This window comes from Rhizobium sp. NFR03 (assembly GCF_900111275.1).
GTDB lineage: Bacteria > Pseudomonadota > Alphaproteobacteria > Rhizobiales > Rhizobiaceae > Ferranicluibacter.
Genome location: NZ_FOGR01000003.1, coordinates 679,070 through 731,486, shown reverse-complemented (window position 1 = coordinate 731,486; position 52,417 = coordinate 679,070). Strand labels below are relative to the sequence as shown.

Here is a 52,417-nt window from a genome sequence, read left to right as displayed (position 1 = left end):
CAAGATAGCGCACCCGCACGGAAGTTTGGCTTGCGGCGTTCGTCGCATGCACATGCCCGATGCGCCCTGCACCGAAGACGGCGAGATGTAGCATGAAGATCCTCCCGATCCATCCGAGCCACTTCGGCTTCGTTCGTTGTCGGCAGTCTAGCGCGGTGCTAATGAGGGGATACGTCGATCTTGATGAGATCTCCTCAAATGGAGTGTGCCGTGGGCAAGCCGACATCGCGAGACCTCGCCATCGCAGCCGGCGTGTCGCTGGCCACGGTCGATCGTGTCCTCAACGGGCGCGGCGGCGTGAGCCCGGACAAGGAGCGGCGCGTCCTCGAACAGGCGAGACGGCTGAAGATCAACCGCGTGATCGACCCGCGCGCTGCGCGGACGCTGCGTGTCGCCGTTCTCCTTCAGTCGCGCGCAAATCCGTTCCACGCGGTCGTGCAGGATGGTTTCGAGACGGCGACGCGACTTTACCCGCAATATAACCTGCAGTTTCAGGTTCATCACATCGACCCGGTTCGACCCGCCGCCACCGTTGCGCTCATTCAGTCTTTGGGCGGGCACTGCGACGCATTGATCATCGTCAGTTCCCAGAACGAGGATGTCGCGACGGCTCTTCGAGACTGGGGCAGGCAGGGCAAGCCCGTCATGACGCTTGCCACCGATATTCGCGACGCGGGTCGCATTGCCTATATCGGACCCGACAACCGGAAAGCAGGACGCGTCGCCGGAGATTTGATGGCACGCCTGATGGGCAGGGAAGGCGGCGAAATCGTCATCATATCCGGCATGCTGAGCATGATCGGCCATGAGGAGCGCGAGATGGGCTTCCGCGCCGTGTTGCGCGAACGCTATCCGCACTGCCGGGTGACGGACGTCCTGGAGAGTCTGGAACGTGCCGAAACGGCAGGGGATCTCGTCTTCAACGCCTTGCGCAGAAACCCTGAGATCCGCGGTATCTATAACGCTTCCGCCGGCGCGCAGACGGTCGTTACGGCGCTGAAGACACTCGGACGCGCTGACGAGGTCGTTTTCATCACGCACGAGCTGACCGACGACCGCCGCCAACTCATTCGCCAAGGCCTGATCGATGTCATCATCGATCAACGACCTGACCTCGAAGTGCTCACCGCCGTTCAGGCACTGGCGTCCTATTTCGGCAGGAACGACCATCCGCCGGCATCCCTCGTGACGCCGATCGATATCTACATGATCGAAAATGCTTGAGGCATCGCTTGTTGCCGGCAACCTGAGCGGAAATCCGCGTCGCATTTTGCCTCAATACCGAGCGGAGATGTTTTGATCCGGGACCGAAGTGGCGGTATCGTGCAAGTGGCTACTGACTGTGTCACATCCCGCTGTCGCTTCCGTGCTTCCAGTCTGACGTCAGGTTGCAAGGATACGCAGGATGTCCACACTGCGCGGCCTCCGTTCAGATGTAGCCGATATGACGATGATCGATGGAACAGCGCGATATGACCAGGCTTCTTTTCTCCATTCCGGTGCACGAGCGGCCTGACATCGTTCTCGAGCAGATCCGGAATATTGGCTATTTCTGCCCGGGTTCGGTCATCTGCCTGCATGTCTCCGCGACCGCCCTGGCGGAAAAGGAGGCCTTTCGCGCGCTCTGCGAGGCGGAGAATGTCCTGATCAATCCGAACTCGTACGAAACGAAGTGGTCGGCCGGGATCATGCATACCCATATCAGCAACTTTCTGCATGCGAACGGGACGAATGTCGCGTTCGACAAGATCGTCCTGATATCCTCGAACGAGATGCTCGTGAAGCCGGGGCTTGCGGACTATGTCGGGAAATACGACATCGGCTCCCAGATGGAAGTCTATGACAAGGCGAGCGACTGGGGCGTCTTTCGCGAGGCCTATCTCCAGCATCCGGGCATGCAGAGCTTTCTCTCCCTGTTGAGCTTGCCGCTGTTTTTCGGAGGGCAGGCCGAAGGCCAGTTTGCCAGCCGGCATATCTTTTCCCAGCTTTCGCGGGCATTCATCGATCACTTCCCCATGGAGTCGATCGGTTTCCCGATCGAGGAAGTGGTTCTCCCGACCTTCGCCGCACGCCTCGCGATGACCGGTGTGACCGTCGGCCAGCCGATCACGCTGTGCAACTATTGCAACAATCTCGACATCGACGCGGACGTTGTGGAAACCGTACGGAGCGGTAAAGGCGCCGTTTTCGCCCTTCGCATCCCCAAGGCGCTGCGGTCGCCGCATGTCGGGGCATCGGTTCTCGACAGTGTCTTCAGCGTCAAGCGCGTTCCCCGCGAAGCGTGTGAACTCCGCGACTACATCAACAGTCTCATGGTCTAACGGCTGAGCGACCGTCTAAACCTGTCGCGCCAATCTGTGCAAGGGTGCACCCGAGCGTCGCTATGCATCCTCACCGGGCGCATTCATCAGTGCATTGCGCACGAGGCCGCAATGGTCGTTCTGCGTCGAGAGCAGGGTGACCGGATCGACCAGACCGGCGCTGACGCCGAGGGCGTTGGCGGCGGCCCAGCCCCAGTTCTCTTGCGCCATTTGCAGAAGCCGCGGACCTTCGGCCGAAATGCAGGCCCGGCCGGCCTGGATCAGTTCGGCCGAGGGCATGCCCTGTAGGCGATCGGTCAGCTCGGCCTGAAGCGGCGTGACGACGAAGATGGCGAAGAGGTAGCTGATGAAGTCGGACACTCTGGTCTCCTGTTATGGAGTCCATAGATGGTTACGCATATTGCAGATACAAGGCGCGTGCTCGCCCCCGCTACTGCGGCAGACCGCGTCGCTTCAGTCCTTCTTGCGGGACTTGGCAACCTTCTTCACGGGCGCATCGGGCACGGGCTGGCTGGCTTCCTGGGCGATACGGGCTTGCTTCAGACGCTCGGTCTTGGCGCGTCTCTGGGCGGCCTCGACTTCGATGATGGATCTGGAGGCAGAATCGGTCTGCATGGCCTTGGCATTCGCGGGGCGGGCTTCGGTCTTGAACAGGCGGTCGGCGGGAACCAAGGCGTTCTCCTTCGGGAGCATCTGTGGGGCGTCGACGGCCGGTCGGCCACGATCGCGCATCTGGTATCTGTTACTCTCGCCCTTGTTTCGGCTGCAGTCACGAAACTGAAACCGGATCCGATCTCGGTCTGACGCAGCATCCGGTTGGCGGCCCCGATCCCTCCGGGGAAAACCGCGGGGACGGATCGCTTCGTTGTGGAGGGCAGAGTTCGTCTCGTTCAGCTCGGCCTGCCCCGGTGCGGGGCCGGCATTTGCAGTGTTATGAAGAGCTTACTGCATTGTGCTGAAAATCGAAAGCGCCTGGGACAGGAAATACAGGGCGAAGCCATCCGGCCAGCGAGATGCGGCGGTAAGGCCTGTTGGGGAAACACGGGCGCCGGTTTCGCGGAAACGACAGGCTCCAAACGGGCTTCCCGCGGCCGGCACACTCCGCATCCGAAAACCCGGGCGCGGCACGCAGGCACAAAAAAAGGCCGGGAAATTCCCGACCTTCTCGATATCGTCTCGACGGTTTCTGCCAGTACATCCATGGTCAGGCGCCGGAAACGAAATTCTGTATATTAGGCTGCAGACAGGTTGTCGGCAGCGCTCTTGCCGCTACGACGGTCCTGAACGATTTCGAAGTTGACCTTCTGGCCTTCGTTCAGCGAACGCATGCCGGCGCGCTCAACGGCCGAGATGTGTACGAAAACGTCAGCTGCGCCGTTGTCCGGAGCGATAAAGCCGAAGCCCTTGGTTGCGTTGAAGAACTTTACGGTACCTGTTGCCACGACGTGATTCCTTTTCAATCGTGATGATGTTTCGCTCGCAGTGTGCGCGCGGTGATAGATCGACGTTGAAAGAGAAGATTGAACGGCGCGTTGCGCGGGAGCAAAGCTCAAAATGCAAGATCGATAAGCGCTAGATAGACGATCCCCCCGCGAATTGCAAGTCGTCTCCGTCAGTTTGCACGATCTTCTGGCAGTATTCGGCCGGCAAGGCCTTGGAAAGGCTGGAAAATGCCGGCCATTGACGTTTTGGTGACGAATCGGGAATCTCTGCCTAGCGCTTGAGGCTGCCGAGAATACCGCGCACCAGAGCCCGGCCGAGCGAGGAGGCGACGGTTCGCGCCACGGTCTTCATGGCGGCTTCCACCACCGTTTCCCGCTGATACCCTGCGCTGCGGGGTTTGGCTGCCGTGCCGGCGCGCGTGGGCTTTTGCACCGGCTCCGTATCGTCGCCGAAGCCCGGCAGCGTCCATCGGCTGCCGCCGGAAGGCTTTGCGTCCGCCCCCGTTTCCGCTTCGCGTGCGGCCTCTGCCTGCTGGCTTGCTCTTGCGGCGCGCGCGGCGAGGATCTCGTAGGCTGATTCGCGATCCACATCGGTGTCGTAAAGGCCGGCAACGGGGCTCAGCGCCATCACCTGCGCGCGCTCAGGCTCCGTCAGCGCACCGACGCGGGCCGATGGCGGGCGGATCAGCGTGCGCTCCACCATGGAAGGCGCGCCCTTGCCTTCAAGCGTCGAGACCAGCGCTTCGCCGGTCGAAAGTGTGGTGATGACCTCCGCGCAGTCGAAATCCGGGTTCGGACGGAAGGTTTCGGCGGTGGTTTTCACCGCCTTCTGTTCGCGCGGCGTATAGGCGCGCAACGCGTGCTGCACCCGGTTGCCCAGCTGCGCCAGCACGGTTTCCGGCACGTCCAGCGGGTTCTGCGTGACGAAATAGACGCCGACGCCCTTGGAGCGGATCAGCCGCACCACCTGCTCGATGCGTTCCAGCAACACCTTCGGCGCGTCCTTGAAGAGAAGATGCGCCTCGTCGAAGAAGAACACGAGCCTGGGCTTTTCCGGGTCGCCCACCTCCGGCAGTTCCTCGAACAGCTCCGATAGCAGCCAGAGCAGAAAGGTGCCGTAGAGCCTCGGATTCATCATCAGCTTGTCGGCGGCGAGCACCGAGATCGTGCCACGGCCATCTGGCGTCACGCGCATGATGTCCGTTACCTTCAGCGCCGGCTCGCCGAAGAAATGCTCGGCGCCCTGCTGCTCGAGGATCAGCAGCTCCCGCTGGATCGAGCCGACGGAGGCCTTCGAGATCAGGCCGACGGTGGCGGAGAGCGCGCTCGCATTCTCGCTCATATAGGTGAGGAGTGCACGCAGATCCTTGAGGTCGAGAAGGGGCAGGCCACCTTCGTCGGCAATCTTGAAGGCGATGTTCAGCACGCCTTCCTGCGCATCCGTCGCATTCATCAGCCGCGAGAGGAGGAGGGGCCCCATCTCCGACATGGTGGTGCGAACACGGTGGCCCTTCTCGCCATAGAGGTCCCAGAAGATCACCGGAAACTGGTTGAATTCGTAAGGGTCGAGCCCGATCTCGGCGGCACGCTTGATGAGGAAATCCTTGGGCTCGCCGCGGGCGGCGATGCCGGAGAGATCGCCTTTGATGTCGGCGCAGAACACCGGCACGCCGGCACTCGCAAACCCCTCGGCCAGCACCTGCAGCGTTACGGTCTTGCCCGTGCCCGTGGCACCCGTCACCAGCCCGTGACGGTTGCCGTATTTCAGGGTCAGGTACTCGCCCTTGTCGAGCGTGTCGTCGGGCTTGCGGCTCGTGCCGAGGTAGAGCATTCCGGGCTGCAGCATTGCCATGTGGGTATCCATTCGCTTGTTTGCCGGCGATACTATACGTTGCCCGCAGGCAGACAAGCACATGCGCAGCCCGATCGTCCTCCAGACGTTGAACGTGCTTCGGATTTCCCGTCGTTCGGCACCTGTCGTGCGCTTTGCGATCAGCGCCGGCATTGCAGTTGGCGGGCGACCGATTTACCATTCAGCGCAGTTTCGCGGGGCGCCGTTGAAAACCCTCCGGGACGGCTTGATTTCTTCTCCCATCCCTTTACGTTGACGTGAACGTTAGAGCGCTTGCCGAGGAGAAAAGCATGAGCGAACTGGTCACCCGCGTATCCGATAATGTCGGCATCGAGCCGGACAAGGCGGAAAAGGCGATCGGCATGATGTTGGGCTTCCTCCAGCGCGAAGCCGATGCCGGCCCTGTTGCGCGCATGATCGAAGCCGTGCCCGGCGCGCCCGATCTGGTCGCCCGCTTCAACGGCGAAAGCTCCAAGCCCGGCCTTCTCGGCAAGGTGATGGGCGCCGTCGGCGGCGGCGTCATGGCACTTGGCCAGCAGCTGATGGGCCAGGGCCTGTCCATGGGCGAAATCACCGGTCTCGCCAAGGAAACGCTCGCCTACGCCCGCGAGCACGCCGGCGACGAAACGGTTGATGCGGTGATCAACTCGGTTCCGGGCCTGCGCCAGTTCGTTTGATGACCTCGTGGGTCATCCCGCAGCCGCCGATGCGAGTTTCCGTCATCCTCGGGCTTGTCCCGAGGATCTGCTGACCTCACAAAAATCGAAACCCTGCAGATGCTCGGGACAGGCCCGAGCATGACGAATGGGAGCGTTGCGGCTCCCTCCATCGATGCGAACCCTTACCTCACGCCGCAGCGTCCCATTCCGGCGCCAGATGGCCCGGATTGACGATGCGTCCGTCGGGGCGGGCGAGCGCGTGGATGGCCTGCATTTCCCCAAGCGACAGTTCGAAGTCGAAAATGCCGAAGTTCTCGGCCAGCCGCGCCTCCGTCGAGGTCTTCGACAGCGTGATGACGCCGTCCTGCTGGATCAGCCAGCGCAGCACCACCTGTGCGGCGGTCTTGCGGTGGTGGCTGCCGATGTCGTTCAGTACGGGCTCTTTCGGCACCCGGCCATCGGCCATGGCATAATAGGCGGTGATCGACTGGCCTAGGTCGCGCGCCGTCTGCAGCACTTTCGACTGGTCGATATAGGGATGATACTCGATCTGGTTGGTCACCAGTGGCGCGTCGGACAGGCGGCTTGCCTCGCGCATCTCCTGTGTGTTGAAGTTGCTGATGCCGATATGCCGCGTCTTGCCGGCCTTCACGGCGGCGTTCAATCCCTCTATCTGCTCTTCGAGCGGCACCGAGCTTCCGCGTGGCCAGTGCAGCAGCAGGAGGTCGACATGGTCGGTCTTGAGCTTCTGCAAGCTCTCGTCTACCGACTGTGCAAAGCTCGACCGGGCATATTTTTCCGGCCAGACCTTCGTCGTCAGGAAGATCTCGTTGCGGGAGACGCCCGACTGCTGGATGGCCGTGCCGACCTCAGCCTCGTTGCCGTAGATCTGTGCGGTATCCACATGGCGAAAGCCGAGCTGGATGGCTTTCGGCACGATCTCCAGAACCTCCGGTCCCGGCATGCGGAAGGTTCCGAAACCGAGTGCGGGGATCTCGGCGCCATTGGCTTTGACGATGTTCATAAGCATATCTCCTGTGTCGAAATCGCTCGGCCGATCTGCGGCCGGGCGGGGAAGGGGGCTGCGCTGATCCTCTACAAGAGGATGCTGAAATCCGGCCAAGGGATTCTCCGCGCTGGGTTTCCCGGGCGGCTGGAATGTACGGCGTCCGGAGAGAAAGGTAATGGGACCGAGTGCGGAAGGTTCCCGTAAAGCTCACCCATGCGGGCGCCGTGACGCCAGCCCCTGCCCGGGACAAGCCCGAGCATGACGGCGGAGAGGGCGAACGGTTGCAGACACCAGAACCTGGCAGTGATGAACCGGAAACCGTATCAGCCGGTCAGGGGCGGATCCAGCCGCGCAAAGCCTTCCTGTCGGCGATAGGGGAAATGCGGATAGGGTGCCGTCACCGTGCTTGCCGCATCCAGCGAGCGGATCTGGTCCGTGCTCAACTGCCAGCCGATGGCGCCGAGATTGTCGCGGAGTTGTGCTTCGTTGCGGGCGCCGATGATGACGGATGCGACCGTCGGGCGTTGCAGCAGCCAGTTGATCGCGACCTGCGGCACGGTCTTCTCCGTCTCCTTCGCCACAGCCTCCAGCGCATCGATGACGCGATAGAGATGCGCGTCCTCGACCGGCGGACCGAAGCCGGCCGTGGCATGCAGGCGGCTCGTCTCCGGTATCGGCCTGTCGCGACCGATCCTGCCCGTCAGACGACCCCAGCCGAGCGGGCTCCAGACGAGCGCGCCCAGCCCCTGATCCTTGCCGAGCGGCATCAGATCCCACTCATAGTCGCGACCGATGAGGGAGTAGTAGACCTGGTTTGCGACGTAGCGCGGCCAGCCGTGCTTCTCGGCCACAGCGAGCGATTTCATGATCTGCCAGCCGGCAAAGTTCGAGATGCCGACATAGCGCACCTTGCCCGCCCGCACGAGCATGTCGAGCGTGGCCAGAACCTCCTCGACCGGCGTCGCGGCGTCGAAGGCATGCAATTGGAAAATGTCGATCACGTCGGTTCCGAGCCGCTGCAAGGCCGACTCGACGCTCTGGACCAGCCGGCTGCGGGATGTCCCCGCATCGTTGGCACCGTCCCCCATCGGCAGCCCGGCCTTGGTCGAGATCAGCACCTTGTCGCGGCGCCCCTTGATGGCGGCGCCGAGGACCGTTTCGGATGCTCCGTTCGAGTAGACGTCTGCCGTGTCGAACAGCGTGACCCCGGCGTCGATGGAAATATCCACCATTCGCCGTGCTTCGGTTTCGTCCGCCGTGCCCCAGGCGCCGAACAGAGGGCCGGAGCCGCCGAAGGTGCCGGCGCCGAAGCTTAAGGCAGGAACTTTCAGGCCGGATCGGCCGAGTGTGCGATGGTCCATGGAGGGTGTCCTTTCAGATGGGGATGTCATGCGCGCACGGCCTCGACCTTCTTCTCCCGAGCATCGAGAGATCCGCTCAGCACCGTCAGTCCCAGCGCGCCGAGCACCATCAGCGCGCCGACCCAGGGCGTGGCGCCGAGGCCGAGCGAGGAGGCGACCGTGAGACCGCCGATCCAGGCGCCGGCGGCGATGCCGAGGTTGAAGGCGGCGATGTTGAGCGCCGAGGCGACATCGACGGCGGCCGGGCGATGCTGACGGGCCAGTTCCACCACGTAGAGCTGAAGGCCGGGCACCGTGGCGAAGGAGAGAAAGCCGAGTGCGGTCAGCGTCACGAGTGCGGGAATGGTGGCGCTGGCCGTGAAGGTGAGCAGAAGCAGAACCAGCGACTGGGCCGCGAAGAGAAAGGCGAGGGCCTTCACTGGATTGCTGTTGGCCAGGCGTCCGCCGGCAAGGTTTCCTGCGGCAATCGCGAGGCCATAAAGCACAAGGACGAGGCTGACGGCGGAAGCGGAAAGGCCGGTCACCTCTTCCAAGAGCGGTGCGAGATAGGTGAAGGTCACGAAGGTGCCGCCATAGCCGAGCGCCGTCATGCCGAAGACGAGAAGCAGGCGGCCGCTGCCGAGAACCTTGACCTGATCCATGATCCGGGCCGGCGGGCTGGCGGGCAGGTTGGCCGGCAGCAGGAGCGCGATGGCGCCCAGCGCAACGGCACCGAGACCGGCGACAGCCGCAAACGTGGCGCGCCAGCCAAATGTCTGTCCGATCAGCGTGCCGAGCGGAACGCCGGTGACGATGGCGACGGTGAGGCCCATGAACATCATGGCGATAGCCGAGGCCCGCCGGTTTTCCGGCACCAGCCCGGCCGCAATGGTCGCGCCGACGGAGAAGAACACACCATGCGCAAAGGCCGAGAGGACCCGCGCGACGAGGAGAAGGCCGTAGCCGGGCGACAGGGCCGCCAGCGTGTTGCCGATGATGAACAGCGCCATCAGCCCGAGCAGCAGGGGTTTGCGGGCGATGCGCCCGGTCAGGGCGGTGAGGATGGGGGCGCCGAAGGTGACGCCGAGCGCATAGATCGAGACGATGATGCCGGCCATCGGCAGCGTGATGTCGAGATCGCGAGCGACCGTCGGCAGCAGGCCGACAACGACGAATTCCGTGGTTCCGATGGCATAAGCGGCAATTGTCAAGGCGAGAAGGGCAAGGGGCATAGCGAGCCTCCATGAGGTTCCGAGGGGACGCGGCGGGGGTCCGAAGTCCAGCCGCAAGGGATGACCGAGATATATGCGGAGCCCGCTTGTGCGATAATCCGCTGTATTGGATAATCACCTGTGACTTGAATTCATGAAGGACCAGACATGGACAACCGCGCGGGAGAGATGGACGTCTTCGTGGCGGCGGTGGATGGAGGCGGCTTTTCCGCGGCAGGTCGTCGGCTCGGCCTGTCGCCGTCCGCCGTCAGCAAGCTCGTCGCCCGGCTGGAGGACCGGCTGGGAACGCGGCTCCTGGTGCGCACCACGCGAACATTGCAGCCGACGCCCGAGGGAGAGCTTTATCTGGCACGGGCCCGCACAATCCTTGCCGATATCAACGAAACCGAACGCCTCATCGCCAGCGGCACGCAGGCCGTGCCGCGCGGTGTCTTGCGGGTCAGCGCGCTCATGGCCTTTGCCGAGCGTTTCATCCTGCCGCTCATCGGCGAGTTCCGCAGCCTCTATCCCCATGTCCTGATCGATCTGTCGCTGAGCGACGACGTGGTCGATCTGGTCGGGGACCGCACGGATATCGCCATCCGGTCCTCCGGGGCGCTGCGGGATTCCTCGCTGAAGGCGCGAAAACTGCTCGACAGCCACCGCCTTCTCGTCGCCTCGCCCGCCTATCTCGCCCGCCATGGCACGCCGCAGGTGCCGGCCGATCTGGCGCGGCACGCCTGCCTCGGCTTCAATATTCCCGGTATTCGCACCGAATGGCCGTTTCTCGATCCCGCAACAGGTGCGACCATCCAGCGACCGTTCGAGCCAGCGGTTCTCGTCAATGCCGGCTTCATCATGCGGCGGCTCTGCCTCGATGGCGTCGGCATCGGCCGCATCGGCGCTTTCCACATCCAGCCGGATGTCGATGCCGGCCGCCTCGTGCCGCTGTTGCAGGCGCACCGCCCGGCCGACAGCGAGACCATCCACGCCGTCTTCGCCAGCCACGAGCACCTTGCCGCCCGCATCCGCGCCTTCATCGATTTTCTGGTGGCCCGCATCGACCCTCTCGAAGGCGCATTGCCGGAGCGAGCGGCAACGTCTTGAGAGCCGCCACACGAGACATTAGGTAAAGACATCGCCCGCCGTGATCCTGCGCGGTGGCAAAAACGGCGCATCATCGATGCTGCTTCTCCCCGCCGTCTTGACAGACGACCCGCTTCGCCCTCCGATACCATCAGGAGGAGGTTTCGATGTCCGCAAGGAAACGTGCTTCCATGTCCGAAATTCCGTCCGCATCATCTCCCGCATCGCCGCGCGCAAAACAGCGGCGGATGTCGCTCACGCCGGAGCTGGTGGCGCTCTGCTACCGGGAGGAGGCCGATCCGGGGCTTAATCCGCGGTTCACGCCGATGGAGGACGAGGATTATCGGGCGCTGGCGCTGAAGCTCGATGCGCAGTCAGGCGGCGCGCCGCTCTGGGTCTTCGCTTATGGCTCGCTGATCTGGAAACCGGAATTCTGTTCTGTCGAAAGTCGCCGGGCCACAGCCTATGGCTGGCATCGTGCCTTCTCGCTGAAGATCGACCGCTGGCGCGGCTCGCGGGAGGCGCCCGGGCTGATGATGGCGCTGGAGCCGGGCGGGCGCTGCGACGGCGTCATCTACCGGCTTGAGGAGGGCGATCGCATCGCCCAGATCGAGCGCCTGTTGCGCCGTGAACTCTCCTCCCGCGAAACCATTTCCACCGTCCGCTGGATGCCGGTCCGCACGCCGGAAGGCCCGGTCAACGTGCTGGGTTTCTGGCTGGGATCGACCGGCCATGACGCTGTATCCCGCCTGCCGCTGGAAGAGGTCGCCCGGATCCTCGCCCGCGCCTGCGGTCATGTCGGCTCCTGCGCCGAATATCTCTACAACACCGTCCTTCACCTCGAAGCCGTCGGTATCCACGACCGCAACCTCTGGCGTCTTCAGGCCCTCGTCGCCGACGAAATCCGCCGTCTCCACGGCGATCATCCCGCCCCGCAAGCTCTTGGCGGAGAAACGAAGGCCAAGCTGGATGCAGTACCTGTCGTAAAGGTTACCGACCCGGTTTAGGACGGGTTCGGAAAACCTGTGTCCGGCGCTGCAACATAGCGCCAGGGCATGAAAAGGACGAAAAAAAAGCGGGACCCGAGAGCCCCGCTTTTCATGAAACCCAAGCCTGATCAGGCTGCCTTTTCGTAAAGCTCCAGGACGTAGTCCCAGTTGATCAGGTTGTCGATGAAGGCTTCGAGGTACTTCGGACGCGCATTGCGGTAGTCGATGTAGTAGGAGTGTTCCCACACGTCGACGCCAAGAACCGGGGTCGCGCCATGAACCAGCGGGTTTTCGCCGTTCGGGGTCTTGGCGATCTGCAGCTTGCCGTCCTTGACGGCGAGCCAGGCCCAGCCCGAGCCGAACTGGCCGACGCCGGCCGCGATGAAGTCGGCCCTGAACTTGTCATAGCCGCCGAGGTCGGACTTGATGGCCGCGTCGAGCTTGCCCGGCAGCGAGGTGCCGCCGCCGCCCTTCTTCATCCACTTCCAGAAGTGAAGGTGGTTGTAGTGCTGGCCGGCATTGTTGAAGAGCGGCTGGTTGGTGCCGTAGGACTTCTTGACGATCTCTTCGAGCGAGAGGTCGGCAAGGCCGGCTTCTTCCGCGAGCTTGTTGCCGGCCGTCACATAGGCCTGATGGTGCTTGTCGTGATGATATTCCAGCGTCTCGCGCGACATGAAGGGTGCAAGCGCATCGTAGTCATAGGGAAGCGGGGGAAGTTCGAAAGCCATGGCGGTTCTCCTCTTGGCATCGGAATTCATTCACGAAATCGTCAGGGGAACATAGGCACCCCGACCACGCGAGGCAACCGGCGTCACCGCTAAATTCACGGTCCCTTGCGAAATGGTTTTCTCCCGGGTGTCCTTCACGACTGCGTCATCGGACGGCGGATGCCACTGCGAACCCCCGGAACGCCGCTCTTCTGGCCTTCATTTCGCCCGTTTCTTAAGTCCCTGTTAAGACTTTCCAAACCCAAGGGAATCCTCCATGGCGCTTGGCGCTTCGCATCGATTGCAGGACGGCATCGAGGCCGTCGAAACCATGACGCGTTTCGCGTTGGCCGTGCTGGCGCTGGCCTCCGGCGTCTATACCTATCTCGGCGTCCGCTCGATCCTCGATGGCTCGGCGACCGCCGTGTTCTTCGCTGCGCTGATCTACTCCAGCGCCGTCTCCGTCGCGATCTATGCGTTCTGGAGCTACATGGCGCGGTTCTATCCGCATGTCACCGGCCGGGCCGGGCGCGGCGCGATGATCGGCGTCATGGCGCTCGGCTGTGCGATGATCATCGCCATGTCGAGCTGGCTGAATGCGGCAGCCCTTGCCGGCTCGGCGGCGCTGGAGCAGCATCTGGCGGAGACGCTGGAGGACTATACGGCCGATCTCGACAAGGCGCACCAGAATGCGCTGGCCGCACAGAGCCTGCTGCCGGACATCCAGCGGACGCAGGAGCGCTTCCAGCGGCTGGCCGATCAGGAGCGTGAAACCGGCGCGCTGACGGGCACCACGGGTGCCGGGAGCGTCGTGCAGCTGCTGTCGCAGATGGCAGCCCAGCTGACGGAACTTGAAAACGGCATCACCGCCTCGCGCGAGCGCGTCACCACCCTTTTCGACGATGGCCGCAAGCATCTGGAAACGATGCGAACGCTGGTCTCGGCCCCCGGCGCCATCGACCCGCGCGCCGACCAGTTCTCGGCCGAAGTCGTGGCGCTTTCGGGCGTCATCACCTCGCTGCAGCAGACCTCCATCGCACCCTCCGTCAAGCGCGCGGCGGAGGACCTGTCGCTCGGCTTCATCGCACCCATAGCGGATGGCGATGCGCCTGATCTTGCCGACCGGCAGGGCCGGGTGATGGAAACGATCCGCTCCTCCGTCGCGGCCCAATCCAAGGTGCTGTCGACCGCGGCAGACGAGATCCTTGCGCGTGAGCCGGTCGCGGATCGGCGCTTCGTGCCGCTTTCGTCGGCCGAGGCGGTTCTGCGCTATGCGTCGGATTTCATTCCGAGCTGGGCCGGCGCCATCTCGATCGACCTGCTGCCCGCCGTGCTCGTCTTCATGCTGTCCATCGTGCATGCGGCGCTGCGGCGGCAGGAGGAGACCATGCCGTTCGCGCAGCGCATCACCGCAGCCGAGCTTCTGGACGCGATCGAGGTGCAGCGGGCGCTTGCCCGGAGCGGCGTCGATATCGAGGCGATCGTGCGCGGTCAGTCTGTCGCGCCACCTTCCGAGACGTCGGAGCCCGCCTCCGTCGAACCGACCAACATCACCAGTCTCGATCTCGCCCCCAAGGGCCCGCCAAAGGCGCCGCGCTCGGGAGCGCCTGCATGAGCCTGACCGGGAACGCGGATGGATTGACGGGAGCGAAGGAGACGGCAGAGCCGGACAAGGCCCGCTCCGTTCTCGGTCGCCGCCCGGTGGAGGGCTTAGGTTTGCAGGGCCCCGGTTTGCAGGCCCAAGGTTTTGCAAGCCGCTACACATCAGTCGTTGAGCGTCTTTCCCGGCTGGATGACGGACAGATGATGCGGGCGTTTTTCTATGGCCTGCTGGCGACCGCTCTCGTCTTCGTGGTGATGGACTGGCGCACGATCAGTCAGGAGGCGGCCCTTGTCCCCGCCTATGACCCGGCAAGCCCGGCGAGCGAACCGGTGCTGCCGCCGGCGCTGACCACCGGCGAGCCGGAGGATGCGCCGGGCGATGTGAAGACCGACCCGGAAACCCTGAGGCAGGCCATCCGCTTCGAGCTGCAGCCCGGCGGCGTCATGCTGGCCAAGGGCGCCATCGATCCCGGTTCGGCCACGCGCTTTGCCGCCGAGATCGAGGCGCGCGGAGAATATGTGAAGGTGGTGCAGCTCGATTCGCCCGGCGGCTCCGTCAGCGACGCGCTTGCCATGTCGAAGCTGATCCGCGAGCGGCAGCTGAATACCGTCGTGGAAAAAGGCGCGCTGTGCGCGTCCTCCTGCCCCCTGCTGCTGGCGGGCGGGGTGGAGAGGACCGTGGCCGAGGGCGCCGTGGTCGGCGTTCACCAGATCTTCAATGGCACGCGTGAAAAGCTCTCGCCGGAAATGGCGATGTCGGAGGCCCAGCGCACCACCGCCACCATCACCCGCCACCTCGACGCCATGGGTATCAAGCCCGGCCTCTGGCAGCGCGCCATGGACACGCCCCCGGACCGGCTGGCCTATCTCAGCGTCAAGGATATGCGGGAGTTCGGGCTGACGACGGGGGCCGGGAAGGGTGCGCCCTGACGGCTGCGTCAGCGAGTTTGGCAGCCCCTCATCCGGCTGCCGCCACCTTCTCCCCGCAGGCGGGGCGAAGGAACCTGTGGCGCGGCTTCTGCCCCTATCGTCAACCTTCAAGAGACAAGCGAGCGCTCGCCCCATCTCCCTTCTCCCCGTGAGAACGGGGAAAAGGTGGCGGCAGCCGGATGAGGGGCTGCTCTACATGCGAGCCCCTCAGAAATCCGACCCGTTCCCGTGCGCCCAGTCCATGTAGACTTCCAGCGCCTTCTTGGCCACGGGGCCTTCCTGAAGGTGGCGGTCGTCGAGCCTGACGACGGGGACGATCTTTGAGTAGTTGCCGGAGGTGAAAATCTCGTCGGCGGACAGGAAGTCTTCCACGGTCAGCGTCATCTCCCGCACGTCGAGCCCGGCACGGCGCAGGAGGTTGAGCACGCGGGAGCGGGTGATGCCGGCGAGGAACGTGCCGTTGGCGAGCGGGGTGAAGACGACGCCGTCCTTGACCATGAAGATGTTGGAGGATGCGGTTTCCGCGACGTTGCCGTTCATGTCCCGCGCCAGTGCATTATCGAAGCCGCGAGCGCGGGCCTCGATGATCATTCGGCCGGAATTGGGATAAAGACCACCGGTCTTCGCCGTGGTGACCGCGACTTCCGCGCTCGGGCGGCGATAGGGCGAGACGGTCAGCGAGGACGGCTGGGCGGTGTTCATCGGCGCCTCGAACAGGCAGAGCGCGAAGCGCGTGGAGGCGGGGTCGGCGGCGACGACCGAGCCCGGCATGCCGTGTTCGGCCCAGTACATCGGCTTGATGTAGATGGCGGTCTGACCGTCGAACTTCTTGACGCCCTCCCAGGCAAGGCCTTCGATATCGTCCGACGCGACGACCGGCTCCAGCCCGAGCGCCAGCGCCGAGCGGTTGACGCGCTGGCAGTGCAGGTCGAGATCCGGCGCGATCCCATCGAACCAGCGGGCGCCGTCGAACACGGTGGTGCCGAGCCACATGGCGTGCGAGGTCGGCCCGATCAGCGGCGGGTTGCCCGTCACCCATTCGCCATCGACGAAGGTCCAGGTGGTGCTGCGCGGTGACGTATCGACGGCCATGATGTTCTCCTTGCTTGTCGTCCCGGGGTCTCGCCCTGACATTGAATGCCGTCCCGGGTCTGTTCGCGGGCGCCGACATTCTCGTCCTGTCTTGTCGCATAGCCGGAAAACGGAGAACAGGGGTGAATGGATCGTTCAAAAATTCTGATCGGCCGGTTTTGGGGGCTATGCCGGCCGGTCATGTTTGCGCTAGGCACATGGAAACACGAGCCCCAAACCTATCGGAGACCGCCATGCGCGCCATGTATTTCGACACGTTCGGGAAGACGCCAGAGATCCGCGATGTGGCGGACCCGACGCCCGGGGATGGCGGCGTGGTGATCAAGGTCGAGGCAACGGGGCTTTGCCGGAGCGACTGGCACGGCTGGATGGGCCATGACCCCGACATCCGCCTGCCGCACGTGCCGGGCCATGAGCTGGCGGGAACGGTGGTGGCCACGGGCCGCGGCGTCATGCGTTATAAGACGGGCGACCGCGTGACGGTGCCGTTCGTCTCCGGCTGCGGGCGCTGCTCCGAGTGCCACTCCGGCAATCAGCAGGTCTGCCCCAACCAGTTCCAGCCGGGCTTCACCCATTGGGGCTCGTTTGCCGAATATGTGGCCATCGACTTTGCCGACGAGAACCTCGTGCTCCTGCCCGACAGCATCGATGCGGCAACGGCGGCAAGCCTCGGCTGCCGGTTTGCGACCGCCTTCCGGGCGATCGTGGATCAGGGCCGCGTGCGCGGCGGCGAATGGGTGGCGGTGCATGGCGCCGGCGGTGTCGGGCTGTCCGCCGTCATGATCGCGTCCGCCATGGGCGCGAATGTGATCGCGATCGATATCGCCGATACCAAGCTGTCGTTTGCCCGGGAGATCGGCGCGGTTCAGACCATCGACGCCACGCAGACCGGCGATGTCGCCGAGGCCGTGCGCGAGATCACCGGCGGCGGGGCGCATCTCTCCATCGACGCGCTCGGCTCTCCCGTCACCTGCTTCAACTCGATCCGCAACCTGCGCCGGCGCGGTCGCCATGTGCAGGTGGGGCTGATGCTGGGCGACCATGCGGCACCGCAGATTCCCATGGCGCAGGTCATCGGGCAGGAGCTGGAGATCTATGGCAGCCACGGCATGCAGGCCTGGCGCTACGAGGCGATGCTGGCGCTGGTGGCATCGGGCAAGCTGAGCCCCCAGAAGCTGATCGGGCGGCATTTGTCGCTGGACGAGGCCGTGCCGGCGCTGACCACGATGGACACCGCCACCGACCTCGGCATCAGCGTCATCACGAGGTTCTGAACCGGCCCGCAGTTCCCGCTCCGGCGGGAACACTTTGCTCGATCCAGCTTCGGCTGATAAATTCGCGCACGGGGCACACAGAGAATCACGAGGTGGATCATGGCACGCGCAGCGCAGAAGCCGGACGAGGACGTCCTTTTTTCGCCGGTGCTGCTTCCCAATCCCGGCCATGCGAACGGCTGGCCGCTGGCGGTGATGGTCAGCTCGCAGACAGAGGCGCGGCACAACCGCGCCACCTGGGCGCCGACCCATCTCATTTCCATCCGCGCGCCGGAAACCAAGCTCCTGTCAATGATCGACCTGCCGGACGACCGGCACCTGCAGCTGATCTTCGGCGATACGATGGACCCCGAAGAGCGTGACGCTGCCCGGCCCCAGGCCATCACCGAGGCCTTCGCCTTCATCGACGGCCTGCCGGCCGACGCGCGTCTGCTCGTTCACTGCCTGCGCGGCATCGGCCGCTCCACGGCGCTGACGCTCGGCATTCTCGCGCGCTACATGGATCCGGACGACGCCGCCGCCGCCCTGCATGCCCTGCGGCCGGACGCCAAGCCGAACCGGCATGTCGTCGGCCTCTGCGATGCGGCGCTCGGGCTGAAGGGCAAGCTTGCCAAACAGGCGCTGCGCTTTCCCGCAAAGGTCTGGAAACCGGCAAAGGGGTAGATATGGCCTGGTCGGCGGCGCAATATGTGAAGTTCGAGGACGAGCGCACGCGACCCGCGCGCGATCTTCTGGCGCAGGTGCCGGACCTGCCGGAGGGTCCGCTGTTCGACATCGGCTGTGGTCCTGCCAATTCGACCGAACTGGTCGCCGGCCGGTTTGCGGGCGCCGAGCTGACCGGCGTCGATAGCGATGCCGACATGCTGACTGCGGCCCGGCAGCGCCTGCCGGAGGTGCCTTTCGTTCAGGGCGACCTGACGGACTGGCGCCCGGACAGACCGCCGGCGCTGCTCTTTGCCAATGCCGTGCTGCAATGGATGCCGGACCCGGCCGCCAGCATCACCCAGTTGGCCGGCATGCTGGTGCCCGGCGGCGTGCTGGCCGTGCAGATGCCTGATAATCTGGACGAGCCGACGCACCGTGCCATGCGCGAGATCGCCGCCGAACCGGAGTTTGCGCAGGCCTACGGTGCCGGCCTTCCGAACCGCGAGAGCCTTCCCGCACCGAGCCGGCTGATCGACCTTTTGTCGCCGCTCTGCGCCCGCGTCGATGTGTGGCATACGATCTATTATCACCGGCTCGAAGGAGCCGAGGCTATCGTAGAGTGGGTGAAGGGCACGGGCCTGCGGCCCTACCTCGCTCCGCTGTCCGGCGAGCTTCGTCAGAGGTTTCTCACGCGCTATCTGGAGCGCATCCGCGCCGCCTATCCACCCCTTGCCGACGGGCGCGTGCTTTTGCGCTTCCCCAGGCTGTTTCTGGTTGCGGTGCGCAATGAAAACGTGCCGGCGTAGGACGAAGGCCGACCGATTGAAATGCACGATGACGGGTCTCATACAGAATGTCAGCATGAAAAAGGCTGCTGAAACGCGAAAGGGCTTGCTTGCTTTGCCGCCCCGCTTCAAAACAGAAAAGCGCAATTCCCGGAATGCATCCTTATCCATGAACGCACGTCTCGCTCACTCCCTTTCTCCGCACGGCGCCTTGGCACCGGACGCGGCCATGTGCCGGGGAGTGTGAGGTCATGGGACAGTCCAAAGCGCCGCCGCCATCCGTCGTGCTGGTTGTCGAAGATGAGCCGCTGCTGCGGATGATGGCGGTCGATCTGATCGAGGACGCCGGCTTTACGGTCGTGGAGGCCAGCAGCGCCGACGAGGCCGTGCACCTTCTGGAAACGCGGCTCGACATCCGCATCGTCTTTACCGATATCGACATGCCCGGCAGCATGGACGGGCTGAAGCTCGCCGCCGCCATCCGCGACCGCTGGCCGCCGATCGAGATCATCATCACGTCAGGCGCCGTCACCAATGCCGCAGCCCAGCTGCCGGACCGCGCCGTGTTCTTCCCCAAGCCCTACGACCACTCCCGGCTGATCACGACACTGCAGGGCTTTGCGGACCTGCCGCCCTTGCCGGGGCTCTAGCCGACTGTCCCGCAGACGTGCGCAGCGCCGATATCGGCGCGATTATTCGATCGATTCCGACCTGTCATCGTCCCGTCATTTCCCATTGCTACGGCGCCCGTCATGACACAGAGCCCCGTTCTCCGCCTCGGCATCATCGCCGACCCGCAATATGCCGATGTCGATCCGAACCTCGTGCTCGACCGTCACTTCCGCCAGTCTCTCGGCAAGCTGGAGGAGGCGATCGACGTGTTCAACGGGCGGGAGCTCGATGCCGTCGTCACGCTCGGCGATCTGATCGACCGGGACTGGGAAAGCTTCGATCCGGCGCTGGCGGTCTATCGGCGTCTGCGGCACAAGGCTCTGTTCCTGCCCGGCAATCACGATTTCTCGGTAGCGGCGGAGCATCTGGGCGACGTGCATCGACGCCTCGGCATGCCCGCGCCGTACTACGATCTGCTGCTGGCCGGCCACCGGGTCGTCATCCTCGACGGCAGCGAGGTCAGCCTGTTCGCGGTGCCCGAAGGACATGCGCGGCGCGAGCAGGCGAAGGCCCGGCTGAAGGCGTTGACGGAGGAGGGCGCCGCCAACGCCCAGCGCTGGAACGGGGGCTTAAGCGAGGCGCAATTCGCCTGGCTCGGCGAGGTTCTGGACCATGCGCGCGACGACGGCGAGCCGGTCGTGATCCTCTGCCATTACCCCATCGCCCCGCAAAACGCGCACGACCTCTGGGACGCGCAGCGCCTGCTCGACATGCTGGCGACCTATCCGAACGTGCGCGCGTGGCTCTGCGGCCATAATCATGCCGGCAACGCCGTAACGTGCGATGGCACGCACTACGTCACCTTCAAGGGCATGGTGGATACGCCCGACCGCAACGCCTTCGCCGTGCTCAGTCTCTATGAAGACCGGCTGGACATCGAGGGCTTCGGGCGGGAGGAAAGCCGCGTTCTGAAGACGGAAAAGTAAGCGGGGACATCCGTCAACAGGTGGAATGGGCGGCTCTTCCCGCCGCAATCATGCCGTCTTTTACCGGCCTGTCTGGCGGAAGTGGCGCGGTTGCCACCCTGTCTGATACCCCGTCTGACAACCTGTCTGAAAGGAACACCGGTTTGCGTCGTCTCGCTCTCGCCTTCGCCCTGTTGATGGCATCCGCCTCTGCGTCTCTCGCAGCAAGCGATGTCGATGTCACCTGCACGATCATGCTCGACGCTGCCACGGGCAAGACGCTGATCGAGGAGGGCGATTGCGCCGCCCGCACGACGCCGGCCTCCACCTTCAAGATCCCGCTCGCGGTGATCGGCTACGATACCGGCTTCCTCAAGGATGCGGCGACGCCGGTGCTCTCTTATAACAAGGGCGACCCGGACTGGGGCGGCGCCAACTGGCTGCGCGATACCAGCCCGGCCGACTGGATGCGCTACTCCGTCGTCTGGTACTCCCAGCGCATCACGCGTGATCTTGGCCGGGAGACGCTGGAGCGGTATCTTCGCGGCTTCAAATATGGCAACGCCGATCTCTCCGGCGAGGCGGGCTTCGACAACGGCCTGGAGCGCGCCTGGATCGCCTCGTCGCTCGAGGTCTCCCCGCGTGAACAGGTCGCCTTCCTGCGCGGCCTCGTCAGCGGCACGCTGGCGGTCGGGCCCGAAGCACTTGAAAAGGCGAAGCGCATCGTGGAAAGCCGCGCCGTCGGTGACTGGACGATCCACGGCAAGACCGGCACCGCCTTTCCGCGCCGCGCCGACCGCAGCTTCGACTATGCGCATGGCTGGGGCTGGTATGTCGGCTGGGCGGAGCCAAATGCGGAAAAGGACAGGACCGTGGTCTTCGCCCGGCTGATCCGCACACGCGCGCGGACGAAGACCTCGCCCGGTGTTCTCACCCGTGATGCGCTGTTTGCGCAGTGGCCCGAACTGGCGAAAACCCTGCGCCCCTGACGCCTGTCGATTGCCTGTTCGCCGTTGGAATGTCGCGAAAATTTTACTTTCAACGCGACAGGAAGATGCCAAGATGCATGCGACAAAATGACCGGCTTCCCGATGGGAATCGGACGTTTCCGTCGCACACGCATTCGGGAACGGCGCACGCAACGGGCGTCGACACCAGAGGGGACGTTCATGAAACTGAGAACCATGTTTCTTGCCGCGGCGCTGGCCGGTCTTGCCGCAGGCGCGGTGACGGCGGCCGAGCCGCAAGAGGTGCGCGAAGGCCTGATGAAGAAGATCGGCGGCTCCATGGGCGCGCTCTCGGCTATCGCCAAGGGGCAGAAGCCTTACGATGCCGAGGTGGTCAAGACATCGCTGACCGCCATCAGCACCAGCATCAAGGCATTTCCGGATCAGTTTCCGGCGGGGTCGGACGCCAATTCCGAGGCCAGCCCGAAGATCTGGGAAAACAAGGGCGACTTCGACGCCAAGGCTGCAAGTCTCGGTGCCGATGCCGACATGCTGCTCGCGCAGCTTCCGGCGGACCCGGCAGCCGTCGGCGTGGCGCTCGGCAAGCTCGGCCCCCATTGCGGCGACTGTCATCAGGTCTACCGCATCAAGAAGTAAGCGGTAGACCCGGACAAGCTTCACTACGCTCCGGTAGAGACAGGCAATCCGCAAGCGCGGGAGGCCGGTCTTTACCAAGGCCACTCTTCACCGAGAGCGGCCTGTCTCTACGGATGTCGCCGACGGGCGGCCTCCGCTGAAGACCATGCCCTCCCATCACACCGGAACAGGTTCAGGGCAGGTCCTCGCCGCCTTGCGCCCTGACAACAAGGACCTGCCGCATGGCCCGTCGCGCGCGGAAATTCGTCTCGACCGTCCTCTTCCTCGGCGTCGTGGTTGCAGGCGGTGCCTGGTTCGTCACCAAGCCCGAACCGTGGCCGGCTGCGCATTGGGAAGGTCTCGGCGCGCCGGATGTCGCCAATGGCGAACAGGTGTTCTGGGCCGGCGGCTGCACCAGCTGTCATGCGGCGCCCGGCGCGGAGGGTGATGCCAAGCTGGTGCTGACAGGCGGCCTGCCGCTGAAAAGTCCGTTCGGCACCTTCCACGTGCCCAACATCTCGCCCGACGACACCGCCGGCATCGGCCGTTGGACGCTTGCCCAGTTCGGTGACGCCATGACGCGCGGCGTCGGCCCCGATGGCGAGCATCTGTACCCGTCTTTTCCCTATGGTTCCTACGCCCGGCTGACGCCGAAGGACGTCAACGACCTCTTCGGCTATATCAGGACGCTGCCGAAGAGCCCCAATGTCGCGCCGCCGCACGAGCTCCCGTTTCCTTACGATATCCGGGCGTCGCTCGGTGGCTGGAAGCTGCTTTTCTACAGCGACAAGCCGCGTGTGCCTGTCGATCAGGCCAATGCGAAGCTGGTGCGCGGACAGTATCTCGTGGAAGGCCCCGGCCATTGCGGCGAGTGCCACACGCCACGCAACGCGCTCGGTGGGTTCGACCCCGATCTCTGGCTCGCCGGCGCGCCGAACCCGGAGGGTGAAGGCCAGATTCCCAACATCACCCCCGGCTCGAAAGCGATCGGCAACTGGACGGAAGCCGACATCGCCAACTACCTCGAATCCGGCTTCACCCCGGACTTCGACAGCGCCGGCGGCTCCATGGCCGAGGTCGTGCAGAACATCGCCAAACTCCCCGCCGCCGACCGGGAGGCGATCGCAGCCTATCTCAAGGCGGTGCCGGCGCGGTAGAGCTTGCAGATTATGCAAGCATTGGATAGGATGCGCTATGAACAACCGGCATCGCAAGATCCTGCTGTCTGTCTTTGCAGAGCCGGTGTCTGGCACGATTGCGTGGGCGGATATCGAGGCGCTTCGCATTGCTCTCGGCTGCGAGATTCTGGAAGGGTCGGGCTCCCGTGTGAGGTTCATCAGCGGGTCCGAGATCGAAAGCTTTCACCGACCGCATCCCGCCAAGGAAGCCAAGCGCTATCAGGTTCGGGCGGCGCGTGATTTTATAAAGCGCATTGGAGGTCAACCGTGAACGTCATGTCGTACAAAGGCTATTTCGCTCGCGTGGAATACGATGCGCAGGACGAGATCTTCTTCGGCCGTCTCGCCGGCATCACGGATGGCGTCGGTTTTCATGCGGATACGGTATCCGACCTGAAAGCGGCGTTTCATGAGGCCGTGGACGATTACGTCGAGACCTGCGCGAAGGCCGGCAGGGACCCGCAGAAGCCCTATTCCGGCCGCATGATGTTTCGCGTCGATCCCGAGATCCATGCCAAGGCTGCCCGTGCCGCAGCACTTTCCGGCAAGAGCCTCAACCAGTGGGCGGCCGACGTGCTGGCGGAGGCTGCGACGGACGATGCATGAGGGAAGGGTGACAATGGGGCTGGATATGAACGGGCGGACAACCGATACCGACAAGCATGGTGAACCGGTCATGACCCAGATTGAGGCTCTTCAGGCGTTGCAGGACGCGGTCAAGGGACTGAATACGGGGGACGTGCTGGTGTCCGAAGAGTTGATCGCCGAACGCCGTGCCGAAGCCGCAGCCGAGGAGCGGGACGACCTTTGACGCAGCGCCGTTGCGCGCCACGCCTATGGTCGAAGCGGGTTCGGCATGGATGCCTGTCTCGCGCGGGTCATGATGGGCGAAACATACGCCATCATGACCGACCGGCGCTGGAGAAGCCCACCCTCACCGCAAAGCCTGCACATACCGCATCCCCGTCACCGGGCCGGGCGTGAAGTCCTGCTGCTCGTAGAACCGGTGCGCCTTGATATTGCCGGTGGCGGCGCTGACGGAGAGGTAGGCGCAGCCGGCGCGGCGGGCTTCTTCGCGGGCCTTTGCCACGAGATGCCGGCCGATGCCGGTGCCGCGATGGGCATCGCTTACGAAGAGATGGTGCAGGTCCATGCCGCGCACGCCGAGTTGCGCCCTGTAGAGGGGGACGAGAATGGCGTAGCCGATCAACACGCCGCCGGCTTCGGCCACGAGCGCGGTGATCCACGGCACGGGGCCGAACAGGTCACGCTCCAGCGTGTCCGCGTCGAGCGGTGCGGCGTCGCCATGATGGGCGGCAAGGTCGGTGATCATGCCGCAGAGTGCGGGGATGTCGCCGGCCCGCGCGGAGCGGATGGTCACCAGCGGCGCACGGCTGGGGGTGGTGTCAGGCTGCGCGTCCAGCCCTTCGGGATGGCGCAATACGGCGTGAGCCGGAGGTACGGCCGACGTCGTGGCAGGCGGAGAAGACAAGGTGGGCATCGAATATTCCTGAAGCTGATCCGCCCCAGGCACCATTCAAAACAAAAGCCGCCTGGCGGCGGCTTGTTGAACGTGATCAGACAGCCGCATCTATGAATGCAGCGTAAAATACCAGCGGGCACGGGTTGCGGTCGTGATCATGTGCAATTCATGATCCCTTTTGCGAGCCCTGTCAACCGGTCGGCTTTCTCACCTGGTAGCATATCTCACCGTGCCGGAACCAGCCGCTCTTCCAGCGGCTGCGCATGGTCGCCGTCGCACAGCCCGTGGTCGGACAGGGCGCGGATGACGTAGCAATCCTCCACCGTATGGCCGGCGCAATGGGAAACGATCCGCTCCAGTTCGTGCTCCAGCCGTTGCAGTTGCGCGATTTTCGCCCGCACGGCGGCAAGGTGCCCGGCGGCGATGGCATCGGCGCGGGCGCACGGCGTTTCCGGGTGGTCGCTGAGATCGATCAGGTCACGGATCGCCTCGATCGACAGGCCGAGATCGCGCCCGTGGCGGATGAAGGCGAGACGATCCAGCGCCTTCTTTTCATAGCGCCGCTGGTTGCCTTCGGTCCGCTCCGCCGGCGCGATCAGTCCGGCCTGCTCGTAGTAGCGGATGGTGGGCACCTTCACGCCGGTGCGCCGCGACAGATCGCCGATGGAATACATGGGTTGTTCTCCGTGCGGCACAGTGCGGCCGCCTGACCGAGAGATAAGGGCCGGCAGGCAGGCTTTCCACCGTTACAGCCTGCGCAATCGCCCCGATCTTCAATCCTCCTGGATCTGGCTGTTGTGCCGCGTGTCGCGCATCCTGACATAGACGATCAGCGACAGCGCGATCATGATCGTGACATACCAGAAGAACCAGTTCTCGTGGCCCATCTGCTTGAACTTCAGCGCCACGAACTCGGCCGTGCCGCCGAAGATCGTGTTGGCCAGCGCATAGGGCAGGGCGACGCCGAGCGCGCGGATATGCGCGGGAAACAGCTCCGCCTTCACCACGGCATTGATGGAGGTATAGCCGGTGACGATCAGCAGGCCCGCCATGACGAGGAAGAAGGCGGTCATGGCATCCGTTGTGCCGGAAAGGGCCGAGAAGATCGGATAGGTGAAGAGCGTGCCGAGAATGCCGAAGACCACCATCAGCGGCTTTCGCCCCACTTTGTCGGAGAGCATTCCCGCCAGCGGCTGGCACAGCATGAAGACGAACAGCGCTGCCGTGGTGATCTCGGTCGCGGCCTCCTTGGAGAAGCCGGATGTGTTGACGAGGAACTTCTGGAGATAGGTCGTATAGGCATAGAAGGCGAGCGTGCCGCCGGCCGTCAGCGCCAGCACCATCAGCGCCTCGCGCGGGTAATGCTTGAAGAGCGCGAAGCCGCTGGATTTCGGCGGTGCCGCATCTGTGGTTCCCGAAGCATTGCCGGCATTGCTTGCATGGGCCGCGTTGTGGAAGGATTGCGTTTCGGCAAGCCCGCGGCGGATGTAGAACACGGCAATGGCCAGTACGCCGCCGATGAAGAACGGAATGCGCCAGCCCCAGGCGGAAAGTTCCTCCGGCGTCAGCAGCCGCTGCAGGACCAGCAGCACCATCAGGGCAACCAGCTGTCCGGAAATCAGCGTGACATACTGAAAGCTGGAGAAGAATCCGCGCCGGTTGCGCCCCGCCATTTCCGAGAGATAGGTCGCGCTCGCGCCATACTCGCCACCGACGCTGATGCCCTGCAACAGCCGGGCGAGCACGAGCAGCGCGGGCGCTGCTATGCCGATCGTCGCATAGCCGGGTGTCACCGCGATCATCAGCGAACCCAGGCACATCAGCGTCACCGACAAGGTCAGCCCGGCCTTGCGCCCCTTGCGGTCGGCATAGATGCCCATGAACCAGGCGCCGATGGGCCGCATCAGGAACCCGACCGCAAATACCGCAGCCGCACTGAGAAGCTCGGCCGTCTGGTTGCCCGAGGGAAAGAACACCGGCGCGAAATAGAGGGTGAAAGCGGAATAGACATACCAGTCATACCACTCGACAAGATTGCCCGCCGAACCGCCGATGATGGACTTGAGGCGCGTGCGCTGGTCGGGTGCTGCCGGCGATGGTGTGGAAAGCGATGGCGTAGAAAGGGAAGAGGTCATGAATGCGTCCGTTCATTGCGTCTGAAACTTTCTCCGCAAACTGAGCGGTACGGCGAAAGCTCCGGCTCTTTGTTCTTGTTCGCAGCGTGCGACGGCAAGCGTGCGCGCCGTTGCGAAAGGCATGAGGCCTACAGCGCCATGCGTCATGTCGGACGCATTCGGCCTCGCTGTAACCCTTTATAGCGGCTGCGTCATTTATCCTGAGGTCGATCCCGATTGAAGGCGTGGTGCAGTAGAATTGCGATCTGCCGGGTAAGGCCCGAGCGACTGTCAGGGGTCCGATCGGCAAGCGATCCGACGGCAGACGGCGGCTGGAGAGCGACAGGTCGCTGGGCCTGACATATCCTCCGTGGCGCGTCGCTGCAACCTCTCGGCTACTCCTCAATCTGGCCCTCCCTCGGTCTGTTCCCCCGCTGCTCTTGCGCCTCTGCCCCGATGCGCACCACCGTGTCTCCGGGCTCAATCATGCCCGTGCGGTGGGTAATCGCGATGACGTGGGATCTCTGGAGGTGGGTGGAGGGGGCAAGGAGGACCGTTTTCCCACAGACCAGACACGAGCAAAGGCACGGCAGAATAAAAAAATACTGTAATTTAGAATAACCGTAGATTGCCGTTGCGGGTTTTAATACAATGTCTTTCACCTGATGTCTGCATGACGGTTGACGTCAGAAGCCGCAGGGCACTGCGGCGACATGAGGCGTTCGTCATTCTTGGATCTGGCTCATCATGATCATTAAGGAGGGAAAAATGCTCCGTTTAACACCATTCATTGCAGCATTCGTGGTGACGCTGGCCCCAGTCGTCACGAAGGCGGCGGTCGAGTCTGATCTGCCCGCAAATGGATCTCTAGACCGCGCAGCTGTCGCCCACCTCATTCAAGGGATTACGACAGAGTTGCGCGCAGGCTATGTTCTGCAGACGGAAGGTGAGAAAGCAGCAGAGGTCCTGGAGGGAGCGCTCGCCGCAAAGGCTTATGACAAGATAGCCGATACCGATGCGTTCGCTTCGAAATTGACAACCCAACTGCAAGACCTGACAGGCGACAGTCATGTTCGCGTGATTGCCGGGTCCCCGTTCGCCCAGCCAACGCCGTCCTCGGTGCCGCCGTCGCCAGATCTCCTCGCGAGCCGGCTCGACACGAAGACCGGATATATCAAACTGAAACGATTTCCTCCACCTGAGGATTTCAAGCCGGCCATCGACAAAGCGATGCATGACCTCGTGGATACATCGGCAATGATCATCGACATAAGGGGCAACGGCGGTGGTCACCCTGCTTCTGTCGCCTACCTCGCAAGTTTCTTTCTTCCAGCGGGTATGCCTGTTCACCTGAACGACCTGATCTGGCGCAATCGTGGAACATCGACGTTCAGAACGGAGCAATTCTGGAGTTCCGCGACCCCGGTGACCTACATCGACAAGCCAGTCTACGTGCTCGTCAGCTCAAAGACATATTCCGCTGCGGAAGAGTTTGCCTACGACATGCAGGTTCTGCGGCGCGCAACGATCGTCGGGGAAGGGACCCGTGGGGGAGCGAACCCGGGTGGCCTGAACGACTTGGGTTTCGGTGTCTTCGTCGTGATCCCGACCGGTAAGGCAAGAAACCCCATGACGAAGACAAATTGGGGTGGAACCGGTGTGCAGCCGGACATCCGCGTCGCTGCGGATCTCGCGCAAGAAACTGCCGTAGCTCTCGCCGATGAGCATTTACCCCGTCAGCGATAACAACCGTCAAAGCACCAAGGAGCATGCAGTGAATGTGTGAGTAGGAATTTGTGATCCTGTTGGACTACGAAAAAGCCCGGCACGCTTTCGCGGCCGGGCCTGATCGTCTCGCAATATCCAGCCGCTACTTCGGCAGGGTATAGGCGATGATGTAGTCGCCGGGCTTGGTTCCCACCGAGCCGTGGCCGCCGGCGACGATGACGACATATTGGGTGCCGTCGTCGGTGCTGTAGGTCATGGGGGTGGACTGGCCGCCGGCGGGCAGGCGGCCGCGCCAGAGTTCCTTGCCGGTCGTCAGGTCATAGGCGCGCAGGTAGTTGTCGACGGCTGCACCGAGGAAGGCGACGCCGCCCTTGGTGATCATCGGGCCGCCGATGCCGGGCACGCCGACCTTGAAGGGCAGGGGCAGCGGCGTCATGTCGTAGACGGTGCCGTTGCGGTGCTTGTAGGCGATCTCGCCGGTCTTCAGATCCACGCCCGCGACATAGCCCCATGGCGGTGCCTGGCAGGGAATGCCGAGCGGTCCGAGGAACGGTCCCATCAGCACGCCGTAGGGTGCGCCGTCATTGCGGTTCAGGCCCTGCTCGCTGCCCTTCTGGTCCTGTCCCTTTGGCGGGATCTGGTCACGCGGCACGAGCTGCGAGGTGAAGGCGAGGTAGGTCGGCATGCCGAACATCAGCTGCTTTTCCGGATCGACCGCGACGGAACCCCAGTTGAAGGTGCCGAAGTTGCCGGGATAGATCAGCGAGCCTTCGAGCGATGGCGGCGTGTACCGGCCCTCATATTTCAGCCGTTCGAATTCGATGCGGCAGGCCAGCTGGTCGAACATGCTGATGCCCCACATGTTCTTGTCCGTCAGGGGCGGCGGCGAGAACGTCAGGTCGGAGATCGGCTGCGTGGGCGACGTGAAGTCTTCCGGGATCGCGCCCGAGGGTGCTGGGATCTCCTTCACAGGAATGATCGGCTCGCCTGTGCGGCGGTCGAGCACGTAAAGATCGCCCTGTTTGGTCGGGCCGACGAGCGCCGGGCGACCGTCGATGTCGAGCAGCACGGGCTGGGCGGGAACGTCCATGTCCCAGAGGTCGTGATGCACGGTCTGGCGAACCCAGCGCAGCTGCCCGCTATTGATGTCGAGCGCGACGATGGAGGAGGAGAACCGCTCGACATTCTCGCTGCGGCCCATGCCCAGCTGGTCGGGAACCTGGTTGCCGAGCGGGATGTAGACGAGGCCGAGGGCTTCGTCATAGGAGAACACCGACCAGCTGTTCGGCGAGTTCGTCGTATAGTGCTGGCCCTCCGGCAGGGGCGTGGTGACGTCGGGGTTGCCTGAGTCCCAGTTCCAGACGAGCGCGCCCGTGTTGACGTCGAAGGCGCGGATAACGCCCGACTGTTCCTGCGTCGAATAGTTGTCGTTGACGGCGCCGCCGATGATGATCTTGTTTCCGGTGATCACGGGCGGCGAGGTGGAGTAGTAATAGCCGGCCGGCTGATAGCGCATGCCGGTCTCCAGATGCAGCGTGCCCTGATCGGCAAAGCCGGTGCAGACCTGACCCGTCTGGGCATCGAGTGCGATCAGGCGGGCATCCGAGGTCGGCAGGTAGACGCGGGTTGCGCAGGCGCTTCCCGGTGCGGCGGCGGCATCCTGATAATAGCTGACGCCGCGGCATGTCTGGTGCTGACGGTCCGGATTCATGCCGGAATTGCTGTCGAACTTCCACTTTTCCTTGCCGGTGGCGGCATCGATGGCGATCGCCCAGTTGTGCGGCGTGCAGACATAGAGCGTGTTGCCGATCTTCAGCGGGGTCACCTGATAGGTCGTCTCGCCCACGTCTTGCGGCAGCTTCACGTCGCCGGTCTGGTAGCGCCAGGCTTCCTTGAGGTCCGAGACGTTGGCCGAGGTGATCTGCGTCAGCGGCGAATAGCGCTGGCCATATTGCGTGCGTCCATACTGATGCCACTCGCCATCCGGCACATTGCCGCCAAGCGCAGGCGTCGCATTGGCAACCGTGGTCGGCAGCGCGCCTGCCTTGTCGAGCGGGTCCTGCGTCATCGAATAGACCGCGACCGCGACGGAGAGCACGACGGCAAGCCCGAGGGGCCAGCCGCTGGCGCGGTAGACATGGCCCGTGGGGCTGGTGAAGCCGAGGGGCTTGCGGATGGAAGGGAGCAGCAGCCAGAGGCCGAGCACGATGACGACACCGCCGCGCGGGCCAAGCTGCCACCAGTCGAAACCGACTTCCCAAAGCGCCCAGGCGAGCGTGGCGACGATGAACACCGCATAAACGGTGAGCGCCGATGACCTGTGGCGCGAGAGCAGAACGGCGGTTGCCAGAAAGGCCAGACCGGCCAGCACATAGTACCAGCTGCCGCCGAGAACGGCGAGCCAGGCGCCGAAGCCGGTCAGCCCCAGTCCTATCAGCGCAAAAAGGACAGACGTAAAGATGATCATGGAAGAGACTCCTGGCGCCACGACATGCGCCCCGTCAGTATCGATATCAGAACGCCGCACGCGTTAGGTAGTGCACTGCGGTCGCCCTAAAACGTTGAAAATACCGCATCATGTCATCTCCGCTGCGATCGCGGCTCAAGACATCACGCAGTCGAAGCCCGATCGAGATCCGGACTCCGTTATGGCGAAATTAGGGCAAGTTTCGCATGGGTCAATGTCGCAGTGCACAATCCGCGGCCTCGGGTCGGCCAGCGTACGGTTATGACGGAGATGGGTGCCTCTCGAAAAGCAGGCGAGGATGATCGCACCTACGACGTTCGCGGCTTGATCCCGGCTTTCACAGCCTTCACCCGCGCAGCCCGCTTTTCCGCTGCCTCGTGTCTCAAGCGGTCCGCAATTTCCTCTTGCTGCTCCGCCAGCTCTGCATGAAAAGCGGCGACCTTTGCCTGGTGGAGCCTGACAAGCAAGGTTCCCGGTGGATCGGTTTGAAAATGCCGGTGGTCGTTGATTTCCAGAAACGTCACGTGATCATCAAACTGCAGCAGAAAGAGAAGCTCGTTCGAACTTTGTGAGCCCAGATGAAGATGCATGATGCCCTCGCGCTCGAGAAGGGCGTCGTCTGTCGTATCCAGATCACGGCGGTAAGCCCATTTAGGAAGAGATGTACCGTTCTGGATCGCGAGAAGAATATCGAGGAAATTTTCCTAAAGATGGGGTTTTCCCCGGAAGTACAGATCAGGCCGAAAATGTGGAGACAGAACAATTTTGAGAGGTTTGGGCGCAATTCGGGAGTCCGTCTTTGCGCTCAGCATTCCCGGCTCATCTCACAGATCTAATTCGGTAGGAACGTCGACTTATCTTTTGAAGAAGAAAGCATGGGCCTCTTTACGCGTCATCTTGGGCAGAGCTTCACCTTCTTCTCTCTTCGCTTCCGCAACGATACGCGTAAGATGATCGATATGTGTTTCCTGCGCCTCGACGGGCCGCGGGCGGACTTTTACAGCCATTTCAGCACCTCATATGAGAAAAAACTTATAACATGCCGCAGCTTTCAGAGCAACAGCAGCAGCAGCCTGCCCCGCCTGTCACGTCCCGCAGAACGTCCGGAGCACTTCCTCGCCGGGGGCCGGAGGCTCGGCGAAAGTGGCCATGTCGGGCTGGTCGTCATAGGGGCGGGCGAGGACGCGCATCAGGGCGTCGAACAGCGAGAAATCCGCCTCCGTCTGCGCGAGCGCGATGGCCTGCTCGATCCGGTGGTTGCGGGGAATGAAGGCCGGGTTGACGGCGCGCATGGCCGCTGCGGTATCTGCAGAACTCCGCCCTTCGGTCTCCACGCGGCGACGCCAGCGATCGAGCCAGAGGCTGGTGCTGGAGGGGTTGCGGAACAGCGCGCTGAACGCGGTTTCCGCCGACGGGTCGGCCGCGAGATCCGCCAGCCGCCGGAAGGTCAGCGTGAAATCCGCTTCTTCCTGATGCATATGCGTCAACAGGTCCTGCACCAGATCGAGGTCGCCGTCCTGTTCTTCGGCGAGGCCGAGCTTTGCGCGCATGGCGGCAAGCCAGTGGTGCTGGAAGCGCTCGCCATAGAGCTTCAGCACGCCGTTCGCGGCGGTCACGGCAGCCTCTTCGTCCGTGTCGAGCAGCGGCAGCAGCGTTTCGGCAAGGCGCACAAGGTTCCACTGTCCGATGCCCGGCTGGGCGGCATAGGCATAGCGGCCGTTGCGGTCGATGGAGGAAAAGACCTTGGCAGGATCATAGGCGTCGAGGAAGGCGCAGGGGCCGAAATCGATGGTTTCGCCCGAGATCGCGACGTTGTCGGTGTTCATCACGCCATGAATGAAGCCGATCGAAAGCCAGCGGGCGATCAGCGATGCCTGCCGGTCGGCAAAGGCGGAGAGAAAGGCCAGATAAGGCCGGGGATCGTGCGCGATGTCAGGATAGTGCCGCTCGATGGCGTGGTCGGCAAGCCTCTTGACGGCAGCCTGATCGTCGCGCGCGGCGTGGAACTGGAACGTGCCGACCCGGATATGGCTGGCCGCCACCCGTGTCAGCACCGCGCCGGGCTGCACCGTTTCGCGGTAGACGGGCTCGCCGGTGACGACGGCTGCCAGCGCTCGCGTGGTCGGCAGACCCAGCGCGTGCATCGCCTCGCTGACGATATATTCCCGAAGCACGGGGCCGAGCGCCGCGCGGCCGTCGCCCCGGCGGGAATAGGGCGTGGGTCCGGCACCCTTCAGCTGGATGTCGCGGCGGCCTCCATGCCGGTCCACCACTTCACCAAGGAGAATGGCCCTGCCGTCGCCGAGCTGCGGGTTGAAGCCGCCGAACTGGTGACCGGAATAGGCCATGGCCAGCGGCTCGGCACCGGGAAGAATGGTGTTGCCGGAAAAGATGGCCGCGCCGTCGGCCTCCAGTGTCGCGACATCGAGACCGAGCTCTTCCGCAAGCGCACGATTGAAGCGGATCAGCACCGGGGCCTCGACCGGGGTGGGCGCGACGCGGGAAAAGAAGCTGTCCGGCAGCCGGGCATAGCTGTTGTCGAAGGGGATGGGCGGTGTCTGCGCCTGCGTCCTGTTCGTCGCCTCCATGATCGTCTCCGCTTCTTATCCGTTCGTCGTCGGCAGGTCCGAAGACCGGTCTTTCAACGATAGATAGGGTGAGCGGCACTGGCATGAAAGGTCCGGCATGAAAGGTCCGGCATGCGATGCCCGGCATGACGGGTATCAGGCCTCCTGCTCTCGCGGCGTCGTGCTTTCGGACGAAGCGCCGGATTCCTTGACGACGTCGTCTTCAAGGCCGAGCTGCCGTTTGATGGCCTCGGCGATCTCCGCCTCCAGCGCCTTGCGGTCCGCGGGATCCATCTGGGCCAGGTCTTCCTCCGAAAGGTTCCGGCCTTTGAGAATCTGCTCCCGAACCTTTTCTGCGGTCGATTTTCCTGCCCAGTCCATGAACGCGTCTCGGGTCGCTGCCTTGTCCGCCGCTTTGGCAGTCGCCGCCTGCGCGGCCTTCTCCGCGTCTGCGTCACGTTTTTCCAGCTTGTCGGCGCTGAGGGTCCAGAAGGCAGCGGAGAGATTGGTTATGGGATAACCCGTGAAAACGATTGCTTCGGCTTCGTCACTGGGGGCGGAGCGGTCCGTGCCGCCACCCGTATCCGGATTGCGCGCGTCCGGCCGCCCGACAGGCATCGACAGGGCGATCTGAGCCTGGTCGAAGCCTGCAGACTGCCGGCCCGAGGCTGGCCTGTAAGGCGTGTAGTGGCTATCGGCGATCTTCATGGCGGCGTCCCTTGAGAGAATAAGGATTCTCTAAAGAACGGATCCTGCGCGGAGCTTGCAACCGCCGGTGAGGTAGAACGCCGAAGTCCACGAAGAACAAGCTTACAGTTCTACGAAAGCCTCTCGCTTCAGCCGCTCCCGATCCGCCTCGAAGGTCAGGCTTTCCAGTCCGCGCGTCAGGCTGGCGACGGCAATCTCGCGGGCGATGGTGTGCAGGCGTCCGCCGGGCAGGCTGGCCAGCGCCCGCAGGCTCTTTTGCAGGCGGATGCCGATCTCGACGTTCCCGGCGCCGTCGCGCGCAATCGGCAGGAAGGCATCCTCGAACATATCGCGAAGTGCCAGAGGCGGGACGTGGACGCGTGGAAACTCCGGCACATCCCGCAGGCGATTTGCCGTTGGCTCCAGGGCGAGCACCTCCACCATCGTCGTCAGGACGTCGATTGCCGTGCCGGGATCGTTGACGGCCGGAGAAAGGGCGCGAGAGGCGATCTCCGCCAGCACGATCAGACCGAAACGGGGATCCTGTTCGAAGGTGCGGCGCGGGCCGATGGTCAGGGCGTCGAGAATGGCTTGCCGCACCTTGGGTTCGAGCTCGCCTGTCGCGCGCGTCCGAACGTAGATCATCGGCGTGCCGGGCGAGCAGAATGTGCCGGCACGCGCGACCAGATGCAGATCCAGATCGCCCGCTTCACCGAGCGCCTGCAATCGCGGCATATCGACATGCTGTAGATACCCGACCCCGGTGGGCGAAACCGGCGCGGCACCGGCCGGAAGAAGGCCCGCCGGTGCGCCGCCGAGCAGCGGATCCTCGAGATGGTCGCGCATGCCCGATATGGCCACTGTCTTCACCCGGTCGATGGTCTCGCTGATCCGGCCGAGGGTCGAGAGATGATCGATCCAGCGGAGCAGCGTCAGCACGATCACGGCGATCACACCGAGCGTGACGAGAAAGAGGACGAGCCGCCCGCCACCGCCATAAAGCCCGGCATGCAGCGCAATCAGGCCGACCAGCGAAAAAAGGAACGTGCCGAGAAATGTCGAGAGCGCCCGCTGGGCCGTGGTGTCCTCGAGCAGCAGGCTCGTTGCCCTCGGCGTCGCGCCGCTCGCAGCCGCCGCGCTGGCGGCAACCAGCGTCGACAGCGAGAAGGTGGTGACGGCGAGCATGCTGGAGGCGATGATGGTCAGAATCGGATCGACCGCATCCGCCCCGAAGGCCCGCGTCATGTCTTCGGGAATGAAGGGGCCGAGAACCACCGCGACCAGTGCCGTCGCCACGCCGGCCAGACAATAGAGCGTTGCCCGCACCCACAACCGCCGCGACAGCCGCACCACCTGCCAGAGACGCTTCGACCTGAGCATGACACCCCCGAACCGGACCGACCGGAATGGTGGCCATGGGAGGGGTTATAGGGCGCCGCGCTGTACTTTCGAGCCGGTGCATGTGCGTGTGCAGGGTGGCGGAAGGTCTTTCTTTCCCGCCCTTTACCCCCTCACATCTTCCGCGCCACCTTGATCGCAAAGGCATATTCGAACGCGATCTCTTCCAGTCGCTGGAAGCGTCCGGACGCGCCGCCGTGGCCGGCGCCCATGTTGGTTTTGAGCAGGATCGGCTGGTTGCCCGCGGTCTTGTCGCGCAGCTTGGCCACCCATTTGGTCGGTTCCCAGTAGGTCACACGGGGATCGGTGAGGCCGGAGAGCGCGAGGAGCGCGGGATAGGGTTTTTCAGCAACATTGTCATAAGGCGAATAGCTGGCGATGTGGTGATAGGCCGCTTCGTCGTCGATGGGATTTCCCCATTCCGGCCATTCCGGCGGGGTCAGCGGCAACGTATCGTCGAGCATGGTGTTCAGCACATCCACGAAAGGGACGGCCGCGATGATGCCGCCGAATTTCTCCGGCGCCATGTTGGCGACGGCCCCCATCAGCATGCCGCCGGCCGATCCGCCCTCGGCGACGATGTTTTCGTAGGAGGTGAAGCGCTGTTCGTTCAGGTAGTCGGCAGCCGCGATGAAGTCCTTGAACGTATTGGTCTTCTTCTCCATCTTGCCGTCTTCGTACCAGGCAAAGCCCTTGTCCTTGCCGCCGCGGATATGGGCGATAGCATAGACGAATCCACGGTCTACCAGCGACAGGCAATTGGTGTTGAACGAGGCGGGAATGGACATGCCGTAGGCGCCGTAGCCATAGAGCAGGCAGGGCGCCGAGCCATCGAGGACCACATCGCGGCGGTAGAGCAGCGTGACCGGCACGGAGGCCCCGTCATGCGAGGGCGCGAACACGCGGCGCGTCACATAGTCGTCCGGATTGTGACCGGAGGGCACCTCCTGCGTCTTCAGGAGCGTGCGCTCGCGCGTGGTCATGTCGTAGTCGTAAAGCTGGCTTGGCGTCGTCATCGAGGAGTAGGAAAAGCGGATGACGTCGGTGTCGTATTCGGCGGCACCGGACAGGCCGAGCGAGAAGGCTTCCTCGGCAAAGGCGATCGCATGTTCCTCGCCGGTGCGCCGGTCGCGGATCTTGATCTGCGGCAAGCCGTTTTCGCGCTCCAGCCAGACGAGGTGGCGGGCGAACGCCATGTGGTTGAGGATCAGCCGGCCCGGCGTGTGCGGCACGACCTCGCGCCAGTTTTCCCGCTCCGGCCGGTCGAACGGCGTTTCCATGATCTTGAAATCCTTGGCGCCATCGGCGTTCGTCAGGATATAGAAGACGTCGCCGCCTTCCGTCATGGAATATTCGAGCCCGGTTTCGCGGGCCGCAACCAGCCTGGGCGTCGCATGCAGGTCGGAGGTCGGGATCAGCATGTATTCGCTGGTCTCGTGATCGTGGATATCGATGTAGATGACGTCGTCGAGCATGGAGGCTCCGACGCCCATGAAGAAGCCCGGATCCTCTTCTTCATAGACCAGACGGTCGTCCGCCTGCGGCGTGCCGATGACGTGATGGAAGATCTTCGACGGGCGGTGATTCTCGTCGAGCACGGTATAGAAGAAGCTGCGGCCGTCGGGCGCCCAGGCGCCATCGCCGCCGGTGTTTGCGATCACGTCCTCAAGATCGTCTCCGGTCGACAGATCGCGGATGCGGAGCGTGAAATATTCCGACCCCTTGTCGTCATAGCCCCAGATGCCGAGCGAATGGTCGGTGCAATGGTCGATGCCGGAGAGGCGGAAATAGTCCTTGCCCGCAGCCTCCTTGTCGCCATCGAGCAGCACCACGCGCTCGCCGCCTTCGCGCGGCTGGCGGAAATAGCGGGGCTGCTCGCCGCCGGTGACGAAGGCGGTGCCGTAAGCGAACGGACCGTCCTTCACCGGCACGGAACTGTCGTCTTCCTTGATGCGCCCCTTCATCTCGGCAAAAAGCTGCTTCTGCAGCGCTTCCGTATCCGCCATTGCCGCCTTCATATAGGCGTTCTCGGCCTCCAGATGCGCGCGGATCTCGGGATCGAGGATGGAGGTGTCCTTGAACATCTGCTGCCAGTTGTCCGCCCGGAACCAGGCATAATCGTCGGTGCGCGTGATGCCGTGGCGCGTGTCGCTCAGCGGCTTCTTGCGCGCGACAGGCGCGACGGGCAGGCTGGAAAAGACGGGGGCTTGGTCGGACAAGGCGATCTCCGGGGGTTCGATGGCGTTGTTCCCAAAGGGAAAACCTCCATCGTGGCGTTAAAGGTGCGTGGCCGGCACGAAGCGGTCGCTTCGCCGAAACATGCATCTTCGATGCTCCGCACATAGATGCCGCAGCCGATGCATTCAAGCAACAAAGCGCTTCAGCGCGATGACAGGGCGGCAACGGCGTAATCGATAAAGGCGCGGATCTTCGGCGTGGCGCTGTGGCGGTCGAGCGTGCAGGCGTAGAAAGTGAAGGGCGTATGTGCGGCGATCGTCTCGCTGCCAGCAGCGTTATCGCCGAAGAGGGGCACGACCAGGCCCTTTGCAATCAGGTCGTCGGAGATGAACGCGCCGAGACGGGCGATGCCGGCGCCGGCAAGGACCATGGAGGTCAGGGTGTCGATATCGTTGCTGATGATCTTCGGCTTGATGTCGGGTTCGTACAGGGTGCCGTCCCGCAGAAACGTCCAGCGGAAGAGGCGGCCGTGCATCGCCAGCCGGTAGAGCAGGCAATAATGATGCACGAGGTCTTCCGGCGTCGTCGGACGGCCGCGACGGGCGAGATAATCGGGCGAGGCGCAGATCATCATCGGTACGGTGACGAGCCGGCGGGCGATCAGCGAGGGCTCCAGCTGCTCGGCGAACCGCACGCTGATATCGATGCCTTCGGCGATATGGTCGATGGCCCTGTCGGTGATGACGAGTTCGACGGAGAGTTGCGGGTAGAGGCTTGCAAAGCCCGGAATGAGAGGCGCGATGACATGACGGCCGAACGCAACGGATGCGGAAATGGTGAGCCGGCCGCGCGGCGTGTCGTTGAGCGCGGAAACAGCGGTGGCGGCGACCTCCAGGTCGTGCACCACATGGCGGACGCGCTCGAAATAGACCTGCCCGCTATCCGTCAGCCCCAGCCGGCGCGTGGTCCGTTGAAGGAGGCGCACGCCGAGGTCCCGCTCCAGCCGGGCGATATTCTGGCTGGCGGCCGCAGGGCTGATGCCCAGCTGCCGGGCTGCGGCTGCAATGCTGCCCATCTCGACGCTGCGCACGAAACTCTCGATTCCGCGAAGGCTATCCATAGCTGCGCGCTCTCCCGACGGCGATCATTCGAAAGCTTTGCTTCAGATTGATGGTGCCTGCAAGCCTCTAATCCGGCACGGCGTTTCGGGTTAGGACTGCGTCATCGACACGAACCACCCGGAGAGACCATGCCGACGAACGCAACACCCGCATCACCTGCCGCCCGCACTGCAAAGGCCGGGCTGCCTCCGGCGGCAACACCTTACGTCTTCGCCTTCTTCATGGCCGGCATCATGGCCTTCGTGATGTGCTGGATCATCGTCTCGGTGAACAGCGGCATCGACAGCGGCCTGCCGGCGCGTGTCGCCGCCGCCTACATCATCGCCATGCCCGCCGCCTTCGTCAGCGTGCTGATCGTCCGCCCGATCGCGCTGAAGCTCACATCCCTCGTCGTGCGGCGTGCAGGCTGATGGCGCCGGGGCTGCCAGACAGGATCGAGACTGCCAATGGAACACTTGAAGCCTCGATGGTGGCTGGCAGCGGCCACTCCATCCTCCGTCATCCCCGGGCCTGTCCCGAGGATCCGCTGATGTCAATGAAATCGATCCCTTGCAGATGCTCGGGACAAGCCCGAGCATGACGACGTCGCGTGTCCGGTTGGCTCTCGGCCCCTCTCAGGCCGACAGCGTCAGCCCGATGCCGAAGGGATCGGTGAGGGACACGGTGTCGCCGTTGCGGGTCGTGGGGATTTCCAGCCGGTCCAGTGCGGAAAGCGCCGACTGAAGCGCTGCCGCGTCGTTGAAACGGAGAGCGTAGGTGCCGAGCCCGGTCATCTCGGAGCTACGCCGGGGCGCGTTACGGGCATTCCAGATATTGGCGGCGATGTGGTGGTGGTAGCGGCCGGTCGAGAAGAAGCTGGCTCCGGGATAGGTGGAGACCAGATCGAGGCCAAGCACATCCTGGAAGAAGCCGTTGGCCTGTGGCAGGTCCGATACCTGCAGGTGGAGATGGCCGAGCGACGTGCCCGCTTCCATGCCGCCCCACGTCGCCTGCGACCGCGACAGTGCCACGCCCTCGTCATAGAGCGTCTGGAGATCGAGCGGCAGGGTGGCCATCTTCAGCATGCCGTCGGGCAGGGTGGTCCAGTCGGCGCGCGGCCGGTCGCGATAGACCTCGATGCCGTTGCCCTCGGGATCGGCGAGATAGATCGCCTCGCTGACCAGATGATCGGACGCGCCCTGCAATGGAACCTGATGGTTGGCGGCATGAGTAAGCCAGCGGGCAAGGGCCGGCCGGTCCGGCACGAGATAGGCGGTGTGGAACAGGCCCGGCGCGTTGCGCGGCGCGGTGACCGCCGTGCCGGAGGTCGTCAGCGTCAAGAGGGGCCGTCCGGCAACGCCGAGCGTCTCGCCGCTTGCATGTTTTTCGATCAGGCTCAGCCCCATCACCGACTGGTACCAGGACGAAACGAGCGGCAGGTCGCGCACCACGAGCCGGGCATGATCGACGAAGGCGGGCATGGCAAGGGGGTGTTCGGGGGCAAGCGGATGTTCAAGCACAGGCGAACGATCCGTCGAAGAGGTGCTGGCGGGTACGGAAAGGCTCATCTCGGTCGCTCCTGCGAAAGGCTTCGCTTGTAGAAAAGACAGGGGGACCGTGACAGGCCCAATCAGCGCCAGACCTGTCAGCGCCAGACCTGTCATGGACAGCAGGCGGCGGCGCGACGCGTTCATGGATGATCCCCCGTTTCCAAGTGGATAATGCGCGCTCTGCGTGCAGAAACATATCCCCGCATTCGGCGATGGATCGTCTCGTGCCTGTTGACAATCCCCCAGCGAACCTCGCGCTGCCGCGAGGTTCGTCGGCCCCCAGCGAACCTCGCGCTGGCGCGGTTGTTGTCACGCTTGTCATAAGCCCGCCACGCTCCCGCCCGCATCCTCGCCGATGATCGATTCGTCACCGAAAGTGACCGGCGCATGTCCCCGAGGGGCTCGCCAAACGGGCGGCGAATGCGTAGCCTGACCTTGAACGGATCTGGAGACGAAGCGCGCGTGGACATCAAGGGCATCAAGTGGAACTACGACCGGACCGAGATGATCGCGGACGGTATCGTCCATGGCATCGGTCTTGCCTGCGCGCTCGTCGGCGTCACGATCCTGCTGGTCCATGCCAGCGCAGCCAGCACGGCGGGACAGATCACGGCTGCGGCGATCTATGGCGCGGGCCTCGTCGCCACGCTGTCGATCTCCTTCGTCTACAATATGTGGCCGGTGTCGCGGACCAAATGGCTGCTGCGCCGGTTCGATCACTCCTCGATCTTCATCCTGATCGCGGCCACCTACACGCCCTTCCTGCAAAGCGGTTGGGACGATCCGTTCCTGGCCGTCATGCTCGTCGGCATCTGGCTCATTGCCGCTCTCGGCATCGCGCTGAAATGCGTCTTCCCCGGCCGTTACGACAAGCTGGCCATCGTGCTCTACCTCGCCATGGGCTGGAGCGGCGTTCTCGCCGTCGGCCCGCTTCTGGCCACGCTGACCGGCGCCACCATGCTCCTCATTCTGGTGGGCGGGATCATCTACTCCGCCGGCGTGATCTTTCACGTCTGGGAGCGTCTGCGCTTCCAGAACGCCATCTGGCATGGCTTCGTCGTGACCGCCGCCGCGGTTCATTTCTCCGCCGTCTTTTCGGTCATCGGCAACGGCGCCGTATAAGGCGCCGCGCCATTCACGGATGTCAGTTGACGGGCGTCAGGCAGGCTCGAAGGTGAGCGCCACCCCGTTCATGCAATAGCGCAGGCCGGTCGGGGCGGGGCCATCCGGGAACACATGACCCAGATGCGCGTCGCAATCGGCGCATTTCACTTCCGTGCGCGTCATGCCGTAAGAGCGGTCCGTGACCTCCGTGACAGCGTCCGGGTCGAGAGGTTGGAAGAAGCTCGGCCACCCCGTTCCCGAATCGAACTTCGTGCTCGCGTCGTAGAGCGCATTGCCGCAGCAGATGCAGCGATAGGTGCCGGCTTTTCCCAGCGCGAAATCGGGGCTGGAAAATGCCCGTTCCGTGCCGTGTTGCCGGGTCACGCGATACTGGTCCGGCGTCAACTGTTCCCGCCATTCGGCGTCGCTCTTCACAACCTTCAGCCTGAGGTTTGCGCCGTCTCCGTCGGTATGCGTGCGAAGTTCGGTCATGTCTTTCTCCTCATCTTGGGACTGGCTTTCATATAGGAAGGCGGAGCGCGCAAATAAAGCGCCCGGCAGACTGCGTTGCGTGCGCCATGCAGTAAAATCTGCTCATATAGCCCACGCACAGGGGGCTGGAAGCCGAGGTTGTAGAGAATCGGCGATATCTCCGAGCGTGCTCGGACGGATGTCGCCCCGCATCGGTTTCCGCGATAGATAAAAACGCACATTTATACCGGGATTGCTTGTGACAACTGTTATGGAGCGGCTAATTTTAGTCGCCAAGTCTTGCATATATTGAAAAACAGGTTTGACATTTTTGGGGTGAGTGTTATTCGAGTAACGGTAAAGTGTCTGAGGCTGAAAATACTGCAAGTTGTCGCCACCGAAATATCTCCATAGGATTCGGTTGTCTTTTCGGGGTAGGGAAAAGATATGCGGCGCTCGATGCAGGTGCATTTGGCAAGTAACTCGGTCGTCCCATTCTGATGCATCGTGCCGGTCTTCATCGGAATCGATTGCATTTTCATGGGGCAAATCGGCGCTTTCAGAGCAAGCCTGCGAATCTGCGGGCGAAAACCAGACAGTCGCCCGAAAGGAGAACAAAATGAGTGAACAGATGGCCGGACATGGCATGGCCGGACACGGCAACGAGTTGCTTGTGGAACTGACCGCAGAGATTGTCGCCGCCTATGTCAGCAATCATGTCGTGCCCGTCTCGGAGTTGTCGACTCTCATCGGCGATGTACACAACGCCCTGAATAACACCGGTGCACCGGCCCCCGTCGCCGTCGCCGTGGAAAAGCCGAAGCCTGCCGTATCGGTGCGCAAGTCGGTTCAGGACGGGCAGATCACCTGCCTGGAATGCGGTGGAAACTTCAAGTCGCTGAAGCGCCACCTGATGACCCATCACGCATTGTCGCCGGAAGACTATCGCGAGAAGTGGGAACTGCCTTCGGACTACCCGATGGTCGCCCCGGCCTATGCCGAAGCGCGCTCGCGTCTCGCCCGCGAAATGGGCCTCGGCCAGCGCCGCAAGCGCGCCGCCAAGTAAGCGCAGCAGCAAGCTCGACAAGATTTTCGTCAACGCCTCCCAAGCGAAACGTATCGATCGCGCCGGACCGGATCCTCATCCGGTCCGGCTTTTTCATGCGCTGAAAGGCCGCATATATGCGGGCTATCGAATGAGAAGGAAAAAATACCTATATGATTCAGATGGCTATCTGAAACTGAAGAGATTTCAACAGAGGGTTGCCGTCGGGTTGTAGCGCTCGTGCCGTCTTCCGCGTAGGATATGTGAAACTATTCCTATAGCGGAGATCTGAGATGGCCTTGCCTCATGCACATTCCGGAAGCGACCTGACGACGCCGGGTTCTCTTGTCTCCTTAAGCCTCGTCGGCTCATCCGCGCCACCGGCTTCTTCTCCGTCATATTCCGATCGACAAGCCTCCGGCAGCAGGGGTGCGCCCGACCGCGCGCCCGAATGCAAATCCGCGTCGCCGTGGCCGCCCTCCGTTGCTTCGGCAACATCCCGTGTTTCCGAATTGCCCGATACGGCTGCGCCTGACCCGCTGGCGCAGGCGCGCTGCCGCATGGTCGCAGAGGTGGTCGAGGAACTGACCATGATGGTCGGCGACCGCCAGCAGCTGCGGCGCGACCGCCGGCGGATGATGACGCATGTCCGCCAGATCGCCATGTATGTCAGCCATGTCGTGCTGCAGGTGTCTCTGACCGATATCGGCGTCGCCTTCGGTCGGGACCGTTCCACCGTCAGCTATTCCTGCCATGTGGTGGAGGATCGCCGCGACGATGCGGATTTCGAGGCCTTCGTCTCGGCCATCGAGCGCGTGATCGCGGCCGTTTTTCCCAAAGCGGGAGACGCCGGCCATGCATGACATGAAGCCTGTGAATGCCTCCGCCCGCGCCGATCTTGTGCGGCTGATGCGCCACCTCCTCGGCGGACGGGCCGCACGAGATCGGCCGGAAGCCGCAGGAGACGGTATCGTCGCCACCTTTCTGGTCACGGAGCAGGGGGCCGACGGGATCGTCGAGCGCGCCGACGGCATGAAGCGCGCGCTGCCGCAGGCGTGCATGTGCCATGCCGTCTCTCTCGGCCTTGTCTCCGGCCCCGATGCCTTCGGGCACTGGCGCGTCCTGTCCCCGGCTGTGCCTTTTCTCAAGCGCGCGCTCTCCGACCCGCAGGATGCCTTCACCGATCAGCATCGGCATGTCGCCTCCGGCACGGTGGAGACGCCCGCCGGGCGGCGGACGGTGAAGGTCAATCTCGCGGAGTCGCCGCTCGCCCCGATCGGCCGGTTGAAGGAGAAATCCGGCAGGCCGTTCCTGCCGCCGGAAGCGCTGGATGCAGGGCAGCGGCTGCACCGGGATTTCACGCGCGCGCAACTGCAGCCGCGCATGACCATGTCCTACGAGCCGCGGCTGGCAACACGCACGAAAGGCAGCGGCGGCGGTGGTGACATCGCCGACAGCGCCCTGGCTGCAAGAACCCGCGTGGCGCGGGCCATGGAGGCGATCGGCCCGGAGCTTTGCGGCGTCGCGATCGACGTTTGCGGCTTCGAGAAGGGTCTGGAGACGGTGGAGCGGGAGCGCCAGTGGCCCGCGCGGTCTGCCAAGCTGCTGTTGCGCGCGGCTCTCATGGCGCTCGCACGCCATTACGCACCGCCGCCTCCGGCATCACCGGCGCGCCGCACCCACGCCTGGGGCGCGGAGGGCTATCGCCCGGACATGGATGGCGGCCGCGAGCGCGGCGGGTAATGGACGGAGGGTGGGTGTCAGGTCTTTGAAACCTCAGCCCTTCAGGCGAAATGCTGCCTGATCCTGGATGCGCTTGACCATGGAGCGCAGCCCATTGGCACGCTGGGCCGTCAGGAACTCGATCAGGCCCATCTGCCCGAAAAGGTCCAGCGCGTCCGTCGTCACGATCTCGGAGGCTCGTCTGCCAGAGAAGATCGAGAGCACGATGGCGACGAGGCCGCGCACGATATGCGCATCGGACTCGCCCTCGAATGTCAGAACGGGATCAGTGCCCTCTTCGGCATGGGTCACCAGCCAGACCTGGCTGGCGCAGCCCTGCACCTTGTTGTCCGCCGTGCGCTTCTCTTCCGGCAGTTCCGGCAGCGTGCGCCCGAGCTCGATGACATAGCTCATCCTGTCCTGCCAATCATCGAGATAGGCGCAATTCTCGAGGATTTCGGAAAGGGGTGTCGGTGTGAAGGCGGTAGCATCGGTCATGCCGTCTCTATAAGGGATCGGGCACGGGTTGAGAAGCCGGATCGGCTTGGCGCAAGCGGCTTTCGCAGGAACCCGGCGCCTGGTGGTGGCCGATCAGGAAGCGCGATGCGGCTTCGGCGGGATCCGCTTTTCGGGTACGGGAATACGCGTGAAGCCGAGATCCTCGTTCGTCTGCGGTTCTGCGGCAGCAGCGACCGGCTTTGCGGCATCCTCAGGGGCGGCCTCCGCTCCGGGGATCGCGGGCAGGGCCTGATCCGGCACGGTCCCTGTCGTCACGGCGTCACCCGCCGTCACGGCGTCACCGGTCGAGGTGGCTGCTGCGGTCTTCTCGTCGCCGAACTGGGTTTCGAGCAGCTGGTAGGCAATGCGGGCACCGTCCTTGGCGCGGTGGCCGAGCGCATTGAAGGTCTCGGCGCCCTTCGTGCAGACGTCCGGCTTTTCGAGGCAGATGGCACTGATATAGCCGATCGCCTCGCTGGCGGCGGAAACCGTCTGGCCGATATCGACCTTGGCACCGGCGGTCGCCTGCGTCTGCGCCGTGTCCTCCGTGCCGAAGATCGGCAGCAGGACGAGCACCAGCGAAAACCAGAATGCTGCCTTGATCAGAAACCACATGGTCGACCCCGTTCTTGACGTTCACGCAACTGTCCCGACCGCCTGCCGTCAATTCCCGTCGTTGTCTCCGGTCTTTGCCGGGTACCGATGAGTGAAGCAGGTCGGTTGAACATCAAACTAGAGCGCCTCTTCCAATACAGCCTTGAAAACGAGACCCGTATTTGACGCGTCTTTTCATAAAATTCGATCGAACGGCTTTTGATCCGTATTTGAAGGGCATTTGAGCAAACGTCGTTAAGGCTCAAGGCGGCGCCTTGCCCGGCGTGCCCTGCAAACGCGGCATCCGGCAGTCGAGCCGCCTGCCACAGTGGTTAAATTAACTCGAAAAACACCAATATTTCAACGGTTACGCTGTATTAACCACAACAAACAAAGCCTGCCCGATTACGGGTCAGAAAGGCCGGTGAAGCTGTTTTGCAACACATCGGGCGCGTTCACTTAGAGTTTCATTAAGCCACCGGTGAGACAGTCGCCCTTATCCGATGACGATCGTCTCCGCCATTTCATGAGGCCGGAAACGAGAGTCGCAGGACTTCATAAACAACCGGGGCAGGATGTTCCGGGCAACGAAAAATGCAGGGTCGGGCGTGACAATTGTGCGGAACATCGCTGGAAGGTTTGCGTCCCGCGTGGACGATGCCGCCAGGCTCTGGTTGCCCCGCCCGGCGCCGACCGAGCGCGAGCTTTCCGCTATCCGCACCGTTGCCGCCTCAGCCCTCATCGCTTTCCCCGTCGCTCCGCTGGCGCTTGCCGCCGTGCTGCCGCTGTCGCTGGCCCTGCCGGTCGGTGCCGGCCTCGTCGGCGCGCTGACGCTGGTGGGGGGCCTCGCCGCAGTCGGTCTCGCCGGACGCAATGCGCGCCCGGTCCTGCCCGTCGCGGAGCCCGTGGCTTCCCCGGCGCTTGCCTATGATCTCTTCGCCGGCCTCGTCACCTTGCACGACCTGCGCGGCTCGGTCACATCCGTGCACGGCCGCGATGCCGTGAGCTTCCTTGCCTGGATGCGCGACCCGGCCGGGCGCGGTTTCATCGAGCAGATCCACGTCTCCGACCGCATCGCCTTCATGCGCGCCATCGACGCCATCAGGCTCGGCGCGAACGGTGAAACCGTGGAGCTTCGGCTGGAGCGCGGCTCCATGACGGAGGGCGGCGCGCAGCTGCTGCATATCCGGTGCGAACTTGCGGCCATCGTGGAAGGCGGCGAGCTTTCCGGCATTCTCGTCCAGTCGCGCGATATCTCGGGCGAAGTCGCGCTCAAGGTCGATGCTGCCGCCAAGGCGCAAGCCGCGGAAAGCGCCAACGAGGCGAAGACAAGATTTCTCGCAGCCGTCAGCCATGAGCTGCGCACACCGCTGAATGCTATCCTCGGCTTCTCCGATATCCTCACCGGCGAATATTTCGGCCGGCTGGAAAACGATCGCCAGCGCGAATATGTCGCTCTGATCAACCAGTCTGGCGCCCACCTGCTCTCCGTCGTCAATACGATGCTGGACATGAGCAAGATCGAGGCCGGCCGTTACGAGCTGATCGCCGAGCCCTTCGTCGTGGCCGATGCCGTCTCCGCCTGCGAGGCGATGCTGGGTCTTCAGGCGGAAGCCAAGGGCGTAAAGCTGGCCAGCCGGGTCATGCGCGGCGTCGGCGAGGTCCATGCGGACCGTCGTGCGGTCCAGCAGATCCTCATCAACCTCGTCGGCAATGCCATCAAGTTTACCGACGCCGGCGGCATCGTCACCATCGACGCGGAGATCGCGGGTGCGGACCTGCGGCTGACCGTCAGCGATACAGGTATCGGCATTCCCGCGGAAAAGCTCGCCTGCCTCGGCCAGGCCTTCATGCAGGTCGAAAACGAATATACCCGGAAATACGAGGGCACCGGCCTTGGCCTCGCGCTCGTCAAGGGGCTGGTGGCGCTGCATGGCGGCCGCTTCGAGATTTCCAGCCGCCCGCGCGAAGGCACGGTGATCCGCATCAGCCTGCCGCTCGACGGTTCCGGCATCCGCGATGCCGATCAGCTTGCCGATGCCGGCAGCATCGCAGAATTTCCGCCGCGCCTGAAGATACAGGCCGGCTCCACGTCCCTGAACCCCGGCGTATCCGCGTCAGGGGTTGAGAAAGGAGGTGCGGCAGATGGCGAAGCCTACGCGAAAACAGCCTGAACGACGCAAAACCCTCGCCAGCATGGCGCCCGGGACCAAGGGAAAGACCAGCGCCAAGGGCGCAACCGCGCTGAAGCGCAGGGGCGCGTCCCGACCGAACATCGTGCTTCGTGCCGCATCCGGCATGGTGCGCCTTGCGCTGCGCAATCCCGCCATCTTCGGCGGGACCGCGGCGTTTGTCGTCGTGTTCGGTTTCGTGGCGGCCAATGCGCTCTGGTATCAGCCCGGCCATCACCCGTCGCCGCTGATGCGCACCCGACTGCCCTTTACGCATCCCGACCCGGCGCGCGTGTCGCTGAGCGAGCCGCAAGACGTGCCGGATCCAAACAGAGTCACGACCTTTGTGATTCGGCGAGAAGACGAGGCGGGGGAGGCGGAACCGGGGCAGGTGCCGGCCGAGGCACTGCCGACCGGCGAGCGGACCGCCAGCGTTCCCGCACCCGATGCCCTTGCGACCTTGCCGAGCGAGCCGACACCACGGCAAGGCGCGACGCCGGATCTCGACCCGACGAGCCTCGTGCGCGCCGTACAGGCCGAACTGGCACGGCACGGCTTTTATGACGGTGAGGCCGACGGTCGTCTAGGGCCAAAGACCACGGCGGCCATCCGCCGTTTCGAGCAGGCAAGCGGCCTTCCGCAAACCGGCATCGTGAGCCACGATCTTCTCTCGGCTCTGCAGGGCGGGGCCTCCGCCTCCTTCGGCATCGCGAACATCATGCCCGCGCCGCGCCCGACGGCGATCCCGCCAGCGGCGAAGCCGGCAGCCGAGATCGACCCCATCGCCGCCGCCATCCGCGCTGCCGAGGGTGGCGCGGAGGTGAAGCCGAAACCTGCGAGCGGGAGCGTCAGGGCAATCGAAACCGCATCCGCCGATGCAGCCTCCGCGAGAACGGGCACGTCAGCGGAGAGCAGCGCCGGCATGGTCATGTCGATCCAGCGCGGGCTTGCGAACCTTGCTTATGCCGACGTGTCGGTCGATGGCGTGGTGGGTGAACAGACCCGCATGGCCATCCGCCATTTCGAAAAACACTACCGCCTGCCGGAGACCGGCGAGCCGAGTGCCGCGGTGCTGAAGAAGATGAAGGAGATCGGCGCGATCTGAGGGTTTTTCGCGTCGAATGATCAATGCGTCCAGCGGATTCGCCGCGTTCTCGGAATCACCGCGCGAAGGCCTTCGCGGACAGGTGGAGGATGTCACACGTAAGCGCCTGAACCGGCACCGATAGACGCCGACCTGCCTGCGATGTATGCAGGGCCATGCGCCTCCGCTCGGACATCTTCGTTTCCGCCATCACCCGCCGCGTCTTCGCGCGGGGAGACTATGCGGCCGTCCTGCGCAAGGGGGCCGAAGCGGCCGGTGCCATCTTCATTCGCCAGCGGACGCGGGACGGACAGGAGGCGCTGTTCGGACCGGCGCCGCAAAGCCTCGTCACCTCCGAAGAGGAGGGCGGGCGGCTGTTCGAACGCCGCCTCTCATCGTCCGATCCCGCTGCAATCGACGCGGCGCTGGACCGCGAAATCCGCTTCGACCCGGACTGCTGGGTCGTGGAGCTGGAAACGCAGGACGTTTCGGATCTCTTCGAAATCATCGAACCGGACGGCTGAAGCCGGTCAGCGCGATCCGCGCGTCAGGTTGCGGCGGTAGAAGGTGGATGCGACCTGCTGCGTCTGGTTGGCGGGCGCGGGGTAGGCGGCAGGCTGGCGCGGGTCTTCCGCGCGTTCCGGGCCGAGCAGCGGAGCATGGCGTTGCCCCCCTTCGCGGCGCGCATCGTCCGCGGCGATCCAGCCTTCCACGCGGCTCTTCGCATCGACCGGATCGATACCGTCGAGCAGCGCATCGCAACGCGTTCCCGCGCCGCTTCTTTCACCGAGATAGGGATAGAGCGTTGTGAGCATCCGGACCATTTCGGCCCGCGGCGTGCCGAGCGCCGAGAGAGTGACGGCGAGCTGCCAGCCCGAGACGTCGAGAACGACGCGTTCACCGAACACGGCCGAGCAATCCAGCGCATGCGACAGGGTGGCGGCGAAAAGATTGACCTCGCCCGAGCGGGAAAAGCGGACGAGCAGCGCTTCATGCGTGGCATCGAGCGCCAGAAGCGGACGGCGGGGCGGGGCGACAGGCGCGCCGACCGGCTGACCAGCGGTGCGGGCAAGCGCCTTCAGCTCCGCGCGAAGGCGCTCCTCGCGCTCCGGCGAAGGGGTGGCGGGACCTTGAGATGCCGGCTTTGGGGAATCGGCCACGGGGGCCGCCGGGCGGGACGTGCTGTCGCGCCGCTCGACGAGGGCATCGACAACGCGGACGGTCAGATTGTCGCGGCGGGCAATGGCGTTGGCGTGGGATGGGCTCTGGTTACGGATGATATCGAGGAGAACGCGCTCATCGATCGACATGGCGCGGGTCAGAAAGAGGGCGGCGATGGCGATGGGCGAGCTGCCGATCTGGAGAGCGACGGACGGGGGAACATGAGGGCTTCTGGCCAGAGCTGCGGCCGCCTGCCGGCGAGCCTCGTCGCTGGAGGCCGCAAACAGTGGCTCGAACAGCTCGCAGAACTGCTTGAGATCCGAAGATCGCGGCTGGCGAAGCCCCTCGAAGCTCGACACCGTTGCCATCAGCACCGCGTCTTTCACGCGGCCGTTCTGTGGTCTTTCCAAATCACGAAACCGGTTCGCCACACGTCCACCTCATACGCAAAACACCGACGCATCCCTCGGCAGGGCAACCCTTGCCAAATTCCGGGCGCAGGTCTCGTGCCGCCGGCTCCAGCTCACACGTCTTCCGAACGTCTCCGCCCAAGGCGTTGAAGTGTCAGGAATTCACAATGCAGGTGTCCCGGCGATGGCAACGAGCGCGCCATGAGACGGAGATTATGCCGACGTGGTTAACATCGGCTTAAAGAAGGCTCGGCAACGGTGCATCGTTTTGTGCCGCGAAGGAGCGAATGCAGCGGATGGTTGCGCGGATGAAAGCAGCTTAGCGGATGGCGATGCCGTGAGACCGTTTCCGGTTAATCGATGCCCGTTCCGGTGCCGGGCGAGGCCACTTCCTGTCGTCATGCTCGAGACAAGCCCGAGCATGACGACAGGGGATGCACTATTGAACGCAAAAGGCGGCGCCGTCGCCGGCGCCGCCTGTTCTCTTGACGTCATGACGATGTGCCGCTTACAGCGTGCAGCCCGGCTCGCCGGCTTCGCAGCCACGGCGCTGGTCACGGTTGCCGTTGTCACGGTTCTCGTTGCGCCGCTCGAGGTTGGGACGCTCGCCGTCGCGACGATCATTGTCCCGACGTTCGAAATCGCGACGGTTTCCGTCATCGCGGCGATCGCCATCATTGCGGCGGTCGCCGTTGGGGCGATCGCCATCGCGCCGGTCCCGCTCGTTGCGGTCACGGTCGAACTGCGGGCGGTCGCGGTTGCCATCATTGTCGCGGTCGAAACGGGGACGGTCGCGATTGCCGTCGCGATCCCGGTCCCTGTCCCTGTTGCGATCACGGTCGAAACGGGGGTCGTCATTATCGAAGCGGGGACGATCACGGTCGCGGTCGAAGCGGTCCCGATCCCGATCCCGATCCCGGTCTCTCTCGACGCGGATGCGGTCCCCGTCTCTATCGCGGTCGCGGTCGAAACGCGGACGATCGCGCTCGAAGCGGTCCGGTCCGCCGCGCCAGTATTCGCGGTCACGATAGAAGTCGCGGTTCCGGTAGTTCCGATCCCAGTAATTGCCGAGTTCGAAGGTAACCGTGGGGATGCCGAGCGGGCGGTAGTAGCGCGGCGCGACATAGACGCGGCCGCGCTGGTACTCGGCCTGAACATAGGAGCCGGAGACCCAGCCGCGGCCGCGCGAGAACGAGACGTCGCACCAGTTGGCGTCCGCAAGGCAACCATGAATTTCGACCGGTGCGCCAACGGGAATGACGACGACAGCGGGATAGCGGGTGCTGGGGCCTGAGCGCATGTTGACATTGGCGGTGGCGAAGCCTTCCGCAGCGCTGGCCACGGCGGGCGCCAGCAGCGTGGCAGCCAGCGCGATGCCTGACAGGATGGATTTGACGGAATACACTCTAGGGTCCTCCAGTGAGCTTCCGGCTTCGGGTCGTTGGCGAAGACCGCCGTGAGACCGTGCCGAACTCTATGAATCAGATAAAACAGGGCAGTGTGATGGCAGTTTCAGGCTTGTTCCCCGCAATCAGTGGCGAACGCCCGGAATGCCGACACAGTGCACGCTGCGGGCAAAAACATTTTCTGCCTGCGTTTGTTC

The 52,417-nt window shown here is 63.9% G+C and carries 53 protein-coding genes; 27 read left to right on the top strand and 26 right to left on the bottom strand.

Features of this window, described 5'->3' with window-relative positions; all coding sequences use genetic code 11:
• The first annotated feature begins 210 nt into the window (after positions 1 to 210).
• Together BSG19_RS13215 and BSG19_RS13210 are read left to right on the top strand one after the other, a co-directional pair.
• On the top strand, positions 211 to 1,224 hold the full coding sequence (locus tag BSG19_RS13215) for a LacI family DNA-binding transcriptional regulator (RefSeq protein WP_244529231.1): 1,014 nt from the start codon (positions 211 to 213) through the stop codon (positions 1,222 to 1,224).
• Between the two features lie 248 nt (positions 1,225 to 1,472).
• A complete protein-coding gene (locus BSG19_RS13210; RefSeq protein ID WP_139274768.1) occupies positions 1,473 to 2,321 on the top strand; it encodes a hypothetical protein in 849 nt (282 codons plus the stop codon).
• A 60-nt stretch (positions 2,322 to 2,381) separates the two neighbouring features.
• On the opposite strand, the gene BSG19_RS13205 is transcribed toward BSG19_RS13210, so the two are convergent.
• From BSG19_RS13205 to BSG19_RS13190, 4 genes are all read right to left on the bottom strand, one after another.
• Positions 2,382 to 2,681, bottom strand: coding sequence for a hypothetical protein (locus tag BSG19_RS13205; protein ID WP_092988418.1), 300 nt, complete (start codon positions 2,679 to 2,681; stop codon positions 2,382 to 2,384).
• Between the two features lie 93 nt (positions 2,682 to 2,774).
• Positions 2,775 to 2,993, bottom strand: a complete 219-nt coding sequence (locus BSG19_RS13200; protein ID WP_139274767.1) for a hypothetical protein — start codon at positions 2,991 to 2,993, stop codon at positions 2,775 to 2,777.
• A 560-nt stretch (positions 2,994 to 3,553) separates the two neighbouring features.
• A complete protein-coding gene (locus BSG19_RS13195) occupies positions 3,554 to 3,763 on the bottom strand; it encodes a cold-shock protein (protein ID WP_092932651.1) in 210 nt (69 codons plus the stop codon).
• 271 nt (positions 3,764 to 4,034) lie between these two features.
• Positions 4,035 to 5,609 (bottom strand): helicase HerA-like C-terminal domain-containing protein, encoded by a 1,575-nt coding sequence (locus tag BSG19_RS13190; RefSeq protein ID WP_092988516.1) that lies wholly within the window; start codon positions 5,607 to 5,609, stop codon positions 4,035 to 4,037.
• 296 nt (positions 5,610 to 5,905) lie between these two features.
• Between BSG19_RS13190 and BSG19_RS13185 the strand changes: the two genes are divergently transcribed.
• The gene (locus BSG19_RS13185; RefSeq protein ID WP_092988416.1) at positions 5,906 to 6,292 is read left to right on the top strand and encodes a DUF2780 domain-containing protein; all 387 of its coding nucleotides are present in this window, start codon (positions 5,906 to 5,908) and stop codon (positions 6,290 to 6,292) included.
• 169 nt (positions 6,293 to 6,461) lie between these two features.
• On the opposite strand, the gene BSG19_RS13180 is transcribed toward BSG19_RS13185, so the two are convergent.
• The 3 genes from BSG19_RS13180 to BSG19_RS13170 all read right to left on the bottom strand — a co-directional run bounded on the left by BSG19_RS13180 (position 6,462) and on the right by BSG19_RS13170 (position 9,855).
• Entirely contained in the window at positions 6,462 to 7,298 is an 837-nt protein-coding gene (locus BSG19_RS13180; RefSeq protein ID WP_092988415.1) for an aldo/keto reductase, read from the bottom strand.
• A 308-nt stretch (positions 7,299 to 7,606) separates the two neighbouring features.
• The gene (locus tag BSG19_RS13175) at positions 7,607 to 8,644 is read right to left on the bottom strand and encodes an aldo/keto reductase (RefSeq protein ID WP_092988414.1); all 1,038 of its coding nucleotides are present in this window, start codon (positions 8,642 to 8,644) and stop codon (positions 7,607 to 7,609) included.
• Between the two features lie 26 nt (positions 8,645 to 8,670).
• Positions 8,671 to 9,855 (bottom strand): MFS transporter, encoded by a 1,185-nt coding sequence (locus BSG19_RS13170; RefSeq protein WP_092988413.1) that lies wholly within the window; start codon positions 9,853 to 9,855, stop codon positions 8,671 to 8,673.
• A 147-nt stretch (positions 9,856 to 10,002) separates the two neighbouring features.
• Here BSG19_RS13170 and BSG19_RS13165 point away from each other — a divergent pair, with 147 nt between their 5' ends.
• Together BSG19_RS13165 and BSG19_RS13160 are read left to right on the top strand one after the other, a co-directional pair.
• Positions 10,003 to 10,941, top strand: coding sequence for a LysR family transcriptional regulator (locus BSG19_RS13165; protein WP_092988412.1), 939 nt, complete (start codon positions 10,003 to 10,005; stop codon positions 10,939 to 10,941).
• Positions 10,942 to 11,111: 170 nt separating this feature from the next.
• Complete coding sequence (locus tag BSG19_RS13160; RefSeq protein ID WP_244529230.1) at positions 11,112 to 11,927, top strand: gamma-glutamylcyclotransferase; 816 nt, start codon at positions 11,112 to 11,114, stop codon at positions 11,925 to 11,927.
• A gap of 110 nt (positions 11,928 to 12,037) precedes the next feature.
• Here the strand turns inward: BSG19_RS13160 and BSG19_RS13155 are convergent, their stop codons facing one another.
• Entirely contained in the window at positions 12,038 to 12,637 is a 600-nt protein-coding gene (locus BSG19_RS13155) for a superoxide dismutase (protein WP_092988411.1), read from the bottom strand.
• A 256-nt stretch (positions 12,638 to 12,893) separates the two neighbouring features.
• Here BSG19_RS13155 and BSG19_RS13150 point away from each other — a divergent pair, with 256 nt between their 5' ends.
• A complete protein-coding gene (locus tag BSG19_RS13150) occupies positions 12,894 to 14,231 on the top strand; it encodes a hypothetical protein (protein WP_139274765.1) in 1,338 nt (445 codons plus the stop codon).
• Positions 14,232 to 14,419: 188 nt separating this feature from the next.
• Positions 14,420 to 15,148: a COG3904 family protein gene (locus BSG19_RS13145; RefSeq protein ID WP_170865967.1), complete on the top strand. Its 729-nt coding sequence runs from the start codon at positions 14,420 to 14,422 to the stop codon at positions 15,146 to 15,148.
• A gap of 207 nt (positions 15,149 to 15,355) precedes the next feature.
• Here BSG19_RS13145 and BSG19_RS13140 read toward each other — a convergent pair whose 3' ends face one another.
• Positions 15,356 to 16,240 (bottom strand): branched-chain amino acid aminotransferase, encoded by an 885-nt coding sequence (locus BSG19_RS13140; protein WP_092988410.1) that lies wholly within the window; start codon positions 16,238 to 16,240, stop codon positions 15,356 to 15,358.
• Positions 16,241 to 16,473: 233 nt separating this feature from the next.
• On the opposite strand from BSG19_RS13140, the gene BSG19_RS13135 reads away from it, so the two are divergent.
• From BSG19_RS13135 to BSG19_RS26500, 11 genes are all read left to right on the top strand, one after another.
• Positions 16,474 to 17,514 carry a zinc-dependent alcohol dehydrogenase family protein gene (locus BSG19_RS13135; RefSeq protein WP_092988409.1) on the top strand — a complete coding sequence of 347 codons (1,041 nt, stop codon included), beginning with the start codon at positions 16,474 to 16,476 and terminating at the stop codon, positions 17,512 to 17,514.
• 99 nt (positions 17,515 to 17,613) lie between these two features.
• Positions 17,614 to 18,177, top strand: coding sequence for a phosphatase (locus BSG19_RS13130; RefSeq protein ID WP_092988408.1), 564 nt, complete (start codon positions 17,614 to 17,616; stop codon positions 18,175 to 18,177).
• A 2-nt stretch (positions 18,178 to 18,179) separates the two neighbouring features.
• The gene (gene tam, locus BSG19_RS13125) at positions 18,180 to 18,965 is read left to right on the top strand and encodes a trans-aconitate 2-methyltransferase (protein ID WP_092988407.1); all 786 of its coding nucleotides are present in this window, start codon (positions 18,180 to 18,182) and stop codon (positions 18,963 to 18,965) included.
• Positions 18,966 to 19,195: 230 nt separating this feature from the next.
• On the top strand, positions 19,196 to 19,594 hold the full coding sequence (locus BSG19_RS13120) for a response regulator (RefSeq protein ID WP_092988406.1): 399 nt from the start codon (positions 19,196 to 19,198) through the stop codon (positions 19,592 to 19,594).
• Positions 19,595 to 19,696: 102 nt separating this feature from the next.
• A complete protein-coding gene (locus BSG19_RS13115; RefSeq protein ID WP_092988405.1) occupies positions 19,697 to 20,542 on the top strand; it encodes a metallophosphoesterase in 846 nt (281 codons plus the stop codon).
• Positions 20,543 to 20,685: 143 nt separating this feature from the next.
• Positions 20,686 to 21,510, top strand: a complete 825-nt coding sequence (gene blaOXA, locus BSG19_RS13110) for a class D beta-lactamase (protein ID WP_244529229.1) — start codon at positions 20,686 to 20,688, stop codon at positions 21,508 to 21,510.
• Positions 21,511 to 21,690: 180 nt separating this feature from the next.
• The gene (locus tag BSG19_RS13105; protein ID WP_092988512.1) at positions 21,691 to 22,125 is read left to right on the top strand and encodes a c-type cytochrome; all 435 of its coding nucleotides are present in this window, start codon (positions 21,691 to 21,693) and stop codon (positions 22,123 to 22,125) included.
• Between the two features lie 221 nt (positions 22,126 to 22,346).
• On the top strand, positions 22,347 to 23,261 hold the full coding sequence (locus BSG19_RS13100) for a cytochrome c (protein ID WP_092988404.1): 915 nt from the start codon (positions 22,347 to 22,349) through the stop codon (positions 23,259 to 23,261).
• A gap of 37 nt (positions 23,262 to 23,298) precedes the next feature.
• Positions 23,299 to 23,553, top strand: coding sequence for a type II toxin-antitoxin system HicA family toxin (locus BSG19_RS13095; protein WP_092988403.1), 255 nt, complete (start codon positions 23,299 to 23,301; stop codon positions 23,551 to 23,553).
• Positions 23,550 to 23,888 (top strand): type II toxin-antitoxin system HicB family antitoxin, encoded by a 339-nt coding sequence (locus BSG19_RS13090; RefSeq protein WP_170865956.1) that lies wholly within the window; start codon positions 23,550 to 23,552, stop codon positions 23,886 to 23,888. Before BSG19_RS13095 ends, BSG19_RS13090 begins: the two co-directional genes overlap by 4 nt.
• A gap of 70 nt (positions 23,889 to 23,958) precedes the next feature.
• Positions 23,959 to 24,093 carry a hypothetical protein gene (locus BSG19_RS26500; protein WP_280142405.1) on the top strand — a complete coding sequence of 45 codons (135 nt, stop codon included), beginning with the start codon at positions 23,959 to 23,961 and terminating at the stop codon, positions 24,091 to 24,093.
• Between the two features lie 123 nt (positions 24,094 to 24,216).
• Here BSG19_RS26500 and BSG19_RS13080 read toward each other — a convergent pair whose 3' ends face one another.
• The 3 genes from BSG19_RS13080 to BSG19_RS13070 all read right to left on the bottom strand — a co-directional run bounded on the left by BSG19_RS13080 (position 24,217) and on the right by BSG19_RS13070 (position 26,900).
• Complete coding sequence (locus BSG19_RS13080) at positions 24,217 to 24,783, bottom strand: GNAT family N-acetyltransferase (protein ID WP_092988401.1); 567 nt, start codon at positions 24,781 to 24,783, stop codon at positions 24,217 to 24,219.
• Positions 24,784 to 24,989: 206 nt separating this feature from the next.
• Positions 24,990 to 25,439: a MerR family transcriptional regulator gene (locus BSG19_RS13075; protein WP_092988400.1), complete on the bottom strand. Its 450-nt coding sequence runs from the start codon at positions 25,437 to 25,439 to the stop codon at positions 24,990 to 24,992.
• A gap of 99 nt (positions 25,440 to 25,538) precedes the next feature.
• The gene (locus tag BSG19_RS13070) at positions 25,539 to 26,900 is read right to left on the bottom strand and encodes an MFS transporter (RefSeq protein ID WP_092988399.1); all 1,362 of its coding nucleotides are present in this window, start codon (positions 26,898 to 26,900) and stop codon (positions 25,539 to 25,541) included.
• Positions 26,901 to 27,626: 726 nt separating this feature from the next.
• On the opposite strand from BSG19_RS13070, the gene BSG19_RS13060 reads away from it, so the two are divergent.
• Entirely contained in the window at positions 27,627 to 28,625 is a 999-nt protein-coding gene (locus tag BSG19_RS13060) for a S41 family peptidase (protein ID WP_244529228.1), read from the top strand.
• A gap of 124 nt (positions 28,626 to 28,749) precedes the next feature.
• Here the strand turns inward: BSG19_RS13060 and BSG19_RS13055 are convergent, their stop codons facing one another.
• From BSG19_RS13055 to BSG19_RS13020, 8 genes are all read right to left on the bottom strand, one after another.
• Positions 28,750 to 31,074, bottom strand: coding sequence for a glucose/quinate/shikimate family membrane-bound PQQ-dependent dehydrogenase (locus BSG19_RS13055; protein WP_092988396.1), 2,325 nt, complete (start codon positions 31,072 to 31,074; stop codon positions 28,750 to 28,752).
• Between the two features lie 308 nt (positions 31,075 to 31,382).
• Entirely contained in the window at positions 31,383 to 31,664 is a 282-nt protein-coding gene (locus BSG19_RS13050; RefSeq protein ID WP_092988395.1) for a hypothetical protein, read from the bottom strand.
• A 264-nt stretch (positions 31,665 to 31,928) separates the two neighbouring features.
• Positions 31,929 to 32,081, bottom strand: coding sequence for a hypothetical protein (locus BSG19_RS26085; RefSeq protein WP_170865955.1), 153 nt, complete (start codon positions 32,079 to 32,081; stop codon positions 31,929 to 31,931).
• A 78-nt stretch (positions 32,082 to 32,159) separates the two neighbouring features.
• On the bottom strand, positions 32,160 to 33,662 hold the full coding sequence (locus tag BSG19_RS13040; RefSeq protein ID WP_092988393.1) for a protein adenylyltransferase SelO: 1,503 nt from the start codon (positions 33,660 to 33,662) through the stop codon (positions 32,160 to 32,162).
• 135 nt (positions 33,663 to 33,797) lie between these two features.
• Positions 33,798 to 34,349: a hypothetical protein gene (locus BSG19_RS13035; protein WP_092988392.1), complete on the bottom strand. Its 552-nt coding sequence runs from the start codon at positions 34,347 to 34,349 to the stop codon at positions 33,798 to 33,800.
• Positions 34,350 to 34,451: 102 nt separating this feature from the next.
• Complete coding sequence (locus tag BSG19_RS13030) at positions 34,452 to 35,708, bottom strand: DUF2254 domain-containing protein (RefSeq protein WP_092988391.1); 1,257 nt, start codon at positions 35,706 to 35,708, stop codon at positions 34,452 to 34,454.
• 131 nt (positions 35,709 to 35,839) lie between these two features.
• Positions 35,840 to 37,945 carry a S9 family peptidase gene (locus BSG19_RS13025; RefSeq protein ID WP_170865954.1) on the bottom strand — a complete coding sequence of 702 codons (2,106 nt, stop codon included), beginning with the start codon at positions 37,943 to 37,945 and terminating at the stop codon, positions 35,840 to 35,842.
• Between the two features lie 161 nt (positions 37,946 to 38,106).
• The gene (locus BSG19_RS13020) at positions 38,107 to 39,024 is read right to left on the bottom strand and encodes a LysR family transcriptional regulator (protein WP_092988389.1); all 918 of its coding nucleotides are present in this window, start codon (positions 39,022 to 39,024) and stop codon (positions 38,107 to 38,109) included.
• 129 nt (positions 39,025 to 39,153) lie between these two features.
• Here BSG19_RS13020 and BSG19_RS13015 point away from each other — a divergent pair, with 129 nt between their 5' ends.
• Positions 39,154 to 39,435, top strand: coding sequence for a DUF2798 domain-containing protein (locus BSG19_RS13015; RefSeq protein ID WP_092988388.1), 282 nt, complete (start codon positions 39,154 to 39,156; stop codon positions 39,433 to 39,435).
• A 204-nt stretch (positions 39,436 to 39,639) separates the two neighbouring features.
• Here BSG19_RS13015 and BSG19_RS13010 read toward each other — a convergent pair whose 3' ends face one another.
• Positions 39,640 to 40,485: a VOC family protein gene (locus BSG19_RS13010; RefSeq protein ID WP_244529244.1), complete on the bottom strand. Its 846-nt coding sequence runs from the start codon at positions 40,483 to 40,485 to the stop codon at positions 39,640 to 39,642.
• A 531-nt stretch (positions 40,486 to 41,016) separates the two neighbouring features.
• Between BSG19_RS13010 and BSG19_RS13005 the strand changes: the two genes are divergently transcribed.
• On the top strand, positions 41,017 to 41,676 hold the full coding sequence (locus BSG19_RS13005) for a PAQR family membrane homeostasis protein TrhA (protein ID WP_092988387.1): 660 nt from the start codon (positions 41,017 to 41,019) through the stop codon (positions 41,674 to 41,676).
• A 36-nt stretch (positions 41,677 to 41,712) separates the two neighbouring features.
• Here BSG19_RS13005 and msrB read toward each other — a convergent pair whose 3' ends face one another.
• The gene (msrB, locus tag BSG19_RS13000) at positions 41,713 to 42,150 is read right to left on the bottom strand and encodes a peptide-methionine (R)-S-oxide reductase MsrB (protein WP_092988386.1); all 438 of its coding nucleotides are present in this window, start codon (positions 42,148 to 42,150) and stop codon (positions 41,713 to 41,715) included.
• 625 nt (positions 42,151 to 42,775) lie between these two features.
• On the opposite strand from msrB, the gene BSG19_RS12995 reads away from it, so the two are divergent.
• From BSG19_RS12995 to BSG19_RS12985, 3 genes are all read left to right on the top strand, one after another.
• Complete coding sequence (locus BSG19_RS12995; RefSeq protein WP_092988509.1) at positions 42,776 to 43,195, top strand: Ros/MucR family transcriptional regulator; 420 nt, start codon at positions 42,776 to 42,778, stop codon at positions 43,193 to 43,195.
• Between the two features lie 539 nt (positions 43,196 to 43,734).
• Positions 43,735 to 44,037 (top strand): helix-turn-helix domain-containing protein, encoded by a 303-nt coding sequence (locus tag BSG19_RS12990; RefSeq protein WP_092988508.1) that lies wholly within the window; start codon positions 43,735 to 43,737, stop codon positions 44,035 to 44,037.
• On the top strand, positions 44,030 to 44,917 hold the full coding sequence (locus BSG19_RS12985) for a DUF6456 domain-containing protein (RefSeq protein WP_244529227.1): 888 nt from the start codon (positions 44,030 to 44,032) through the stop codon (positions 44,915 to 44,917). Before BSG19_RS12990 ends, BSG19_RS12985 begins: the two co-directional genes overlap by 8 nt.
• A gap of 33 nt (positions 44,918 to 44,950) precedes the next feature.
• Here the strand turns inward: BSG19_RS12985 and BSG19_RS12980 are convergent, their stop codons facing one another.
• Both BSG19_RS12980 and BSG19_RS12975 read right to left on the bottom strand, forming a co-directional pair.
• Positions 44,951 to 45,394 carry a SufE family protein gene (locus BSG19_RS12980; protein ID WP_092988385.1) on the bottom strand — a complete coding sequence of 148 codons (444 nt, stop codon included), beginning with the start codon at positions 45,392 to 45,394 and terminating at the stop codon, positions 44,951 to 44,953.
• A 93-nt stretch (positions 45,395 to 45,487) separates the two neighbouring features.
• Complete coding sequence (locus BSG19_RS12975; protein ID WP_092988384.1) at positions 45,488 to 46,009, bottom strand: DUF5330 domain-containing protein; 522 nt, start codon at positions 46,007 to 46,009, stop codon at positions 45,488 to 45,490.
• 587 nt (positions 46,010 to 46,596) lie between these two features.
• Between BSG19_RS12975 and BSG19_RS12970 the strand changes: the two genes are divergently transcribed.
• The 3 genes from BSG19_RS12970 (at position 46,597) to BSG19_RS12960 (ending at position 49,767) form a co-directional block, all read left to right on the top strand.
• On the top strand, positions 46,597 to 48,162 hold the full coding sequence (locus tag BSG19_RS12970; protein ID WP_244529226.1) for a sensor histidine kinase: 1,566 nt from the start codon (positions 46,597 to 46,599) through the stop codon (positions 48,160 to 48,162).
• Complete coding sequence (locus BSG19_RS12965) at positions 48,134 to 49,264, top strand: peptidoglycan-binding domain-containing protein (protein WP_092988382.1); 1,131 nt, start codon at positions 48,134 to 48,136, stop codon at positions 49,262 to 49,264. Before BSG19_RS12970 ends, BSG19_RS12965 begins: the two co-directional genes overlap by 29 nt.
• A 155-nt stretch (positions 49,265 to 49,419) precedes the next feature.
• Positions 49,420 to 49,767: a DUF1491 family protein gene (locus tag BSG19_RS12960; RefSeq protein ID WP_092988381.1), complete on the top strand. Its 348-nt coding sequence runs from the start codon at positions 49,420 to 49,422 to the stop codon at positions 49,765 to 49,767.
• 6 nt (positions 49,768 to 49,773) lie between these two features.
• Here BSG19_RS12960 and BSG19_RS12955 read toward each other — a convergent pair whose 3' ends face one another.
• Both BSG19_RS12955 and BSG19_RS12950 read right to left on the bottom strand, forming a co-directional pair.
• Positions 49,774 to 50,790 carry a DUF2336 domain-containing protein gene (locus BSG19_RS12955; protein ID WP_092988380.1) on the bottom strand — a complete coding sequence of 339 codons (1,017 nt, stop codon included), beginning with the start codon at positions 50,788 to 50,790 and terminating at the stop codon, positions 49,774 to 49,776.
• Positions 50,791 to 51,322: 532 nt separating this feature from the next.
• On the bottom strand, positions 51,323 to 52,219 hold the full coding sequence (locus BSG19_RS12950; RefSeq protein ID WP_244529225.1) for an SH3 domain-containing protein: 897 nt from the start codon (positions 52,217 to 52,219) through the stop codon (positions 51,323 to 51,325).
• Positions 52,220 to 52,417: the final 198 nt, after the last annotated feature.

Bases quoted from the DNA above. Each gene is read 5' to 3' on its own strand.
- BSG19_RS13150 (WP_139274765.1), top strand. From the start codon at position 12,894: ATGGCGCTTGGCGCTTCGCATCGATTGCAGGACGGCATCGAGGCCGTC.
- tam (WP_092988407.1), top strand. From the start codon at position 18,180: ATGGCCTGGTCGGCGGCGCAATATGTGAAGTTCGAGGACGAGCGCACG.
- BSG19_RS13170 (WP_092988413.1), bottom strand. From the start codon at position 9,855: ATGCCCCTTGCCCTTCTCGCCTTGACAATTGCCGCTTATGCCATCGGA.
- BSG19_RS12990 (WP_092988508.1), top strand. From the start codon at position 43,735: ATGGTCGCAGAGGTGGTCGAGGAACTGACCATGATGGTCGGCGACCGC.
- BSG19_RS12985 (WP_244529227.1), top strand. From the start codon at position 44,030: ATGCATGACATGAAGCCTGTGAATGCCTCCGCCCGCGCCGATCTTGTG.
- BSG19_RS12975 (WP_092988384.1), bottom strand. From the start codon at position 46,009: ATGTGGTTTCTGATCAAGGCAGCATTCTGGTTTTCGCTGGTGCTCGTC.
- BSG19_RS13035 (WP_092988392.1), bottom strand. From the start codon at position 34,349: ATGAAGATCGCCGATAGCCACTACACGCCTTACAGGCCAGCCTCGGGC.
- BSG19_RS13115 (WP_092988405.1), top strand. From the start codon at position 19,697: ATGACACAGAGCCCCGTTCTCCGCCTCGGCATCATCGCCGACCCGCAA.
- BSG19_RS12960 (WP_092988381.1), top strand. From the start codon at position 49,420: ATGCGCCTCCGCTCGGACATCTTCGTTTCCGCCATCACCCGCCGCGTC.
- BSG19_RS13155 (WP_092988411.1), bottom strand. From the start codon at position 12,637: ATGGCTTTCGAACTTCCCCCGCTTCCCTATGACTACGATGCGCTTGCA.
- BSG19_RS13070 (WP_092988399.1), bottom strand. From the start codon at position 26,900: ATGACCTCTTCCCTTTCTACGCCATCGCTTTCCACACCATCGCCGGCA.
- BSG19_RS13180 (WP_092988415.1), bottom strand. From the start codon at position 7,298: ATGAACATCGTCAAAGCCAATGGCGCCGAGATCCCCGCACTCGGTTTC.
- BSG19_RS13120 (WP_092988406.1), top strand. From the start codon at position 19,196: ATGGGACAGTCCAAAGCGCCGCCGCCATCCGTCGTGCTGGTTGTCGAA.
- BSG19_RS13175 (WP_092988414.1), bottom strand. From the start codon at position 8,644: ATGGACCATCGCACACTCGGCCGATCCGGCCTGAAAGTTCCTGCCTTA.
- BSG19_RS13190 (WP_092988516.1), bottom strand. From the start codon at position 5,609: ATGCTGCAGCCCGGAATGCTCTACCTCGGCACGAGCCGCAAGCCCGAC.
- BSG19_RS13010 (WP_244529244.1), bottom strand. From the start codon at position 40,485: ATGCCCGCCTTCGTCGATCATGCCCGGCTCGTGGTGCGCGACCTGCCG.
- BSG19_RS26085 (WP_170865955.1), bottom strand. From the start codon at position 32,081: ATGGCTGTAAAAGTCCGCCCGCGGCCCGTCGAGGCGCAGGAAACACAT.
- BSG19_RS13015 (WP_092988388.1), top strand. From the start codon at position 39,154: ATGCCGACGAACGCAACACCCGCATCACCTGCCGCCCGCACTGCAAAG.
- BSG19_RS12980 (WP_092988385.1), bottom strand. From the start codon at position 45,394: ATGACCGATGCTACCGCCTTCACACCGACACCCCTTTCCGAAATCCTC.
- BSG19_RS13130 (WP_092988408.1), top strand. From the start codon at position 17,614: ATGGCACGCGCAGCGCAGAAGCCGGACGAGGACGTCCTTTTTTCGCCG.
- BSG19_RS13140 (WP_092988410.1), bottom strand. From the start codon at position 16,240: ATGGCCGTCGATACGTCACCGCGCAGCACCACCTGGACCTTCGTCGAT.
- BSG19_RS13055 (WP_092988396.1), bottom strand. From the start codon at position 31,074: ATGATCATCTTTACGTCTGTCCTTTTTGCGCTGATAGGACTGGGGCTG.
- BSG19_RS13145 (WP_170865967.1), top strand. From the start codon at position 14,420: ATGATGCGGGCGTTTTTCTATGGCCTGCTGGCGACCGCTCTCGTCTTC.
- BSG19_RS13095 (WP_092988403.1), top strand. From the start codon at position 23,299: ATGAACAACCGGCATCGCAAGATCCTGCTGTCTGTCTTTGCAGAGCCG.
- BSG19_RS13075 (WP_092988400.1), bottom strand. From the start codon at position 25,439: ATGTATTCCATCGGCGATCTGTCGCGGCGCACCGGCGTGAAGGTGCCC.
- BSG19_RS13100 (WP_092988404.1), top strand. From the start codon at position 22,347: ATGGCCCGTCGCGCGCGGAAATTCGTCTCGACCGTCCTCTTCCTCGGC.
- BSG19_RS13185 (WP_092988416.1), top strand. From the start codon at position 5,906: ATGAGCGAACTGGTCACCCGCGTATCCGATAATGTCGGCATCGAGCCG.
- BSG19_RS26500 (WP_280142405.1), top strand. From the start codon at position 23,959: ATGACCCAGATTGAGGCTCTTCAGGCGTTGCAGGACGCGGTCAAGGGA.
- BSG19_RS13040 (WP_092988393.1), bottom strand. From the start codon at position 33,662: ATGGAGGCGACGAACAGGACGCAGGCGCAGACACCGCCCATCCCCTTC.
- BSG19_RS13020 (WP_092988389.1), bottom strand. From the start codon at position 39,024: ATGGATAGCCTTCGCGGAATCGAGAGTTTCGTGCGCAGCGTCGAGATG.
- BSG19_RS13030 (WP_092988391.1), bottom strand. From the start codon at position 35,708: ATGCTCAGGTCGAAGCGTCTCTGGCAGGTGGTGCGGCTGTCGCGGCGG.
- BSG19_RS13135 (WP_092988409.1), top strand. From the start codon at position 16,474: ATGCGCGCCATGTATTTCGACACGTTCGGGAAGACGCCAGAGATCCGC.
- BSG19_RS13165 (WP_092988412.1), top strand. From the start codon at position 10,003: ATGGACAACCGCGCGGGAGAGATGGACGTCTTCGTGGCGGCGGTGGAT.
- BSG19_RS12965 (WP_092988382.1), top strand. From the start codon at position 48,134: ATGGCGAAGCCTACGCGAAAACAGCCTGAACGACGCAAAACCCTCGCC.
- BSG19_RS13050 (WP_092988395.1), bottom strand. From the start codon at position 31,664: ATGCATCTTCATCTGGGCTCACAAAGTTCGAACGAGCTTCTCTTTCTG.
- BSG19_RS13210 (WP_139274768.1), top strand. From the start codon at position 1,473: ATGACCAGGCTTCTTTTCTCCATTCCGGTGCACGAGCGGCCTGACATC.
- BSG19_RS13160 (WP_244529230.1), top strand. From the start codon at position 11,112: ATGTCCGAAATTCCGTCCGCATCATCTCCCGCATCGCCGCGCGCAAAA.
- BSG19_RS13105 (WP_092988512.1), top strand. From the start codon at position 21,691: ATGAAACTGAGAACCATGTTTCTTGCCGCGGCGCTGGCCGGTCTTGCC.
- BSG19_RS13060 (WP_244529228.1), top strand. From the start codon at position 27,627: ATGATCATTAAGGAGGGAAAAATGCTCCGTTTAACACCATTCATTGCA.
- msrB (WP_092988386.1), bottom strand. From the start codon at position 42,150: ATGACCGAACTTCGCACGCATACCGACGGAGACGGCGCAAACCTCAGG.
- BSG19_RS13080 (WP_092988401.1), bottom strand. From the start codon at position 24,783: ATGCCCACCTTGTCTTCTCCGCCTGCCACGACGTCGGCCGTACCTCCG.
- BSG19_RS12995 (WP_092988509.1), top strand. From the start codon at position 42,776: ATGGCCGGACACGGCAACGAGTTGCTTGTGGAACTGACCGCAGAGATT.